This window comes from Kosakonia sp. CCTCC M2018092 (genome assembly GCF_003864115.1).
GTDB classification, from domain to species: domain Bacteria; phylum Pseudomonadota; class Gammaproteobacteria; order Enterobacterales; family Enterobacteriaceae; genus Kosakonia; species Kosakonia cowanii.
On sequence record NZ_CP034225.1, the window covers coordinates 4,703,034 to 4,760,704 of the forward strand.

General features: G+C 53.6%; 52 protein-coding genes, 1 tRNA gene and 3 rRNA genes (2 of these 56 cut by a window edge). 39 read left to right on the plus strand and 17 right to left on the minus strand.

The window, feature by feature from the left end; translation table 11 throughout:
* Positions 1-181: the end of an acyltransferase gene (locus EH164_RS22130; RefSeq protein WP_124971665.1), read on the plus strand. 728 nt of this gene lie to the left of the window's left edge; 181 of the gene's 909 nt are visible here — the last part of the coding sequence; its start codon lies beyond the left edge, outside the window; the stop codon is at positions 179-181.
* A 12-nt stretch (positions 182-193) separates the two neighbouring features.
* Here the strand turns inward: EH164_RS22130 and dsbA are convergent, their stop codons facing one another.
* The 3 genes from dsbA to EH164_RS22145 all read right to left on the minus strand — a co-directional run bounded on the left by dsbA (position 194) and on the right by EH164_RS22145 (position 2,165).
* A complete protein-coding gene (gene dsbA / locus EH164_RS22135) occupies positions 194-817 on the minus strand; it encodes a thiol:disulfide interchange protein DsbA (RefSeq protein WP_023479332.1) in 624 nt (207 codons plus the stop codon).
* A gap of 16 nt (positions 818-833) precedes the next feature.
* Positions 834-1,820 (minus strand): serine/threonine protein kinase, encoded by a 987-nt coding sequence (locus EH164_RS22140; protein ID WP_124971037.1) that lies wholly within the window; start codon positions 1,818-1,820, stop codon positions 834-836.
* 75 nt (positions 1,821-1,895) lie between these two features.
* Positions 1,896-2,165, minus strand: a complete 270-nt coding sequence (locus EH164_RS22145) for a YihD family protein (RefSeq protein WP_023479302.1) — start codon at positions 2,163-2,165, stop codon at positions 1,896-1,898.
* 126 nt (positions 2,166-2,291) lie between these two features.
* On the opposite strand from EH164_RS22145, the gene mobA reads away from it, so the two are divergent.
* Both mobA and mobB read left to right on the plus strand, forming a co-directional pair.
* Entirely contained in the window at positions 2,292-2,816 is a 525-nt protein-coding gene (gene mobA, locus EH164_RS22150) for a molybdenum cofactor guanylyltransferase MobA (RefSeq protein WP_241175057.1), read from the plus strand.
* Positions 2,816-3,331 carry a molybdopterin-guanine dinucleotide biosynthesis protein MobB gene (mobB, locus tag EH164_RS22155; RefSeq protein ID WP_124971671.1) on the plus strand — a complete coding sequence of 172 codons (516 nt, stop codon included), beginning with the start codon at positions 2,816-2,818 and terminating at the stop codon, positions 3,329-3,331. The genes mobA and mobB overlap by 1 nt, the downstream gene beginning before the upstream one ends.
* Before the next feature lie 86 nt (positions 3,332-3,417).
* Here mobB and rrf read toward each other — a convergent pair.
* The 4 genes from rrf to EH164_RS22175 all read right to left on the minus strand — a co-directional run bounded on the left by rrf (position 3,418) and on the right by EH164_RS22175 (position 8,437).
* Positions 3,418-3,533, minus strand: a 5S ribosomal RNA gene (gene rrf / locus EH164_RS22160).
* Positions 3,534-3,626: 93 nt separating this feature from the next.
* Positions 3,627-6,533: ribosomal RNA gene (locus EH164_RS22165) — 23S ribosomal RNA — on the minus strand.
* Positions 6,534-6,735: 202 nt separating this feature from the next.
* Positions 6,736-6,811 (minus strand) — tRNA-Glu (locus EH164_RS22170).
* Positions 6,812-6,895: 84 nt separating this feature from the next.
* Positions 6,896-8,437 (minus strand): 16S ribosomal RNA (locus tag EH164_RS22175).
* The 16S, 23S and 5S rRNA genes sit together here with 1 tRNA gene alongside, the layout of an rRNA operon.
* A 454-nt stretch (positions 8,438-8,891) precedes the next feature.
* Between EH164_RS22175 and EH164_RS22180 the strand changes: the two genes are divergently transcribed.
* Together EH164_RS22180 and mdtD are read left to right on the plus strand one after the other, a co-directional pair.
* Complete coding sequence (locus EH164_RS22180) at positions 8,892-9,581, plus strand: FadR/GntR family transcriptional regulator (RefSeq protein ID WP_124971040.1); 690 nt, start codon at positions 8,892-8,894, stop codon at positions 9,579-9,581.
* A 10-nt stretch (positions 9,582-9,591) separates the two neighbouring features.
* Positions 9,592-10,995 (plus strand): multidrug transporter subunit MdtD, encoded by a 1,404-nt coding sequence (gene mdtD, locus EH164_RS22185; RefSeq protein ID WP_124971043.1) that lies wholly within the window; start codon positions 9,592-9,594, stop codon positions 10,993-10,995.
* Here the strand turns inward: mdtD and rbsR are convergent.
* From rbsR to kup, 7 genes are all read right to left on the minus strand, one after another.
* Positions 10,987-11,979: a ribose operon transcriptional repressor RbsR gene (gene rbsR / locus EH164_RS22190; protein ID WP_094192957.1), complete on the minus strand. Its 993-nt coding sequence runs from the start codon at positions 11,977-11,979 to the stop codon at positions 10,987-10,989. The genes mdtD and rbsR overlap by 9 nt on opposite strands.
* Positions 11,980-11,982: 3 nt before the next feature.
* A complete protein-coding gene (gene rbsK / locus EH164_RS22195) occupies positions 11,983-12,912 on the minus strand; it encodes a ribokinase (protein WP_124971674.1) in 930 nt (309 codons plus the stop codon).
* Positions 12,913-13,023: 111 nt separating this feature from the next.
* Positions 13,024-13,914, minus strand: a complete 891-nt coding sequence (gene rbsB / locus EH164_RS22200) for a ribose ABC transporter substrate-binding protein RbsB (RefSeq protein ID WP_076769274.1) — start codon at positions 13,912-13,914, stop codon at positions 13,024-13,026.
* 26 nt (positions 13,915-13,940) lie between these two features.
* Complete coding sequence (rbsC, locus tag EH164_RS22205) at positions 13,941-14,906, minus strand: ribose ABC transporter permease (RefSeq protein ID WP_094422624.1); 966 nt, start codon at positions 14,904-14,906, stop codon at positions 13,941-13,943.
* A 5-nt stretch (positions 14,907-14,911) separates the two neighbouring features.
* Positions 14,912-16,417: a ribose ABC transporter ATP-binding protein RbsA gene (gene rbsA / locus EH164_RS22210; RefSeq protein ID WP_124971046.1), complete on the minus strand. Its 1,506-nt coding sequence runs from the start codon at positions 16,415-16,417 to the stop codon at positions 14,912-14,914.
* A gap of 7 nt (positions 16,418-16,424) precedes the next feature.
* Positions 16,425-16,844 (minus strand): D-ribose pyranase, encoded by a 420-nt coding sequence (rbsD, locus tag EH164_RS22215; RefSeq protein WP_124971049.1) that lies wholly within the window; start codon positions 16,842-16,844, stop codon positions 16,425-16,427.
* Between the two features lie 203 nt (positions 16,845-17,047).
* Positions 17,048-18,916: a low affinity potassium transporter Kup gene (kup, locus tag EH164_RS22220; protein WP_076769276.1), complete on the minus strand. Its 1,869-nt coding sequence runs from the start codon at positions 18,914-18,916 to the stop codon at positions 17,048-17,050.
* A gap of 223 nt (positions 18,917-19,139) precedes the next feature.
* Between kup and ravA the strand changes: the two genes are divergently transcribed.
* Together ravA and viaA are read left to right on the plus strand one after the other, a co-directional pair.
* Positions 19,140-20,633, plus strand: coding sequence for an ATPase RavA (ravA, locus tag EH164_RS22225; RefSeq protein ID WP_124971052.1), 1,494 nt, complete (start codon positions 19,140-19,142; stop codon positions 20,631-20,633).
* Positions 20,630-22,081 carry an ATPase RavA stimulator ViaA gene (gene viaA, locus EH164_RS22230; RefSeq protein ID WP_124971055.1) on the plus strand — a complete coding sequence of 484 codons (1,452 nt, stop codon included), beginning with the start codon at positions 20,630-20,632 and terminating at the stop codon, positions 22,079-22,081. The genes ravA and viaA overlap by 4 nt, the downstream gene beginning before the upstream one ends.
* On the opposite strand, the gene asnA is transcribed toward viaA, so the two are convergent.
* Entirely contained in the window at positions 22,078-23,070 is a 993-nt protein-coding gene (gene asnA / locus EH164_RS22235) for an aspartate--ammonia ligase (RefSeq protein ID WP_124971058.1), read from the minus strand. The genes viaA and asnA overlap by 4 nt on opposite strands.
* 151 nt (positions 23,071-23,221) lie before the next feature.
* Here asnA and asnC point away from each other — a divergent pair, with 151 nt between their 5' ends.
* The 13 genes from asnC (at position 23,222) to EH164_RS22300 (ending at position 34,735) form a co-directional block, all read left to right on the plus strand.
* Positions 23,222-23,680 carry a transcriptional regulator AsnC gene (gene asnC / locus EH164_RS22240; protein ID WP_039054911.1) on the plus strand — a complete coding sequence of 153 codons (459 nt, stop codon included), beginning with the start codon at positions 23,222-23,224 and terminating at the stop codon, positions 23,678-23,680.
* Positions 23,681-23,797: 117 nt separating this feature from the next.
* On the plus strand, positions 23,798-24,247 hold the full coding sequence (gene mioC / locus EH164_RS22245) for an FMN-binding protein MioC (protein ID WP_124971061.1): 450 nt from the start codon (positions 23,798-23,800) through the stop codon (positions 24,245-24,247).
* A 372-nt stretch (positions 24,248-24,619) separates the two neighbouring features.
* Positions 24,620-26,509, plus strand: a complete 1,890-nt coding sequence (mnmG, locus tag EH164_RS22250; RefSeq protein ID WP_094422635.1) for a tRNA uridine-5-carboxymethylaminomethyl(34) synthesis enzyme MnmG — start codon at positions 24,620-24,622, stop codon at positions 26,507-26,509.
* Positions 26,510-26,604: 95 nt separating this feature from the next.
* A complete protein-coding gene (gene rsmG / locus EH164_RS22255) occupies positions 26,605-27,228 on the plus strand; it encodes a 16S rRNA (guanine(527)-N(7))-methyltransferase RsmG (protein ID WP_042717098.1) in 624 nt (207 codons plus the stop codon).
* A gap of 618 nt (positions 27,229-27,846) precedes the next feature.
* Positions 27,847-28,227 (plus strand): F0F1 ATP synthase subunit I, encoded by a 381-nt coding sequence (gene atpI, locus EH164_RS22260; protein WP_124971064.1) that lies wholly within the window; start codon positions 27,847-27,849, stop codon positions 28,225-28,227.
* 8 nt (positions 28,228-28,235) lie between these two features.
* On the plus strand, positions 28,236-29,054 hold the full coding sequence (atpB, locus tag EH164_RS22265) for a F0F1 ATP synthase subunit A (RefSeq protein WP_076769280.1): 819 nt from the start codon (positions 28,236-28,238) through the stop codon (positions 29,052-29,054).
* A 48-nt stretch (positions 29,055-29,102) separates the two neighbouring features.
* Complete coding sequence (atpE, locus tag EH164_RS22270; protein WP_007369368.1) at positions 29,103-29,342, plus strand: F0F1 ATP synthase subunit C; 240 nt, start codon at positions 29,103-29,105, stop codon at positions 29,340-29,342.
* Between the two features lie 58 nt (positions 29,343-29,400).
* Positions 29,401-29,871, plus strand: coding sequence for a F0F1 ATP synthase subunit B (gene atpF / locus EH164_RS22275; RefSeq protein ID WP_042714832.1), 471 nt, complete (start codon positions 29,401-29,403; stop codon positions 29,869-29,871).
* A 13-nt stretch (positions 29,872-29,884) separates the two neighbouring features.
* Positions 29,885-30,418, plus strand: a complete 534-nt coding sequence (gene atpH, locus EH164_RS22280) for a F0F1 ATP synthase subunit delta (RefSeq protein WP_042714834.1) — start codon at positions 29,885-29,887, stop codon at positions 30,416-30,418.
* A 12-nt stretch (positions 30,419-30,430) separates the two neighbouring features.
* Complete coding sequence (gene atpA / locus EH164_RS22285; protein ID WP_042714836.1) at positions 30,431-31,972, plus strand: F0F1 ATP synthase subunit alpha; 1,542 nt, start codon at positions 30,431-30,433, stop codon at positions 31,970-31,972.
* Positions 31,973-32,022: 50 nt separating this feature from the next.
* Complete coding sequence (gene atpG / locus EH164_RS22290; RefSeq protein ID WP_124971067.1) at positions 32,023-32,886, plus strand: F0F1 ATP synthase subunit gamma; 864 nt, start codon at positions 32,023-32,025, stop codon at positions 32,884-32,886.
* A gap of 26 nt (positions 32,887-32,912) precedes the next feature.
* On the plus strand, positions 32,913-34,295 hold the full coding sequence (gene atpD, locus EH164_RS22295) for a F0F1 ATP synthase subunit beta (protein ID WP_124971070.1): 1,383 nt from the start codon (positions 32,913-32,915) through the stop codon (positions 34,293-34,295).
* A 20-nt stretch (positions 34,296-34,315) separates the two neighbouring features.
* The gene (locus EH164_RS22300; protein WP_042714842.1) at positions 34,316-34,735 is read left to right on the plus strand and encodes a F0F1 ATP synthase subunit epsilon; all 420 of its coding nucleotides are present in this window, start codon (positions 34,316-34,318) and stop codon (positions 34,733-34,735) included.
* A gap of 333 nt (positions 34,736-35,068) precedes the next feature.
* On the opposite strand, the gene EH164_RS22305 is transcribed toward EH164_RS22300, so the two are convergent.
* The gene (locus EH164_RS22305; RefSeq protein WP_124971073.1) at positions 35,069-37,174 is read right to left on the minus strand and encodes a right-handed parallel beta-helix repeat-containing protein; all 2,106 of its coding nucleotides are present in this window, start codon (positions 37,172-37,174) and stop codon (positions 35,069-35,071) included.
* Between the two features lie 343 nt (positions 37,175-37,517).
* Between EH164_RS22305 and glmU the strand changes: the two genes are divergently transcribed.
* The 19 genes from glmU (at position 37,518) to EH164_RS22400 (ending at position 53,063) form a co-directional block, all read left to right on the plus strand.
* On the plus strand, positions 37,518-38,888 hold the full coding sequence (gene glmU / locus EH164_RS22310) for a bifunctional UDP-N-acetylglucosamine diphosphorylase/glucosamine-1-phosphate N-acetyltransferase GlmU (RefSeq protein WP_124971076.1): 1,371 nt from the start codon (positions 37,518-37,520) through the stop codon (positions 38,886-38,888).
* Between the two features lie 243 nt (positions 38,889-39,131).
* A complete protein-coding gene (gene glmS / locus EH164_RS22315) occupies positions 39,132-40,961 on the plus strand; it encodes a glutamine--fructose-6-phosphate transaminase (isomerizing) (protein WP_124971079.1) in 1,830 nt (609 codons plus the stop codon).
* 205 nt (positions 40,962-41,166) lie between these two features.
* The gene (gene sctF / locus EH164_RS22320; RefSeq protein ID WP_124971082.1) at positions 41,167-41,382 is read left to right on the plus strand and encodes a type III secretion system needle filament subunit SctF; all 216 of its coding nucleotides are present in this window, start codon (positions 41,167-41,169) and stop codon (positions 41,380-41,382) included.
* Positions 41,360-41,644 carry an EscG/YscG/SsaH family type III secretion system needle protein co-chaperone gene (locus EH164_RS22325; RefSeq protein WP_124971085.1) on the plus strand — a complete coding sequence of 95 codons (285 nt, stop codon included), beginning with the start codon at positions 41,360-41,362 and terminating at the stop codon, positions 41,642-41,644. The genes sctF and EH164_RS22325 overlap by 23 nt, the downstream gene beginning before the upstream one ends.
* Positions 41,645-41,646: 2 nt before the next feature.
* Positions 41,647-41,895 (plus strand): type III secretion system inner rod subunit SctI, encoded by a 249-nt coding sequence (sctI, locus tag EH164_RS22855; protein ID WP_124971088.1) that lies wholly within the window; start codon positions 41,647-41,649, stop codon positions 41,893-41,895.
* Entirely contained in the window at positions 41,892-42,626 is a 735-nt protein-coding gene (ssaJ, locus tag EH164_RS22335) for an EscJ/YscJ/HrcJ family type III secretion inner membrane ring protein SsaJ (RefSeq protein ID WP_124971091.1), read from the plus strand. The genes sctI and ssaJ overlap by 4 nt, the downstream gene beginning before the upstream one ends.
* Before the next feature lie 38 nt (positions 42,627-42,664).
* A complete protein-coding gene (locus EH164_RS22340; protein WP_124971093.1) occupies positions 42,665-43,192 on the plus strand; it encodes a type III secretion system domain-containing protein in 528 nt (175 codons plus the stop codon).
* Complete coding sequence (gene sctL / locus EH164_RS22345) at positions 43,189-43,878, plus strand: type III secretion system stator protein SctL (RefSeq protein WP_124971095.1); 690 nt, start codon at positions 43,189-43,191, stop codon at positions 43,876-43,878. Before EH164_RS22340 ends, sctL begins: the two co-directional genes overlap by 4 nt.
* Positions 43,859-44,854, plus strand: a complete 996-nt coding sequence (locus EH164_RS22350) for a SepL/TyeA/HrpJ family type III secretion system protein (RefSeq protein ID WP_370277294.1) — start codon at positions 43,859-43,861, stop codon at positions 44,852-44,854. Before sctL ends, EH164_RS22350 begins: the two co-directional genes overlap by 20 nt.
* Positions 44,855-44,917: 63 nt before the next feature.
* A complete protein-coding gene (locus EH164_RS22355; protein WP_124971102.1) occupies positions 44,918-45,274 on the plus strand; it encodes a type III secretion system protein SsaM in 357 nt (118 codons plus the stop codon).
* Positions 45,271-47,322 (plus strand): EscV/YscV/HrcV family type III secretion system export apparatus protein, encoded by a 2,052-nt coding sequence (locus EH164_RS22360; protein WP_124971105.1) that lies wholly within the window; start codon positions 45,271-45,273, stop codon positions 47,320-47,322. Before EH164_RS22355 ends, EH164_RS22360 begins: the two co-directional genes overlap by 4 nt.
* Positions 47,312-48,610, plus strand: a complete 1,299-nt coding sequence (locus EH164_RS22365) for an EscN/YscN/HrcN family type III secretion system ATPase (RefSeq protein WP_124971108.1) — start codon at positions 47,312-47,314, stop codon at positions 48,608-48,610. The genes EH164_RS22360 and EH164_RS22365 overlap by 11 nt, the downstream gene beginning before the upstream one ends.
* Entirely contained in the window at positions 48,559-48,990 is a 432-nt protein-coding gene (locus EH164_RS22370) for a type III secretion system protein SsaO (protein WP_124971111.1), read from the plus strand. The genes EH164_RS22365 and EH164_RS22370 overlap by 52 nt, the downstream gene beginning before the upstream one ends.
* Complete coding sequence (locus EH164_RS22375) at positions 48,971-49,321, plus strand: type III secretion system protein SsaP (protein ID WP_124971114.1); 351 nt, start codon at positions 48,971-48,973, stop codon at positions 49,319-49,321. Before EH164_RS22370 ends, EH164_RS22375 begins: the two co-directional genes overlap by 20 nt.
* Positions 49,322-49,334: 13 nt before the next feature.
* Complete coding sequence (locus tag EH164_RS22380; protein WP_241174990.1) at positions 49,335-50,279, plus strand: YscQ/HrcQ family type III secretion apparatus protein; 945 nt, start codon at positions 49,335-49,337, stop codon at positions 50,277-50,279.
* A gap of 58 nt (positions 50,280-50,337) precedes the next feature.
* On the plus strand, positions 50,338-50,985 hold the full coding sequence (sctR, locus tag EH164_RS22385) for a type III secretion system export apparatus subunit SctR (RefSeq protein ID WP_124971120.1): 648 nt from the start codon (positions 50,338-50,340) through the stop codon (positions 50,983-50,985).
* Positions 50,982-51,248, plus strand: a complete 267-nt coding sequence (locus EH164_RS22390) for an EscS/YscS/HrcS family type III secretion system export apparatus protein (protein ID WP_124971123.1) — start codon at positions 50,982-50,984, stop codon at positions 51,246-51,248. Before sctR ends, EH164_RS22390 begins: the two co-directional genes overlap by 4 nt.
* Positions 51,248-52,027 (plus strand): EscT/YscT/HrcT family type III secretion system export apparatus protein, encoded by a 780-nt coding sequence (locus EH164_RS22395; protein WP_124971677.1) that lies wholly within the window; start codon positions 51,248-51,250, stop codon positions 52,025-52,027. Before EH164_RS22390 ends, EH164_RS22395 begins: the two co-directional genes overlap by 1 nt.
* A complete protein-coding gene (locus EH164_RS22400) occupies positions 52,020-53,063 on the plus strand; it encodes an EscU/YscU/HrcU family type III secretion system export apparatus switch protein (protein ID WP_124971126.1) in 1,044 nt (347 codons plus the stop codon). The genes EH164_RS22395 and EH164_RS22400 overlap by 8 nt, the downstream gene beginning before the upstream one ends.
* A 74-nt stretch (positions 53,064-53,137) precedes the next feature.
* Here EH164_RS22400 and EH164_RS22405 read toward each other — a convergent pair whose 3' ends face one another.
* Positions 53,138-57,671 carry the 3' portion of a hypothetical protein gene (locus EH164_RS22405; protein ID WP_124971129.1) on the minus strand. 5,276 nt of this gene lie beyond the right edge of the window, so 4,534 of the gene's 9,810 nt are visible here — the last part of the coding sequence; its start codon lies beyond the right edge, outside the window; it ends in the stop codon at positions 53,138-53,140.

Consider the following 57,671-nt stretch of genomic DNA (forward strand, 5'->3'; position numbering starts at 1 on the left):
CAAATTGACCCGTATCGTGGTGCGTATTGATTTACTGGCGGTTCATGAAGGGTTGCATGGCGATTATATTAATGACAAGAATTTTAAGCGCAGCTTTCAGCAGTGGCTGAATGGTTTATGGCTCGCTAAAGATGAACGCATAGACGCCATCAAAGCCTCCTGTAAAAACGCCGGTCAGTGACCGGCGTTATATTTACTTCTTCTCAACCAGGAACTTCACCGTATCAGCGTAGCTTTTCACAAACGCATCAAGGGAGTCTTTATCCATACCGTTTTGATCGATCTGGTATTTCCCATTGACGAACATCGCCGGTACACCCTGCAATTGCAGATCGGCCGCGGCTTTCTCTTGCTGAGCAACCAGTGATTTCACCACGAAGCTGTTCCAGGCAGCGTCATACTCTTCGCCCTTCACGCCAGCTTTGATAAATACGTCACGAATGTCAGCAACGGTTTGAACAGTCTGTGTTTTTTGTACCGCTTCGAACATCGGAGAGCTGATTTTATCTTCAACGCCCAGCGCCATGGCTACGGCCCAGGCCTGCGTCATCTCTTTGCCCAGCGGCCCCAGGAACTCGACGTGGTATTTGGTCATTTTTGTCCCCTGCGGCAGTTTCTTTTTCACTGCTTCAGAGACGTGCCAGACCTGCTCAAAGTCGTAGCAGTGCGGGCAGTAGAATGAGAAGAATTCCAGTACCTGCGGTTCACCGGCGACCGGTTTATCCAGCGTGTTGTACTGCTTACCTTCGGTAATGTCTGCTGCCGAAGCGCTAAATGCCAGAATCATTCCTGCCAGCGCCAGCCAAATCTTCTTCATGGTCAACTCTCTCCGTTTAATACATGGGGGTTAATGCTAAAGGGGGTTCTTGCAGAACCTTCACCTGTTCAAGAAAAATATGCGTCTGATTGCGCCAGTGATCTTCGCTGTTCAACCAGGGGAAATTTTTGGGAAACGCCGGATCGTCCCAGCGGCGGATAAGCCACGCCAGATAGTAGACCAGCCGCATGGCGCGCAGCGGTTCGATCAGGGCAAGCTCCGCGGTATCAAACTCGCAAAACTCTTCGTAGGCTTCGACGATCATCTCCAGCTGCATGCGCTGCTCGGCTTTATCACCGTGCAACAACATCCATAAATCCTGTACCGCCGGGCCATTACGCGCATCGTCTAAATCGACAAACATTGGGCCATCGCGCCAGAGAATATTCCCGGTATGACAATCCCCATGCAGACGCAGCACGTTGGCGCGATTATGCCACTGCGCCATAACGGCCTCGATAAGCTTATCAACTGCGCTCAGAAACGCCTCTTTTAAGCTTGCCGGGATCAAAGCTGTGGTCTCAAAAAGCTGGCGTGGCTCGCGCAAATATTCATTAACGCCCATGTCAGGACGATGGGTAAAGCGCTTTTGACGGCCGGTCTGGTGCAAACGACCGAGGTAGCGGCCAACCCACTCCATCTGATCGAGGTTATCCGCTTCAAACTGGCGGCCGCCGACGCTCGGGAAAACGGCGAAGAGAAAATCCTGATGGGTGAGTAAGGTTTCATGATTAAACGCGAGCGGTGCAGCGACCGGCACATCACTCTTTTGCAGGTCTAGCGCAAACTGATGCTCTTCGCGTATCTGTTCCGCGGACCAGCGCTGCGGGCGGTAGAACTTGACGACATAGCGCCGGCGATCTTCGTCCTGAAACTGATAAACACGGTTTTCGTAGCTATTAAGCGGAGTAAGGCCGGAATCGACCCGGATCCCCTGCGCGAAAAGCGCATCCATGATGGTATCCGGGTGAAGCGTCTGGAAAGTAAAAGCGTTACAGGTCATCCTGGGATCCGAAAATACGACGAATGATTCAGGATATCATTTCGGGCCGTTTTCGGTGGCTTCTCTTACAAGGTTTTACTCTTTAATCACGCCGCGGGCGCGCAGTAGCGCGGTTTTGAAATCCTCTTCGTAATCTTTTTGAATGCCCGGGATCGCTGCGTCTTTTGCCGAGTCGCGCATTTTCAGGTGATAGATCAGAATGTCATCACTTAAATCTGCCAGTTCGCCCTCATAACCTGACTCTTGCGCCAGTTTCTGTAAAAATTGCATTAAATTGAGTTCTGGCTCTTTCTGCCAGGCTGGCTGGAGAAGTTCGATAACTTCGTTGAGGCGTTTACATTTCATGTATCTGCTCCTTATTTTGTGTTCAGACACGTTAGCAGGGTCAATCCCACAATAAAAGAGGCGTTACTGGTGAAGGACAGCAGTGCAGTAATCGGCGTCGTGCTGGCTGGCGGCAAAGCATCGCGTATGTCTGGAAAAGACAAAGGCTTGCTGGAGTTGAACGGTAAACCGCTCTGGCAACATGTCGCCGGGCGATTAGCATCCCAGGTTAAGAGCGTGGCGATCAGCGCCAATCGCAATCTTGATACCTATCGCCTCAGCGGCCTGCCGGTCATTGAGGATACGTTAGGTGACTTCCCGGGCCCGCTTGCAGGGATGTTAGCTGCTTTGCAACAGTGCGAAGCCGAATGGTTCCTCTTTTGTCCCTGTGATACGCCCTATATTCCGGCCGATCTCTTATCGCGTTTACAGGCAGGCCGCGGCCAGGCTTCGGCAGTGTGGGTGCATGATGGCGAACGCGATCATCCAGTGATTGCTCTGCTTCATCGGGACCTTTCTCCGCAACTGGAAGCGTGGCTGTCACAAGGTGAACGCAGGGTAATGATGTTTATGCGCGAAGCTGGCGGACATGCGGTCGATTTCAGCGATCGTCGTGCAGCCTTCGCCAATGTGAATACGCCTGACGATCTCGCACGCTGGCAGGAGAGATGATGATCCCATTACTTGCCGTGGCGGCCTGGAGCGGAACGGGTAAGACGACACTGTTGAAAAAACTTATTCCGGCGCTATGCGCGCGAGGCATTCGTCCCGGCTTAATCAAGCATACCCATCATGATATGGATGTTGATACGCCGGGCAAGGATAGTTATGAGTTACGCAAAGCAGGCGCAGCACAGACGCTTGTCGCCAGCAACCAGCGCTGGGCATTAATGACGGAAACACCTGATGAAACGGAGCTGGATCTTAGCTGGCTGGTCAGCAGGATGGATGCGACAAAGCTGGATCTGGTGCTTGTCGAAGGCTTTAAGCATGAACCGGTGCCTAAGATCCTGCTCTGGCGCGCAGATTGTGGGCATGACATTAATGAGTTAACGATAGATGAACATGCGATCGCGGTAGCGAGCGATGTTGAGCTGGCGCTGCCAGTACCGGTGCTGGATCTTAATGATATTGAGGAAGTTGCGGCATTTGTTTCGCAGTGGTTAGCGCAGAAAAAGGCTGTTTAGGCGCCTATCTGCCATTTTATTGGGCGTTTTTTTCGCGCAGAAAGCAAAAAACCCCAGCCGTGAGGCTGGGGTTCTTCTTATTTGATGCCTGGCAGTTCCCTACTCTCGCATGGGGAGACCCCACACTACCATCGGCGCTACGGCGTTTCACTTCTGAGTTCGGCATGGGGTCAGGTGGGACCACCGCGCTGGTGCCGCCAGGCAAATTCTGTTGTCATGCCGCATACCGCCGCACAACATAATCTGGTATCAGCTGAAAATCATCTCTCATCCGCCAAAACATCTTCGGCGTTGTAAGGTTAAGCCTCACGGTTCATTAGTACCGGTTAGCTCAACGCATCGCTGCGCTTACACACCCGGCCTATCAACGTCGTCGTCTTCAACGTTCCTTCAGGACTCTCAAGGAGTCAGGGAGAACTCATCTCGGGGCAAGTTTCGTGCTTAGATGCTTTCAGCACTTATCTCTTCCGCATTTAGCTACCGGGCAGTGCCATTGGCATGACAACCCGAACACCAGTGATGCGTCCACTCCGGTCCTCTCGTACTAGGAGCAGCCCCCCTCAATTCTCCAGCGCCCACGGCAGATAGGGACCGAACTGTCTCACGACGTTCTAAACCCAGCTCGCGTACCACTTTAAATGGCGAACAGCCATACCCTTGGGACCTACTTCAGCCCCAGGATGTGATGAGCCGACATCGAGGTGCCAAACACCGCCGTCGATATGAACTCTTGGGCGGTATCAGCCTGTTATCCCCGGAGTACCTTTTATCCGTTGAGCGATGGCCCTTCCATTCAGAACCACCGGATCACTATGACCTGCTTTCGCACCTGCTCGCGCCGTCACGCTCGCAGTCAAGCCAGCTTATGCCATTGCACTAACCTCCTGATGTCCGACCAGGATTAGCTGACCTTCGTGCTCCTCCGTTACGCTTTAGGAGGAGACCGCCCCAGTCAAACTACCCACCAGACACTGTCCGCAACCCGGATTACGGGTCCACGTTAGAACATCAAACATTAAAGGGTGGTATTTCAAGGTTGGCTCCACGCAGACTGGCGTCCACGCTTCAAAGCCTCCCACCTATCCTACACATCAAGGCTCAATGTTCAGTGTCAAGCTATAGTAAAGGTTCACGGGGTCTTTCCGTCTTGCCGCGGGTACACTGCATCTTCACAGCGAGTTCAATTTCACTGAGTCTCGGGTGGAGACAGCCTGGCCATCATTACGCCATTCGTGCAGGTCGGAACTTACCCGACAAGGAATTTCGCTACCTTAGGACCGTTATAGTTACGGCCGCCGTTTACCGGGGCTTCGATCAAGAGCTTCACCTTGCGGTTGACCCCATCAATTAACCTTCCGGCACCGGGCAGGCGTCACACCGTATACGTCCACTTTCGTGTTTGCACAGTGCTGTGTTTTTAATAAACAGTTGCAGCCAGCTGGTATCTTCGACTGGTTTCAGCTCCGCGAGCAAGTCGCTTCACCTACGCACCAGCGTGCCTTCTCCCGAAGTTACGGCACCATTTTGCCTAGTTCCTTCACCCGAGTTCTCTCAAGCGCCTTGGTATTCTCTACCTGACCACCTGTGTCGGTTTGGGGTACGATTTCGTGTTACCTGATGCTTAGAGGCTTTTCCTGGAAGCAGGGCATTTGTCACTTCAGCACCGTAGTGCCTCGTCATCACGCCTCAGTGTTAAAGTGAACCGGATTTACCTGGAACACACACCTACACGCTTAAACCGGGACAACCGTCGCCCGGCCGACATAGCCTTCTCCGTCCCCCCTTCGCAGTAACACCAAGTACAGGAATATTAACCTGTTTCCCATCGACTACGCCTTTCGGCCTCGCCTTAGGGGTCGACTCACCCTGCCCCGATTAACGTTGGACAGGAACCCTTGGTCTTCCGGCGAGCGGGCTTTTCACCCGCTTTATCGTTACTTATGTCAGCATTCGCACTTCTGATACCTCCAGCATGCCTCACAGCACACCTTCAACGGCTTACAGAACGCTCCCCTACCCAACAACACATAGTGTCGCTGCCGCAGCTTCGGTGCATGGTTTAGCCCCGTTACATCTTCCGCGCAGGCCGACTCGACCAGTGAGCTATTACGCTTTCTTTAAATGATGGCTGCTTCTAAGCCAACATCCTGGCTGTCTGGGCCTTCCCACATCGTTTCCCACTTAACCATGACTTTGGGACCTTAGCTGGCGGTCTGGGTTGTTTCCCTCTTCACGACGGACGTTAGCACCCGCCGTGTGTCTCCCGTGATAACATTCTCCGGTATTCGTAGTTTGCATCGGGTTGGTAAGCCGGGATGGCCCCCTAGCCGAAACAGTGCTCTACCCCCGGAGATGAATTCACGAGGCGCTACCTAAATAGCTTTCGGGGAGAACCAGCTATCTCCCGGTTTGATTGGCCTTTCACCCCCAGCCACAGGTCATCCGCTAATTTTTCAACATTAGTCGGTTCGGTCCTCCAGTTAGTGTTACCCAACCTTCAACCTGCCCATGGCTAGATCACCGGGTTTCGGGTCTATACCCTGCAACTTAACGCCCAGTTAAGACTCGGTTTCCCTGCGGCTCCCCTATACGGTTAACCTTGCTACAGAATATAAGTCGCTGACCCATTATACAAAAGGTACGCAGTCACCCCATAAAAGAGGCTCCCACTGCTTGTACGTACACGGTTTCAGGTTCTGTTTCACTCCCCTCGCCGGGGTTCTTTTCGCCTTTCCCTCACGGTACTGGTTCACTATCGGTCAGTCAGGAGTATTTAGCCTTGGAGGATGGTCCCCCCATATTCAGACAGGATACCACGTGTCCCGCCCTACTCATCGAGCTCACAACCTGTGTGTTTTTGTGTACGGGGCTGTCACCCTGTATCGCGCGACTTTCCAGACGCTTCCACTAACACTCAGGCTGATTCAGGCTCTGGGCTGTTCCCCGTTCGCTCGCCGCTACTGGGGGAATCTCGGTTGATTTCTTTTCCTCGGGGTACTTAGATGTTTCAGTTCCCCCGGTTCGCCTCGTTAACCTATGTATTCAGTTAACGATAGTGCAACGGATTGCACTGGGTTTCCCCATTCGGACATCGCCGGCTATAACGGTTCATATCACCTTACCGGCGCTTTTCGCAGATTAGCACGTCCTTCATCGCCTCTGACTGCCAGGGCATCCACCGTGTACGCTTAGTCGCTTAACCTCACAACCCGAAGATGTTTCGTAAAACATCATCAGTTGCGAAAATTTGAGAGACTCACGGAACAATTCGCATTGTTCTGTGTTTCAATTTTCAGCTTGATCCAGATTTTTAAAGAGCAAATATCTCAGACATGACTCACTGTTCACACAGGAATCAGGTTTGAGATACATCGGCAGGTGACTTTCACTCACAAACCAGCAAGTGGCGTCCCCTAGGGGATTCGAACCCCTGTTACCGCCGTGAAAGGGCGGTGTCCTGGGCCTCTAGACGAAGGGGACACAAAGTCTCACTCGCAAGACGCCTTGCTATTTACTTTTCATCAGACAATCTGTGTGGACACTGCAGGGAATGGTTCTTTAAGGTAAGGAGGTGATCCAACCGCAGGTTCCCCTACGGTTACCTTGTTACGACTTCACCCCAGTCATGAATCACAAAGTGGTAAGCGCCCTCCCGAAGGTTAAGCTACCTACTTCTTTTGCAACCCACTCCCATGGTGTGACGGGCGGTGTGTACAAGGCCCGGGAACGTATTCACCGTGACATTCTGATTCACGATTACTAGCGATTCCGACTTCATGGAGTCGAGTTGCAGACTCCAATCCGGACTACGACGCACTTTATGAGGTCCGCTAGCTCTCGCGAGATTGCTTCTCTTTGTATGCGCCATTGTAGCACGTGTGTAGCCCTGGTCGTAAGGGCCATGATGACTTGACGTCATCCCCACCTTCCTCCAGTTTATCACTGGCAGTCTCCTTTGAGTTCCCGGCCGGACCGCTGGCAACAAAGGATAAGGGTTGCGCTCGTTGCGGGACTTAACCCAACATTTCACAACACGAGCTGACGACAGCCATGCAGCACCTGTCTCACAGTTCCCGAAGGCACCAATCCATCTCTGGAAAGTTCTGTGGATGTCAAGACCAGGTAAGGTTCTTCGCGTTGCATCGAATTAAACCACATGCTCCACCGCTTGTGCGGGCCCCCGTCAATTCATTTGAGTTTTAACCTTGCGGCCGTACTCCCCAGGCGGTCGACTTAACGCGTTAGCTCCGGAAGCCACGCCTCAAGGGCACAACCTCCAAGTCGACATCGTTTACGGCGTGGACTACCAGGGTATCTAATCCTGTTTGCTCCCCACGCTTTCGCACCTGAGCGTCAGTCTTCGTCCAGGGGGCCGCCTTCGCCACCGGTATTCCTCCAGATCTCTACGCATTTCACCGCTACACCTGGAATTCTACCCCCCTCTACGAGACTCAAGCCTGCCAGTTTCGGATGCAGTTCCCAGGTTGAGCCCGGGGATTTCACATCCGACTTGACAGACCGCCTGCGTGCGCTTTACGCCCAGTAATTCCGATTAACGCTTGCACCCTCCGTATTACCGCGGCTGCTGGCACGGAGTTAGCCGGTGCTTCTTCTGCGGGTAACGTCAATCGACGCGGTTATTAACCGCATCGCCTTCCTCCCCGCTGAAAGTACTTTACAACCCGAAGGCCTTCTTCATACACGCGGCATGGCTGCATCAGGCTTGCGCCCATTGTGCAATATTCCCCACTGCTGCCTCCCGTAGGAGTCTGGACCGTGTCTCAGTTCCAGTGTGGCTGGTCATCCTCTCAGACCAGCTAGGGATCGTCGCCTAGGTGAGCCGTTACCCCACCTACTAGCTAATCCCATCTGGGCACATCTGATGGCAAGAGGCCCGAAGGTCCCCCTCTTTGGTCTTGCGACGTTATGCGGTATTAGCTACCGTTTCCAGTAGTTATCCCCCTCCATCAGGCAGTTTCCCAGACATTACTCACCCGTCCGCCACTCGTCAGCGAAGCAGCAAGCTGCTTCCTGTTACCGTTCGACTTGCATGTGTTAGGCCTGCCGCCAGCGTTCAATCTGAGCCATGATCAAACTCTTCAATTTAAAGTTTGATGCTCATCGAATTAAACCGTAATGAATTACGTGTTCACCCGTGAGACTTGGTATTCATTTAGTGTCCGAGGACATCAAGAATCCATGTCACCTGAGTGCCCACACAGATTGTCTGATAAATTGTTAAAGAGCAGTGCCGCTTCGCTTTTCGCAGCGGCGCGGGGTGTGCATATTACGCTTTCCCGCTGTGAAGTCAACTGATTATTTTCAGAATTCTTCACCTGACAGGCCGGTGTGTTTGCCGTTGTGCCGTGTCAGTGGAGGCGCATTATAGGGAGTTAATTTTCCCTGACAACCCCTAATTTCAAAAAACTTTTCAACCGTGTTTTTTTTCAACAAAGTGCGGTTAAAAGCGGCATAAATAGCGGGTATCGCTGTTTTTACCACCACTTATAGATATCGAATGGCATACTACCGAGTGAAATAAAGAAGAAGGAAGTGAGAAATGCCTTTAAACGCACAGCAACTTGCCGCGCAGAAAAATATCTCCTGGGTGATAGCCGAGAAACTGGCGCAGCAGATCCTGCGAGGAGAGTACGCGCCGGGAGCCATTTTGCCCGGCGAGATGGAGCTCGGCGAGACGTTTGGCGTAAGCCGTACCGCAGTGAGAGAGGCAATTAAGACATTAACCGCGAAGGGCATGGTCTTACCCCGCCCGCGTATCGGCACGCGCGTGATGCCGAAGGGGAACTGGAACTTCCTTGATACCGAGCTGCTCTCATGGTGGATGAGCGAAGACAATTTCCAGGAAGTGATCCAACACTTTCTTGTTATGCGCGCCAGCCTTGAGCCGCAGGCCTGTCTTCTCGCTGCTGTACTGGCAAGCGCCGAGCAAAAGGCCTGGCTGAATACATTAATGGAAGAGATGGTGTGCCTGAAAAAGTCGTTCAACCGTGAACGCTGGATAGAGGTGGACATGGCGTGGCATGAACATATCTACACCATGAGCGGTAATCCTTTCCTTATGTCATTCGCCACACTTTTCCACTCGGTTTACCATACTTACTTCACCTCTATTACTGAAAACGAAGTGATTAAGCTGGATCTTCACCAGGCTATCGTCGACGCAATTCAGGAAAGCGACGGTGATAGTGCGTTTCAGGCGTGCCAGAGATTGTTGAATTCGCCTAATTAAAGGAATAAGTATGACAAAGAAGAAAGGGCGCAGTATGGCCGGGCTGCCGTGGATAGCCGCGATGGCCTTTTTTATGCAGGCGCTCGACGCCACCATCCTTAATACCGCCCTACCCGCTATTGCGCAAAGTCTTAACCGTTCGCCGCTGGCGATGCAGTCCGCCATTATCAGTTACACCCTAACCGTCGCGATGCTTATTCCGGTCAGCGGCTGGCTGGCCGACCGCTTCGGCACGCGACGCATCTTTATGTTAGCCGTCAGCCTCTTCACTCTCGGCTCGCTGGCCTGCGCCCTCTCCAACTCTCTGGCCATGCTGGTTGTCTTTCGCGTAATTCAGGGGATTGGCGGCGCGATGATGATGCCGGTCGCGCGCCTTGCTCTGCTGCGCGCCTATCCGCGCAGTGAATTACTGCCGGTGCTCAACTTTGTCACCATGCCGGGGCTGGTCGGGCCGATTCTCGGCCCGGTAATGGGTGGCGTACTGGTTACCTGGGCAAGCTGGCACTGGATCTTCCTGATTAATATTCCCATTGGTGTCGCCGGGTTGCTCTACGCGCGTAAATATATGCCGAACTTCACCACGCCGCGCCGCAGCTTCGATATGTGGGGCTTCCTGTTATTCGGCTTAAGCCTGGTGCTCTTCTCCAGCGGGATGGAGTTGTTCGGCGAGAAAGTGGTCGAAACCTGGCTTGCCCTGAGCATTATCTTCAGCGGCATCGCCCTGCTGCTGCTCTATATTCGCCACGCCCGCCGCCACCCGACGCCGCTTATCTCGCTCAACCTGTTTAAGACCCGCACCTTCTCCGTCGGCATCGCCGGGAATATCGCTTCGCGCCTCGGTACCGGCTGCGTTCCTTTCTTAATGCCGCTGATGTTGCAGGTTGGCTTTGGCTATCCGGCGCTGATTGCCGGTTGCATGATGGCACCGACCGCGCTGGGCTCCATTCTGGCGAAATCGACCGTCACGCAGATCCTGCGCTGGTTTGGCTATCGCAAAACGCTGGTTGGCGTCACGCTCTTTATTGGCGTAATGATTGCGCAGTTCGCCCTGCAAACTCAGGCGATGGCGATCTGGATGCTGGTGCTGCCGCTGTTCATATTAGGCATGGCGATGTCGACGCAGTTTACCGCCATGAACACCATCTCCCTTGCAGACTTAACGGATGAAAACGCCAGTAGTGGCAATAGCGTGCTGGCGGTAACGCAGCAGCTGTCGATAAGCCTCGGTGTCGCCGTGAGCGCAGCGGTGCTGCGTTTTTATGAAGGGGTTGATGGCACCAACACCGTTGAGCAGTTCCACTACACCTTTATGACGATGGGTGCAGTAACGGTGGTCTCCGCTTTAACCTTTATGCTGCTGAAAGCAAAAGATGGCCGCAACCTGATCAAGGAGCGCCACAAAAAATCAGGCTGAGCCGCGCTCCATTAGGACCGGTGTCAGTTGCAGACGCTGTTGTTGCAGGCTCGGGTCGGCAATACGGTGGATCAGCACATCAATCGCCAGCTCACCCAGTTCATCCTTTGGCTGATGGATGGTGGTGAGCGGCGGCGTCATATAGCGCGCCAGCTCGATATCGTCGTAACCGACAATCGCCATATCCTGCGGGATCGACAGCCCCGCCTGGTAGAGCGCCTGATAAGCGCCGACCGCCATCGCATCATTGCCGATAAACACCGCCTGCGGGCGCTCATCCATTGCCAGCAGACGCTGCATCGCCGTCAGGCCGCCGCCAAACTCAAAATCACTCTCGATCTCGTCGCCGTCGCGAATCGTTAGCCCGGCGCGCGCCATCGCCTCGCGGTACCCCTCCAGCCGCAGCCGGGAGGGCGTTTTATCCAGCGGGCCGGTAATGCAGGCAATACGCGTCATCCCTTTATGAATGAGATACTCCGTCGCCATCATGCCGCCCAGCAGCGAGTTATCCTGAATCAGATCGCTGTCGCCATCGAACGGCGCCCAATCCATCATCACGGTGGGAATTGAGGGGTAACGGCTCATGATGACTTGCGAAGGCTGATGCGTTTCGGTGCAGAGCAGAAGCAGCCCGTCGACGCGCTTTTGCATCAGCGTTTCCAGATTTCGGTTCATCCGCTGCTCGTCGCCTTCGGTATTGCATAACACCAGGCTATAGCCACGCTCGAAGCAGCTGCGCTCTACCCCGCGCACCAACTCAGAGTAAAAAGGGTTGGTACTGGCGGTGATCAGCATCCCAATCGTGCGCGTCTGTTTAAGCTTCAGGCTGCGCGCGACCGCGGAAGGCGCATAGTTCAGCGACGTAATCGCGGCATCCACCTTTTCGCGAATCGCCTCACTGACAAAGCGATCGTTATTAATAACGTGGGAGACGGTAGAGGTGGAAACGCCCGCCAGGCGGGCAACATCCTTCATGGTGGCCACGCGTCACCCCTGCTGAGCAAGAAAATCATCAATCTCATTACGCCACGGAACAGAAGGCTGCGCTCCTTTGCGCGTCACGGCGATAGCCGCCGCAGCATGGGCGAAGCGGATCGCTTCATCCAGCGGCTTCTCTTCCAGCAGCGCAGTCATCAGCGCGCCGTTAAAGGTGTCGCCCGCGGCGATGGTATCAATGGCTTTCACCTTAAAACCCGGTATGCGCTTGCCTTCACCGTTTACGCTGGCCCACACGCCGCGGCTGCCGAGAGTAATGATGACCGTACGGATGCCTTTATCATGCAGCACCCGCGCGGCACGCGCCGCATCTTCATCACTGGAAACCGCGATGCCGGTGAGTTTTTCCGCTTCGGTCTCGTTGGGGGTAATGATGTCCACCAGCGCCAGCAGCTCATCAGAGAGTTGCCGGGCCGGGGCAGGGTTTAGCGCGACCGTAGTCTGGTTTTGCTGTGCGATACGGGCCGCCGCCAGCACGCTCTCAACCGGTGATTCCAGCTGCATTAACAGTGCCGACGCCTCTGCAATTAACGTCTGCTGCTCAGCCACACGTTCGGTGGAGAGCGCGGCATTAGCGCCAGCATGAATACCGATGACATTCTCCCCTTCGCCGTTAACGAAAATCAGCGCCACACCGGTCGACTCACCCGCAACCACGCTGACGGGTGCCACATCGATGTTGTCGCTGGCGAGCTGCTTACGCACCCGCGCGCCGGTATCGTCATCGCCGGTGCAGGCGATAAACGCGATATCCGCGCCGCTGCGTCCGGCCGCGACCGCCTGATTGGCCCCTTTGCCGCCGAAAGCAACCTGATAGTTATTGCCGGTTACGGTTTCGCCGGGTGTCGGGAAAGATTCAAGGTTAAGAATGTGATCGGCATTGATACTGCCAAGAACGACGAGTTTGCCTGCGGTTTTCATGATGAGCGTGTCCATAAAGTGCGCCACCGCGAACGGTGGCGCGTGCCATGCTTTTCTTTTATTACCTTGTCCCTCAGGCTGACAGAACGTACATCGAGCCTGAACGTTCTGTTACTGCTTGATGACCAGTTTCAGGTCAACCGGATTTTTAGCGTAAACTTTTTCGCCTTTCAACACTTTGTCTGCGGTATCAACGCCTTTCGCGCCGATCTGCTCCGGCAGCTGGGCAACGGTAGCAGCCAGTTTGCCGTCGTTTACCGCTTTTTCGCCATCCGGCGTACCGTCAAAGCCGACCACCATCACGTCGCTTTTGCCCGCGGTCTGCAGCGCGCGCAGCGCACCGAGCGCCATCTCATCGTTCTGGGCGAAGACTGCCTGCACGTCCGGATGCGCGGTCAGCAGGTTCTGCATTACGTTCAGACCCTTAGTGCGGTCGAAGTCAGCTGGCTGGCTGGCGAGGACTTTGAATTTGTGCGCAGCAACCGCCTGCTGGAAACCTTCACCACGCTCACGCGCGGCGGACGTCCCGGCAATCCCCTGCAACTCGATCACTTTCGCGCCTTCACCCGCTTTCTTGGCGATGTAATCACCGGCGATCTTACCGCCGAGCACGTTATCAGAGGCGATATGGCTTACTACTTCACCGCTGCTGGCGACGCGGTCGAGCGTGATGACAGGGATTTTGGCCTGGTTAGCCATTTTGATGGCGTTACCAACCGCATCGGAATCGGTCGGGTTGATCAGCAGCAGCTTGGTGCCGCGAACGGTTAAATCCTGGACGTTGGCCAGCTCTTTCGCCGGGTTGTTCTGCGAGTCCAGCACCACCAGGTCATAACCCAGTTTGTCGGCCTCTTTCTGCGCGCCATCCTTCAGCGAGACGAAGAAGGGGTTATTCAGGGTCGAGATCACCAGAGCAATAGAGTCTTTCGCCATCGCGTTCGCACTTACCGTGGCGCTCAGGGCAACAGCAGAAACCAGAGTGGCCAGTTTTTTCATGTTCATGTTCATGAGTCCTGTTGTGTAGGGAATTACTGCTTTTTGTTGTCTACCAGCACCGCCAGCAGAATCACCACTGCTTTAACGATCATCTGGTAATAGGAAGAAACGCTCAACAAATTCAGGCCATTATTGAGGAAGCCAAGAATCAATGCGCCGATCAATGTCCCAACAATACGACCTTTCCCGCCGGCAAGGCTGGTACCGCCCAGCACCACCGCGGCAATTGCATCCAGTTCATAACCCGCGCCCGCAGTCGGCTGCGCTGAGGAGAGACGCGCAACTTCGATAATGCCCGCCAGCGAGGCCAGCAGGCCGCTCAGGGAGTAGACGATGATTTTGACTTTATCGACGCTAATACCGGAGAGACGCGTCGCCGCTTCGTTACCGCCCAGCGCATAGATGTAGCGCCCCAGACGGGTGTGATGTAACAGATACCAGGCGGCAATAAAGACAATCGCCATGATCCATACCGGAGCAGGCACGCCGAGCGGGCGACCGATACCGAACCAGCCAAAAATATCGGCGTTAGCGGTAAAGCCGGTATTGGCGGGGCTGCCGTTGGTGTAAACCAGCGTCACGCCGCGCAGCAGCAGCATCATCACCAGCGTGGCAATAAATGCCTGCACGCGGCCTTTGGCGACGATAGTGCCGGTCACAGCACCCACCGCCGCACCCAGCGCCAGCGCACCGGCGACCGCCACCAGCGCATTCACCTCCATACCCACCAGCGAAGCGGCTACCGCACCGGTGAGCGCCAGCAGAGAACCGACGGACAGATCGATTCCCGAGGTCAGGATCACCAGCGTCATGCCCACCGCCATAATGGCGTTGACGGAGGTCTGCTGGAGAATATTCAACAGGTTATTGACGGTAAAAAAGTTGGGACTCATGGTCGAAACGATGGCGATCAGCACCAGCAGGGCAATCAGCGATTTTTGTTCCATCAGCCACGCTTTGCTGAAATAGCGGCGACCAGAAACGGCCTGGGTAGTCATCTCTCTTACTCCTGATTCACACGATTAAGCTTGCCCACAGCGGCAGCCATCAACACTTCCTGAGTGGCCTGCTCGCGCGTGAATTCCCCGCCGAGATGCCCTTCATGCATCACCATGATGCGATCGCTCATGCCCAACACCTCCGGCATTTCCGACGAAACAAGAATGATGCTCAGGCCATCGGCCTTGAACTGGTTAATAAGTTGGTAAATCTCTTTCTTCGCCCCGACGTCCACGCCGCGCGTCGGCTCATCGAGGATCAGCACTTTCGGGCGGGTCATCAGACCGCGCGCAATCGCCACTTTTTGTTGATTACCGCCGGAGAGCAGACCGATCGGCTGCTCCATCGACGGCGTTTTAACATTGAACAGACGAATAAAATCGCTTACCGCCTGCTGCTCTTCTTTATGCTTAAGGTTGCCGCCCGTGCGGCTGAAGTAGCGCAGCGCGGTCAACGACATGTTCTCTTTTACCGACATGCCGAGCACCAGCCCGTCGCGCTTGCGATCTTCGGAGATGTAAACGATGCCGTTCGCCAGCCCATCCTGCGGCGTTTTGGTGATCACTTCGTGACCGTCGAGGGTGACATAGCCGCTGGTGCGCGGCTGTGCGCCATACAGCACTTTCATCAGCTCCGTACGCCCGGCACCCATCAGCCCGGCGACGCCGAGGATCTCGCCTTTGCGCAGCGTAAAGCTGACGTTATTAACCCCCGGCCCGCAGAGATTATCGACCTGAAGCCGTACTTCGCCCGGCGCTTTGTCCAGACGCGGATATTGATCTTCCAGTTTGCGGCCGACCATCATCTCAATCAGCGTATCTTCCGTTAGCGTCGCGACCTCTCGCTCGGCAATAAACTGCCCGTCGCGAAACACGGTGACGTCATCGCAAATCTCGAAGATCTCTTTCATACGGTGGGAGATATAGACGATGCCGCGCCCCTGCGCTTTTAGTTCGCGGATCACGCGAAACAGCGACTCGGTTTCGGTATCGGTCAGCGCATCGGTCGGCTCATCCATAATGATGACCTGCGACTCATAGCTCATCACTTTGGCGATTTCGACCATCTGCTGATCGCCAATGGAGAGCTCGCCTACCGTGCGATCGCTTTTAAAGCGCAGATTGAGTTTAGCCAGCAGCGTATTGGCTTCGGCAAACATCTTTTTCCAGTCGATTTTGCCGAAGCGGTTAACAAATTCGCGGCCAAGAAAGATGTTCTCAGCAATGGTGAGCTGCGGAATCAGGTTCAGCTCCTGGTGAATAATGCCGATGCCCGCTTCCTGAGAGGATTTTGGCCCGCTGAAGGTGGTCTCTTTGCCGAGCCAGAGCAGCGAACCGGCGTCGCGGCTGTAGATGCCGGTCAGCACTTTCATCATTGTCGACTTTCCGGCGCCATTTTCACCGACCAGCGCCATCACGCGACCGGAATAGACGTTCAGCGCCGCGCCGGAGAGGGCTTTGACGCCGGGAAAGGATTTATCAATGCCTTTAAGTTGCAGTAATGCGTCCATGATCGCCTCAGAAGGTGACGCCGGCACAGAGAATGATATTCGCAAACGGGGAACACTCCCCGCTGCGAATAACCGCCTGACTACCTGCGGTCTCTTTTTTGAATTGTTCGTGCGTAACATACCGCACTTCGATGGTATTCCCCTGGTGTTGCTGCAGCTGCTCAAGGTGAGTGAGCAACGTTTCGTGGAGCTGCGGATTCAACTGCTTGATCTCCGACGCGATGATTGCGGCCTCAACCTGCATTTCCGCGGTCACCACTTCCAGCACCTGCATAAAGGAAGGCACGCCCTGGGTTAACGCCATATCAATGCGTTGCGTACTGCGCGGCACCGGCAACCCGGCATCACACACCACCAGCGTATCGGTATGACCAAGACGAGAGATGACAGAAGAAATATCAGCGTTCAGAACACAACCTTTTTTCATATTTTTGCTCCATGAGCGAAACGTTTCGCTGACGGCAGTGTAGTACGAAGATTGTTCTGAAAACTATCGTCTGATTGAAGAAGTGTGATCGAAATCGAAACGTTTCGCTCATCGTGATCGCGAAAAAAACGGCGCAGCTTTCTTAAGGGAAATTTCTGGCAATTGATAACAAAAACCCCTCTTAGGGAGGGGTTTGAAAAGTGTCAGATTTCGACCTGCGTACCGAGTTCTATTACCCGGTTAGGTGGGATCTCAAACTGGTCCGGTGCGCGCAGGGCGTTGCGTTGCAATACCAGGTAGAGCTTACCGCGCAGGCGCAGATACCACGGGCGTTTACCGAGGATCAGCGACTCGTGGGACATAAAGAAGGAGGTTTCCATCATCCGGCAACTCAGCCCTTCCAGCCCGCAGCGGTGGAACACCTCTTCGACATTCGGCGTTTCGCGCCAGCCGTAGCTTGCCACTACGCGCCAGAAAGTGGGCGAAAGCTGCTCAATCTGTACGCGGCGAACGTTATGCACATAAGGCGCGTCTTCAGTGCGCAGCGTCAGCAGGATCACACGCTCATGCAGCACCTTGTTGTGCTTCAGGTTGTGCATCATCGCAAAGGGAATGACATTCAGCGCGCGGGACATATAAACCGCGGTGCCCGGCACGCGAACCGGCGGCGATTTCTCCAGCGAGGCGATCATCGCTTCCAGCGAGTTACCGTGCTCATGCATCCGGCGCAGCAGGCGGAAACGCTCGCTCTTCCAGGTGGTCATCACCAGGAACATCACCAGACCGAGGCTCAATGGCAGCCAGCCGCCGGAGACAATCTTATCGAGGTTCGCCGAGAAGAGCGGCACATCAATGCAGAGGAAGAAGAGCAGCAGCATGCCGACCAGAATCTTATTCCAGTGCCAGTTTTTGCGCGCCACGGTGGTGAAGAGCATGGTGGTCAGCACCATGGTACCGGTCACTGCAATACCATATGCCGCCGCCAGGTTGCTGGAGTGCTCGAAGCTGACAATCACCAGCACCACCGCGAAGTAGAGCAGCCAGTTGATAAACGGGATATAGATCTGCCCGGACTCCATCTCCGAGGTGTGAATAATCCGCATCGGCGCCAGATAACCGAGGCGTACCGCCTGGCGCGTCAGGGAGAAGACACCGGAAATGACCGCCTGCGAGGCAATCACCGTCGCCAGCGTGGCGATAATCAGCATCGGGATCAGCGCCCACTCAGGGGCTAACAGGAAGAAGGGGTTTTTAATCGCTTCGGGGGTTTTCAGCAGCAGCGCGCCCTGACCAAAGTAGTTCAGCACCAGCGATGGCAGCACCACGCTAAACCACGCCACGCGGATCGGCAGCTTACCGAAGTGGCCCATATCCGCGTAGAGCGCTTCCACGCCGGTAATTGAGAGCACGACGGCCCCGAGGGCAACAAACGAAATGGCTTTGTACTGCAAGAAGAAGTTAACTGCCCACATCGGGTTAAGCGCCTGCAGCACTTCCGGGTTGGCAATAATGCTGCGCACGCCGAGCACGGCCAGAATCAAAAACCACGCCAGCATAATCGGCGCAAAGAGTTTGCCCACCAGCCCGGTGCCATGTTTTTGAATCGCAAACAGCAGCGTCAACACCACGATGGAGAGCGGCACAATCCACGTGTCGAGGGAGGGCGCAACAATCTCAAGGCCTTCGATGGCCGACATCACCGAGATGGCGGGCGTAATCACCACTTCGCCATAGAAGAAGCTGCCGCCGATCAGGCCCATAATCACCAGCACCGAGGTCATTCTGGCAGAGGTATTACGCCCGGCCAGCGACATCAGCGTCAGGATCCCACCTTCACCGGCGTTATCCGCCCGCATCACGAAGGTGAGGTACTTAATCGAGACGACAAAAACCAGTAGCCAGAAAATCAGCGACAGGAAGCCAAAGACGGCATCGCGCTCAACGCCGAAGCCGAACTGGCCGGACAAACATTCACGCAGTGTATAGAGTGGGCTGGTACCAATATCACCGTAGACAACCCCAATTGCCGCGAGAGTGACCGCGGGTAACGATTGTTTCTTATCAGTGCTCATAGACTAATCTTTTGATTGAATGCAATTATGTGTGCTTAGTCCCTTGGCCCACAAAAAGCGCACAGTATGCACGATTATCGACAGAATCGTACCCCTAAATGCAACCACATTAATCTGGCTCAATGAAAACAAAGCCGTTCTTCAGTCTATTACAGGCACTTTCAGGAACGTTTATAATCGCTCTGACAAGCCGGAAACCACGGCGAAAGGACGCAGATTCATTATGGCTCACTTACATCTATTAGCAGAAAGAATTTCCCGCCTCAGCAGCGCGCTGGAGAAAGGCCTTTTTGAGCGCAGCCATGCGATCAGGCTCTGTTTGCTCGCCGCCCTGAGCGGCGAAAGCGTATTCCTGCTGGGTCCACCGGGCATCGCCAAAAGCCTGATTGCCCGCCGCCTGAAATTCGCCTTCAAAAATGCCCGCGCCTTTGAATATTTAATGACCCGTTTCTCTACACCGGAAGAGGTCTTCGGCCCACTTTCCATTCAGGCGCTGAAAGATGAAGGGCGCTATGAGCGTCTCACAAGCGGCTATTTACCGGAAGCGGAAATCGTCTTTCTGGATGAAATCTGGAAAGCAGGCCCGGCGATCCTCAACACTCTGCTGACCGCCATTAACGAACGCCGTTTCCGTAACGGTGCCAGTGAAGATCATATTCCGATGCGCTTGCTGGTGGCGGCCTCTAACGAACTACCGGAAGCGGACAGCAGCCTGGAAGCGCTCTATGACCGCATGCTGATTCGTCTCTGGCTCGACAAAGTGCAGGAGAAGAGCAACTTCCGCTCGATGCTAATCAGCCAGCAGAGTGAGAGTGAAAACCCGGTACCGGCGGAGCTGCAAATCACCGACGAAGAGTACGTTCGCTGGCAGCATGACATTTCGCAGGTGGCGCTTCCGGAACCGGTGTTTGAGCTGATTTACACCCTGCGCCAGCAGCTGGATACCCTGCCGAACGCGCCTTATGTTTCCGACCGGCGCTGGAAAAAAGCGATTCGCCTGTTGCAGGCCAGCGCCCTGTTCAGCGGCCGCGACGCGGTGGCCCCCATCGACCTGATCCTGCTGAAAGATTGCCTGTGGCACGACGCGGAAAGCCTGCGCCTGCTGCAACAGCAGCTTGACGTTTTGATGACCGGGCACGCCTGGCAGCAGCAAGCGATGGTGACGCAGTTGAGTGCGATAGCCCAGCGACACCTGCAACTTCAGCAGCAGCAAAGCGATAAAACCGCCCTCAGAGTGGAACGTCAGGGCGGCATGTTCAGCCGTCGTCCCCATTACGAACTTCCTGCGGATCTGACCGAGCCGGTACTGACGCTTCTGCTACAGCAACCGCTGAAACTGCACGATCTTAACGTTATCCACATTACCCTTGAGCGCAGTGCGCTGGAGCAGTGGCTGACGAAAGGGGGTGAGATCCGCGGCAAACTTAACGGCATTGGCTTTGCCCAGCCGCTCAATATGGAAGTGGATGCCAGCCAGCACCTGCTGGTGCGCGATGTCAGTTTGCAGAGCTCGCGCCTGGCGCTGCCGGGTACAGCGTCAGAGAACGTGCCGGATGAGATCAGGCAACAACTGGAGGCGCTGGACACCACCTGGCACCAGCAGCACACCCGTTTTAGCGAACAGCAGAAGTGTCTGTTTATCTCCAGCGACTGGTTGGGTCGCATTGAAGCCAGCCTGCAGGATGTCAGAGCGCAGATCCAACAGGCGCGTCAATGATCCCACTCGATACGCTCAATGTGATGCTGACCATCAGCGAAGAGGCGTTGATAGAGGATCTTATTATCCTCTTACTGGCCTCGCCGCAGCTGGCGATCTTTTTTGAAAAGTTTCCCAAGCTCAAGCATGCCATTACGGAAGATTTGCCGCGCTGGCGCGAAACGCTAAAAAAGCACCTTAAAGAGGCGGAAGTACCCAAAACGCTGGCGGAAGAGGTGCTGGCCTTTCAGCAAAGCCAGCTGCTCTCCACCTCGCAGTTTACCGTTCAGCTGCCGCAAACCCTGGCGCTGCTTGATAAGGTGCAATCCCCTTTCGCGGCACAGGCTCGCCAGATGGTCAGCGATAACCCGGCCTTCACTCCGGCACTGCATACGCTCTTTCTTCAGCGCTGGCGTCTGAGCCTGGTGGTGCAGACCACCGCCTTTAACCAGCAACTGCTGGAGGAGGAGCGCGAACAGTTGCTGAGTGAGGTGCAGGCGCGCATGACCCTCAGCGGCCAGCTTGAACCGGTGTTGATTGAAAATGAGAACGCGGCCGGCAGGTTGTGGGATATGAGCGCCGGGCAGCTAAAACGGGGTGATTACCAGTTGATCGTCAAATATGGTGATTTCCTCAAAGAGCAGCCCGAACTCCAGCAGTTGGCAGAACAGCTGGGCCGTTCGCGGGAGGCGCGTTCGGTACCGCGTAAAGACGCTCCGATGGAGACCTTCCGCAGCCTGGTGCGCGAGCCGTCGACGGTGCCGGAGCAGGTCGATGGCCTGCATCAAAGCGACGATATTCTGCGCCTGCTGCCGCCTGAGCTGGCGACTCTCGGCATTACCGAGCTGGAGTATGAGTTTTACCGGCGGCTGGTGGAGAAGCAGTTGCTGACCTACCGGCTTCACGGCGATGCCTGGCACGAAAAGATCACTGAGCGTCCGGTTATTCATCAGGATTTTGATGAGCAGCCGCGCGGGCCGTTTATTGTCTGCGTCGACACCTCCGGTTCCATGGGCGGCTTCAACGAACAGTGCGCGAAAGCCTTCTGCCTGGCGTTGATGCGCGTGGCGCTGGCGGACAAACGGCGCTGCTTTATTATGCTCTTCTCCAGCGAAGTGGTGCGTTATGAACTGACCTGCGATAGCGGGCTGGAGCAGGCGATCCGCTTTCTGAGCCAGCGCTTTCGCGGCGGTACCGATCTGGCGAGCTGCTTTCGGGCGGTGATTGAGCGGATGCAGGGCGGCGAGTGGTATGACGCCGATGCGGTGGTGATCTCTGACTTTATCGCCCAGCGGCTGCCGGACGAGGTGATCGGTAAGGTAAAGGAGCTACAACGGCTGCATCAACACCGCTTTCACGCGGTGGCGATGTCAGCCCACGGTAAACCCGGCATCATGCGCATCTTTGACCATATCTGGCGCTTTGATACCGGGATGCGCAGCCGCTTGCTGCGCCGCTGGCGGCGTTAAAGCAGGCCGGCAATCTCGTCGCGCACGGCGGCGGGCCATACGCCGCACTGCACCTGGCCGATGTGCGAGAGTTGTAACAGCAGCATGGTGAGGCGCGACTGACCAATGCCGCCGCCGATGGTTTGCGGCATCTCACCGCGCAGCAGCGCCTGGTGCCAGTCGAGTTGCAGCCTCTCTTCATCGCCGGTCAGTTTCAGCTGGCGCTTCAGTGCTTCAGCGTCAACGCGGATCCCCATAGATGAAAGCTCCAGCGCATCCTCCAGCACCGGGTTCCACACCAGGATATCGCCGTTGAGGCCGCTGAAACCGGCTTCGACTGACGTGCTCCAGTCATCATAATCCGGCGCGCGAACATCGTGACGCTTGCCGTCGCTAAGCTTGCCGCCAATACCCATCAGAAAGACAGCGCCCAACTCTTTGGCGATCGCTTTTTCGCGCCCTTTCGCATCTAAGTGCGGGAAGCGGCTGAGCAGCGTTTCGCTGTGCACGAAGTGGATCTGTTCTGGCAGGAACGGTGCCAGACCAAACTCTTCGCTAACCGCGGCTTCGGTCGCTTTGATCCCGGACCAGATCGCCTCAACGGTCGATTTCAGGGTCGCCAGCTGGCGCTGACCATCCCCCAGTACGCGCTCCCAGTCCCACTGATCCACATACACGGAGTGAATGGGCGAGAGGCGATCTTCATCGGGGCGCAGGGCTTTCATATGGGTGTAAAGCCCCTCACCCGCGCTGAAATCGTGTTGCCCCAGCGTCTGACGTTTCCACTTTGCCAGCGAGTGCACCACTTCAAAGCGGGCATCCGGCAGCGTCTTCACATTGACCTGTACCGCTTTCTCGCAACCCGACAGGTTATCCTGCGTGCCATCCCCTACCCGGCTGAGGATCGGTGCCTGCACTTCAATCAGGCCCAGTTTCTCTTCCAGCTGGCGAGAGAAGAAGGATTTCACGAAGGCAATCTGGCGTTGCTTTGCGATGTAGGCGGTTTTCATTTTTTTAACTCCTGTCTGCGTAGGCTTGCAATTAAGCAACAGAAACAGGCGTCAGTTCAATAATCCACAATTAAAAAGGCCAACAGGCTTTTGAATCGATAAAATAGCCGGTTAAAATAGAATGAATCATTAATCTACATAAGAAAAACGTATGGAAAATTATCAGATCGACAATCTGGATCGCGGCATCCTCGAAGCGTTAATGGCCAATGCCCGTACGGCGTATGCTGAACTGGCGAAGCAGTTCGGCGTAAGCCCAGGCACCATTCATGTGCGGGTAGAGAAGATGAAGCAGGCGGGCATTATCACCGGCGCGCGCATCGACGTCAGCCCGAAGCAACTCGGTTACGACGTCTGCTGCTTTATCGGCATCATTTTGAAGAGCGCTAAAGATTACCCCTCAGCACTGGCAAAACTGGAGAGCCTCGAAGAGGTGACCGAAGCCTACTACACCACCGGACACTACAGCATCTTTATTAAAGTGATGTGCCGCTCGATCGACGCGCTGCAACAGGTACTTATCAACAAGATCCAGACTATTGATGAGATCCAGTCCACCGAGACATTGATCTCGTTGCAAAACCCCATCATGCGCACGATCCGCCCGTAACCGGGCGTTTTCATCCACGATCAATACCCGCATTGTCCACAGGTAGATCCCAGCTCATTCACAGCGTACAATACGCCCCACTTTGTCGTCGCAGGGCGATTAAAACGGAGCGGGTTCATGGCAGACATTACTCTTATTAGCGGCAGCACCCTTGGCGGTGCGGAATACGTAGCAGAACATCTGGCTGAAAAGCTGGAGGAAGCAGGGTTCAATACCTTTACGTTCCATGGGCCGTTATTAGAGGATTTGCCGCAACAGGGGCTCTGGCTGGTGGTCACTTCCACCCACGGCGCGGGCGATATCCCGGACAACCTGCTGCCAATGTATGAAGAGCTTAATGAGCTGAACCCGGATCTGTCGCAGATTCGTTTTGGTGCGATCGGTATCGGCAGCCGTGAATATGACACTTTCTGTCAGGCGATCGAAAAAATGGAAGCCGGGCTGAAGAAAAATGGTGCCAAACAGATCGGTGAAACGCTGAAGATCAACATCCTCGATCACGATATTCCGGAGGATCCGGCCGAAGAGTGGCTGGGATCCTGGATTAAATTGCTCAATATTGTGTAAAGATCGTGCGATCAGCAGTGGATAACTAGGCTTAAAAGCGCTTATTAACCGGTAGTTATCCAATGAATAACTCTGCTCCCCGATCCGCCCTGTGTATAACTAGCCCTTTTGATCCCAGCTTATACGTTGCAGGATCACCGATCATTCACAGTTAATGATCCTTCCTAATGAACTGATCTTAAAGCGATGATCCGGCTTATCCACAAGACATCGCGATCCTAATAAGAGATCACAATAGAACAGATCTCTCTATATAAAGATCTTCTTTTTAATAGCCGGGATCCGGAGTCTTTCTCACTGGACTAAAGTTGAGTAGAATCCACGGCCCGGCCACAAATTCACTTTCTAACCGCTCAGGCGAGGCATACCACCATGTTTTATCCGGATCCTTTTGACGTCATCATCATTGGCGGGGGTCATGCAGGCACTGAGGCCGCAATGGCCGCAGCGCGTATGGGTCAGCAGACTCTGCTTTTGACACACAATATCGACACACTGGGGCAGATGAGCTGCAACCCGGCGATCGGCGGTATTGGGAAAGGACACCTGGTTAAAGAAGTGGATGCACTGGGCGGGCTGATGGCGAAAGCGATCGATCATGCCGGGATCCAGTTTAGGATACTAAACGCAAGCAAAGGCCCTGCCGTTCGGGCGACCCGTGCTCAGGCGGATCGCGTACTCTATCGCCAGGCGGTACGCACTGCGCTGGAGAACCAGCCGAACCTGATGATCTTCCAGCAGGCAGTTGAGGATCTGATCGTCGAAAACGATCAAGTGGTGGGTGCCGTGACCCAGATGGGGCTGAAGTTCCGCGCGAAAGCGGTGGTACTGACCGTCGGCACCTTCCTGGATGGCAAGATCCATATCGGTCTGGATAACTACAGCGGTGGCCGCGCAGGCGATCCGCCGTCGATCCCGCTCTCCCGCCGTCTGCGTGAACTGCCGCTGCGCGTCAGCCGTCTGAAAACCGGTACGCCGCCGCGAATTGATGCGCGCACCATCGATTTCAGCGTGCTGGCACAGCAGCACGGCGACGATCCGATGCCGGTCTTCTCGTTTATGGGCAATGCCGCTCAGCATCCGCGTCAGGTGCCGTGCTATATCACGCACACCAACGAAAAGACCCATGAGGTGATCCGCAATAACCTCGATCGCAGCCCGATGTATGCCGGCGTGATCGAAGGGATCGGCCCGCGCTACTGCCCGTCGATCGAAGATAAAGTGATGCGCTTTGCCGATCGCAACCAGCATCAGATCTTCCTTGAGCCGGAAGGACTTACCTCTAACGAAATTTACCCGAACGGCATCTCTACCAGCCTGCCGTTCGATGTGCAGATGCAAATCGTCCGCTCGATGCAGGGGATGGAAAACGCGAAGATTGTTCGTCCGGGCTACGCCATTGAGTATGACTTCTTCGACCCGCGCGATCTGAAACCGACGCTCGAGAGCAAATATATCAACGGTCTCTTCTTCGCTGGCCAGATCAACGGCACCACCGGTTACGAAGAAGCTGCCGCGCAGGGTCTGCTGGCAGGTCTGAACGCCGGGCGCTACTCGGCGGATAAAGAGGGCTGGGCACCGCGTCGCGATCAGGCTTACCTGGGCGTACTGGTGGACGATCTCTGCACGCTGGGCACCAAAGAGCCCTACCGCATGTTTACCTCCCGCGCGGAGTATCGCCTGATGCTGCGCGAAGATAACGCCGATCTGCGTCTGACCGAAGCCGGTCGCGAGCTGGGTCTGGTGGATGATGAGCGCTGGGCGCGCTTCAACGAGAAACTGGAAAGCATTGAGCGCGAACGCCAGCGCCTAAAATCCCAGTGGGTGTCACCGGCTTCTGAACATGCGCCGATCGTTAACGCACAGCTGACCGCGCCGTTGTCGCGCGAAGCCAGCGGTGAAGATCTGCTGCGTCGCCCTGAGATGACCTACGAGCAGCTGGTGCAGCTGACGCCGTTCGCACCGGGCTTAGAAGATAAGCAGGCTGCGGAACAGGTTGAAATCCAGGTGAAGTATGAAGGCTACATTGCCCGTCAGCAGGATGAGATCGAGAAGCAGCAGCGCAATGAGAATACGATCCTGCCGGCGACCCTCGATTACCGCCAGGTAAATGGCCTGTCGAACGAGGTGATCGCGAAGCTTAACGATCACAAGCCCTCTTCCATCGGCCAGGCCTCGCGGATCTCGGGTATTACGCCAGCGGCGATCTCGATTCTGCTGGTGTGGCTGAAGAAGCAAGGGATGCTGCGCCGCAGCGCATAACCGTATCACTCAGGCCCGCACGCCGGGCCTGATAACGCTAAAAGGCGGATAAGCATCACGCTATCCGCCATTTCGTCTCTCAACAGGTATTCGTTGTGCTCAATAAACTCTCTCGTCTGCTGGCCGAAGCCGGCATTTCGCTGTCCGATCAGCAACAACAGCAGCTGGTGGCGTACGTTGAAATGCTGCACAAGTGGAACAAAGCCTACAACCTCACCTCGGTTCGCGACCCGAACGAGATGCTGGTGCGCCATATCCTCGACAGCATCGTCGTCGCGCCGCATCTGCAGGGAACGCGTTTTATCGATGTCGGCACCGGCCCCGGCCTGCCGGGAATTCCGCTCTCCATTGTGCGTCCGGAATCCCACTTCACGCTGCTCGACAGCCTTGGCAAGCGCGTTCGCTTCCTGCGCCAGGTGCAGCATGAACTGAAGCTGACCAATATCGAGCCGGTGCAGAGCCGCGTCGAGGACTTCCCCGCCGAGCCGCCTTTTGACGGTGTAATCAGCCGCGCTTTTGCCTCTCTGAACGATATGGTGAGCTGGTGCCACCACCTTCCGGGCGACGCGGGTCGCTTTTATGCCCTGAAAGGACAATTGCCGGAAGATGAGATTGCGCTGTTACCTGCGGGCTTAGCCGTGGAGTCGATTGTTGAATTAAAGGTTCCGCACCTGGAAGGCGAGCGCCATCTGGTTATCGTTAAAGCAAACAAAGTTTAATTTTTATCAAAAAATGTTGCATTGATGCTGTTGCATGAATGTTAAAAAAGGCGACGAAAAAGAGTGATACTTCCGGTTACATTTAACTTAAATTTAACCAGGATTTATCTGACATTTAACGTCGCTTTTTTTCATTCAGTATCAGAATAATCAACAATGAAAATATCAGGCCGCTAAAAATCGGCAGCCAAAACCAAGTCGACTTGTAAAATAATTATTAAAAATGTCAAACAAAGGTTTTTGTTGTGGAGGTGAGTGTTTTAAAAAGAGTTGTGATAAATCGGCTTTGTTTTCATAAAGATGAAAAGCATTAAAATCTGCGGGCTTTTAAAACGATGGGTGCATATATGTTTAAATTGTGACCTGGTGCACGCTTTATCGCCGGGTTTTTCGCGTTATTTGCACTTTTGCTCGAAGGTTCATCGTTTGTACAAAAGTTTAAAAATAGACCTCGGGAAAAATATTTAAACATTTATTCACCTTTTCGCTACTTATTGTTTGAAATCACGAGGCCGCACCGTATAATTTGACCGCTTTTTGATGCTTGACTCCGGGCCGTAAAGAACGTTTTATACGACACGCGACATACCTCAAAGGGAGCAGGAGTTAAGAAAGAATATGTCTGTGTCGCTCTTTAGCCGAAACGTTGCTCGCAGGCTTCTGCTTATTCAGTTTCTGGCAGTAATGGCAAGTGGATTGCTGTTTAGCCTCAAAGACCCCTTCTGGGGCATTTCCGCCGTGAGCGGAGGTATGGCAGTCTTATTGCCGAATATGTTGTTTATGATTTTTGCCTGGCGTCATCAGGCGAATACACCTTCTAAAGGCCGTGTGGCCTGGACCTTCGCCTTCGGTGAGGCGCTCAAGGTGTTACTGACATTCGTGTTACTGGTGGTGGCGCTGGCAGTTTTGAAGGCGGTGTTTTTGCCGCTGATAGTCACGTGGGTTTCGGTGCTAGTGGTTCAGATACTGGCACCTGCTGTAATTAACAACAAAGGGTAAGAGGCATCATGTCTGCAGGAGAAATTTCAACACCGCAGGAGTACATCGGTCACCATCTGAATAACCTTCAGATTGACTTGCGTACCTTCTCGCTGGTGGATCCGCATAACCCCCCGGCCACGTTCTGGACGCTCAATATCGACTCCATGTTTTTCTCGGTGGTCCTGGGTCTGTTGTTCCTGGTGATGTTCCGTAGCGTAGCGAAGAAAGCGACCAGCGGCGTACCAGGGAAATTCCAGACGGCGATCGAGCTGGTGATTGGTTTTGTTAATGGTAGCGTCAAAGACATGTACCACGGCAAAAGCAAGCTTATCGCGCCACTGGCCCTGACGATTTTCGTCTGGGTATTCCTGATGAACCTGATGGATTTGCTGCCTATCGACCTGCTGCCGTATATCGGTGAGCATGTGTTCGGTCTGCCTGCGCTGCGTGTGGTGCCGTCTGCTGACGTTAACATCACGCTCTCGATGGCACTGGGCGTGTTTATCCTGATTCTGTTCTACAGCATCAAAATGAAGGGTATTGGCGGTTTCGCTAAAGAGCTGACTCTCCAGCCGTTCAACCATCCGGTATTTATTCCGGTAAACCTTATCCTTGAGGGCGTGAGCCTGCTGTCCAAACCGGTTTCTCTCGGTCTGCGACTGTTCGGCAACATGTACGCGGGTGAGTTGATTTTCATTCTGATCGCGGGTCTTCTGCCGTGGTGGTCACAGTGGATTCTGAATGTGCCATGGGCCATTTTCCACATCCTGATCATTACGCTGCAAGCCTTTATCTTCATGGTTCTGACGATCGTCTATCTGTCGATGGCGTCTGAAGAGCACTGATTTTTAACAACACTACTACGTTTTAACTGAAACAAACTGGAGACTGTCATGGAAAACCTGAATATGGATCTGCTGTACTTGGCTGCCGCTGTGATGATGGGTCTGGCGGCGATCGGTGCTGCGATCGGTATCGGCATCCTCGGGGGTAAATTCCTGGAAGGCGCTGCGCGTCAGCCGGATCTGATTCCTCTGCTGCGTACTCAGTTCTTTATCGTTATGGGTCTGGTGGATGCAATCCCGATGATCGCTGTGGGTCTGGGTCTGTACGTGATGTTTGCTGTCGCGTAGTAAGGGTTGCTTTTCAAGCAATTGTTTAGAACGTTAACCAGATAAGAGGCATTGTGCTGTGAATCTAAACGCAACAATCCTCGGCCAGGCCATCGCGTTTGTCCTGTTCGTTCTGTTCTGCATGAAGTATGTATGGCCGCCGTTGATTGCTGCCATCGAAAAACGTCAGAAAGAGATTGCTGACGGTCTCGCTTCCGCAGAACGGGCCAAAAAGGACCTGGATCTTGCACAGGCCAATGCGACCGACCAGCTGAAAAAAGCGAAAGCTGAAGCTCAGGTTATCATTGAACAGGCGAACAAACGCCGTGCTCAGATCCTGGACGAAGCGAAAGCTGAAGCCGAGCAGGAACGTAACAAAATCGTGGCGCAGGCGCAGGCGGAAATTGACGCCGAACGTAAACGCGCTCGCGAAGAGCTGCGTAAACAAGTGGCTCTGCTGGCTGTTGCTGGCGCCGAGAAGATCATCGAGCGTTCCGTGGATGAAGCTGCTAACAGCGACATCGTGAATAAACTGGTCGCTGAACTGTAAGGAGGAGGGGCTGATGTCTGAATTTGTAACGGTAGCTCGCCCCTACGCCAAAGCAGCTTTTGACTTTGCCGTCGAAACCCAAAGCGTTGACCGCTGGCAGGATATGCTGGCGTTCGCCGCTGAGGTGACGAAAAACGAACAAATGGCCGAGCTGCTCTCCGGTGCGATTGCACCGGAAACGCTCGCCGACTCGTTTATCGCCGTATGTGGTGAGCAACTGGACGAAAAAGGCCAAAACCTGATTCGTGTGATGGCCGAAAACGGTCGTCTTAAGGTGCTCCCTGATGTTCTTGAGCAGTTCATTCAATTGCGCGCGGCCAGCGAGGCTATCGCCGAAGTCGAAGTGACTTCCGCCTCCGCACTGAGTGAAGAACAGCTTGCGAAAATCAGCACAGCGATGGAAAAACGTCTGTCACGTAAAGTGAAGCTGAATTGCAATATCGATAAGTCTGTAATGGCAGGCGTAATCATCCGAGCGGGTGATATGGTCATTGATGGCAGCGTACGCGGCCGTCTTGAGCGCCTTGCAGACGTCTTGCAGTCTTAAGGGGACTGGAGCATGCAACTGAATTCCACCGAAATCAGCGAACTGATCAAGCAGCGCATTGCTCAGTTCAGTGTTGTGAGTGAAGCTCACAACGAAGGTACTATTGTTTCTGTAAGCGACGGTGTTATCCGCATCCACGGCCTGGCCGACTGTATGCAGGGCGAGATGATTTCTCTGCCGGGTAACCGTTACGCTATCGCACTGAACCTGGAGCGCGACTCCGTAGGTGCAGTTGTGATGGGTCCGTACGCTGACCTCGCCGAAGGCATGAAGGTCAAATGTACTGGCCGTATTCTTGAAGTTCCGGTTGGCCGTGGCCTGCTGGGTCGTGTGGTGAACACCCTGGGTGCGCCAATCGACGGTAAAGGTCCGGTTGATAACGATGGCTTCTCGCCAATCGAAGTTATCGCACCGGGCGTTATCGATCGTCAGTCCGTCGACCAGCCGGTTCAGACCGGTTACAAATCCGTCGACGCAATGATCCCAATCGGTCGTGGTCAGCGTGAGCTGATCATCGGCGACCGTCAGACCGGTAAAACGGCGATGGCTATCGACGCCATCATCAACCAGCGCGACTCCGGCATCAAATGTGTGTACGTGGCCATCGGCCAGAAAGCGTCCACCATTGCTAACGTGGTTCGTAAACTGGAAGAGCACGGCGCACTGTCCAACACCATCGTTGTTGTGGCAACTGCCTCTGAATCCGCTGCACTGCAATACCTGGCGCCGTATGCCGGTTGCGCAATGGGCGAATACTTCCGTGACCGCGGTGAAGATGCGCTGATCGTATACGATGACCTGTCTAAACAGGCCGTTGCTTACCGTCAGGTTTCCCTGCTGCTCCGTCGTCCGCCAGGACGTGAAGCGTTCCCGGGCGACGTATTTTACCTCCACTCCCGTCTGCTGGAGCGCGCATCCCGCGTAAACGCGGAATACGTAGAGAACTTCACCAAAGGTGAAGTGAAAGGTAAAACCGGCTCCCTGACTGCCCTGCCGATTATCGAAACGCAGGCGGGTGACGTTTCCGCGTTCGTTCCGACCAACGTAATCTCCATTACTGATGGTCAGATCTTCCTGGAAACCAACCTGTTTAACTCCGGTATTCGTCCGGCGGTTAACCCGGGTATCTCCGTATCCCGTGTGGGTGGTGCAGCGCAGACCAAGATCATTAAGAAACTGTCCGGTGGTATCCGTACCGCACTGGCACAGTATCGTGAGCTGGCGGCGTTCTCTCAGTTCGCATCCGATCTGGACGAAGCAACCCGTAAACAGCTGAGCCACGGTCAGAAAGTGACCGAGCTGCTGAAACAGAAACAGTATGCCCCTATGTCTGTTGCACAGCAGGGCCTGGTGCTGTTCGCGGCTGAACGCGGTTACCTCGAAGATGTGGAACTGGCGAAAATCGGTAGCTTCGAAGCCGCTCTGCTGGCGTACGTTGACCGTGAACACGCTCCGCTGATGCAAGAGATCAACCAGTCCGGTGGCTATAACGACGAAATCGAAGGCAAGCTGAAAGGCATCCTCGATTCCTTCAAAGCAACCCAGTCCTGGTAACGTCTGGCGGCCTGTCTTAGGGCAGGCCGTAAGGCATTGAGGAGAAGCTCATGGCCGGCGCAAAAGAGATACGTAGTAAGATCGCAAGCGTCCAGAACACGCAAAAGATCACTAAAGCGATGGAGATGGTCGCCGCTTCCAAAATGCGTAAATCGCAGGATCGCATGGCGTCCAGCCGTCCTTATGCAGATACCATGCGCAAAGTGATTGGTCACCTTGCGAACGGTAATCTGGAATATAAGCACCCCTACCTGGAAGAGCGCGATGTAAAACGCGTGGGCTACCTGGTAGTGTCGACCGACCGTGGTCTGTGCGGTGGCTTGAACATTAACCTGTTCAAAAAACTGCTGGCGGATATGAAAGCATGGTCCGATAAAGGCGTTCAGAGCGAACTCGCGATGATCGGCTCTAAAGGCGTCTCTTTCTTCAATTCTGTTGGTGGCAACGTGGTAGCTCAGGTGACCGGTATGGGTGATAACCCGTCCCTGTCAGAACTGATCGGCCCGGTGAAAGTCATGCTGCAGGCTTACGACGAAGGTCGTCTGGATAAGCTTTATATTGTTAGCAATAAATTTATCAACACCATGTCTCAGGTTCCGACCATCACTCAGCTGCTGCCGTTACCGGCTGCAGAAGATGAAGAGTTGAAGCATAAATCCTGGGATTACCTGTATGAACCCGATCCAAAAGCGCTGCTGGATACGCTCCTGCGCCGTTATGTTGAATCTCAGGTTTATCAGGGTGTTGTTGAAAACCTGGCCAGCGAGCAGGCCGCACGTATGGTGGCGATGAAAGCCGCGACCGACAATGGCGGCAGCCTGATTAAAGAGCTGCAGTTGGTATACAACAAAGCTCGTCAGGCCAGCATTACTCAGGAACTCACCGAGATCGTCGGTGGTGCATCCGCGGTATAACCAGGTTAATTCGTAGAGGATTCATGATGGCTACTGGAAAAATTGTCCAGGTAATCGGCGCCGTGGTTGACGTCGAATTCCCTCAGGATGCCGTACCGCGCGTGTACGATGCTCTTGAGGTTCAGAATGGTAACGAGACGCTGGTGCTGGAAGTTCAGCAGCAGCTCGGCGGCGGTATCGTACGTACCATCGCCATGGGTTCTTCCGACGGTCTGCGTCGTGGTCTGCAAGTAACAGACCTCCAGCACCCGATCGAAGTCCCGGTAGGTAAAGCAACACTGGGTCGTATCATGAACGTGCTCGGTCAGCCGATCGACATGAAAGGCGACATCGGTGAAGAAGAGCGTTGGGCTATCCACCGTTCTGCGCCGTCCTATGAAGAGCTCTCCAGCTCTCAGGAACTGCTGGAAACCGGCATCAAAGTAATCGACCTGATGTGTCCGTTCGCCAAGGGCGGTAAAGTCGGTCTGTTCGGTGGTGCTGGTGTAGGTAAAACCGTAAACATGATGGAGCTGATCCGTAACATCGCGATTGAGCACTCCGGTTACTCTGTGTTTGCGGGCGTGGGTGAACGTACTCGTGAGGGTAACGACTTCTACCACGAAATGACCGACTCCAACGTACTGGATAAAGTATCCCTGGTGTACGGCCAGATGAACGAGCCGCCGGGAAACCGTCTGCGCGTTGCACTGACCGGCCTGACCATGGCTGAGAAGTTCCGTGACGAAGGTCGTGACGTTCTGCTGTTCGTCGACAACATCTACCGTTATACCCTCGCCGGTACTGAAGTATCCGCTCTGCTGGGCCGTATGCCTTCAGCGGTAGGTTACCAGCCGACGCTGGCGGAAGAGATGGGTGTTCTGCAGGAACGTATCACCTCTACCAAAACCGGTTCTATCACCTCCGTTCAGGCGGTATACGTACCGGCGGATGACTTGACTGACCCGTCTCCGGCAACCACCTTTGCGCACCTTGACGCAACCGTGGTACTGAGCCGTCAGATCGCTTCTCTGGGTATCTACCCGGCCGTTGACCCGCTGGATTCCACCAGCCGTCAGCTGGATCCGCTGGTAGTTGGCCAGGAGCACTACGACACCGCGCGTGGCGTACAGTCTCTGCTGCAGCGTTATCAGGAACTGAAAGACATCATCGCCATCCTCGGTATGGATGAGCTGTCTGAAGAAGACAAACTGGTGGTTGCTCGCGCTCGTAAGATCCAGCGCTTCCTCTCCCAGCCGTTCTTCGTTGCGGAAGTATTCACCGGTTCTCCGGGTAAATACGTCTCCCTGAAAGACACCATCCGTGGCTTTAAAGGCATCATGGAAGGCGAATACGATCACCTGCCGGAGCAGGCGTTCTACATGGTCGGTTCCATCGACGAAGCCGTGGAAAAAGCCAAAAAACTTTAACGCCTTAATCGGAGGGTGATATGGCAATGACTTACCACCTGGATGTCGTCAGCGCAGAGCAACAGATGTTCTCTGGTCTGGTCGAGAAAATCCAGGTAACGGGCAGTGAAGGTGAACTGGGTGTTTTCCCGGGTCACGCACCGCTGCTCACCGCCATTAAGCCTGGTATGATCCGCATCGTTAAACAGTTCGGTCATGAAGAGTTTATCTACCTGTCCGGCGGCATTCTCGAAGTGCAGCCTGGCAGCGTGACCGTTCTGGCTGATACAGCAATTCGTGGCCAGGATCTCGACGAAGCGCGAGCTCTGGAAGCGAAGCGTAAAGCAGAAGAGCACATCAAAGGCTCTCACGGTGACGTGGATTACGCTCAGGCGTCTGCAGAGCTGGCGAAAGCTATCGCGAAACTGCGTGTTATCGAGTTGACGAAGAAAGCGATGTAACACCGGCTTGAACGTTAAAAAGCCAGCCTGGTCTCCAGGCTGGCTTTTTTTATGGCTGCGTTTCAGGAAAAATGAAACTAAAAAGGTGTTTTAATATTTTGTGATAAATGTCACAAAAATGTTGAGCGATTTAACAGCGAGGCGTAGACTCCTTTTCTGTGATGTTCATCACATAACCAAATCCAAAAAGGAAGCCATCATGAAACTGATCAACAAAATCATCGCTATGTTCAGCAACATGAACGTCTCTTTCGGCACGTTCAATCACTGATTGCTGTGATGCCGTGTGGCGCTGCGCTGACTCCGCCTGGAGAAGCGAGCGCCATCGGGCTATCACTTCAGCGCCGCCTCCACTGCCGCGCTCTCCAGCTCCTTCCCTTCGCTGTTCACGCTTTTTCCCTGCCTGATAAAGTAGTTAGTGTTATCAATATTCCCGATCACCGCATCGTCATAGCGACCCGGCGTGCTGCGCACCGATTTGTTGCCGCGAAACACCCCCTGCGTTGAAGCGTCGCCATACGGGCTGGGTCGGAAGATAAAATTGAAGCGCTGGTTATCAGCCGCAATATTGTTCTCTACCACCAGCCTGCCTGGGTTGAAGTTATCGGTAAACCCATCCAGATGGTTACCCACCGCTTTACTGTTACGGATCTGATGCGCCACCGGCTGCCCTTCCCCGCCAAGCTTAAAGCCGTTACTGGTATTGTTGCGGGCAATTGAATTCTCGATCACCACTACCCCATTGGCACCATCTTCAATCTTGTTAAACAGGTCAAAACCGTCATCAATATTGTCATGGGCGTAGCAGCGGATCAGCCGGTTCCCCTCCCCTACGCGCATTTTTACCGCAAAGCCGTCGGCGTTAATCTTGCCCGCATCTTCATTGCCCCAGGACTCTGAATCGACCACCCGGTTATCGCTGGCCCACAGCGCGCGGCCAATTTTCTCCGGGGAGGAGATCTGAATGCCGGTATCGTCGTTACGCCAGGCGACTACCTTTTCAATCAGGTTATGGCTGCCCTGGATGCGCAGGCTCTTCTCCGTCACCTCAATCCCTTTGATCCGCCAGTAGCTGGCATCAAGCAGCAGGCCATGGATCACCACTTTACCCTCCGCTTCCAGCGTTTTGCGCTGTTTGAGCAGGCCGCTCGCCGTCAGCGGAATTTCGGTATAGGGGTAATCGCCAGCTTGTAGCACGATTTTACCGCCCGGCGGCAACAAGCGGATTGCCGTGGCGATATCCAGCGGTGCGGCGGCAGTGCCGGCGCCCTCAGCCGTACCCTGCGGCGAAACATGCAGCGTCAGCGCTACCGGATCGATTTTCTCAACCTGGATCTGTTGAACCACGGGTTTACCTTCCGCTTTTGGGGTGAAGGTGAGCGCAAAAGTGGTGTTTTGCTTCAGTCGCGTCGGCAGGGTGTACATCTCGCCCGCTTTTATCGGTTTCTCATTACCGATCACCACTTCATTCTCCCGCACGCTGAAGCTGCCATCGTAGTTGGCCCGCGCCTGGAGCAGGTATTTCTCACTGCCGCTTTGCGCGGGTGAGGCGGTTTGCACCACCACCGGCAACGCGGGCGGCTGCCAGGGCGCAGAAGCAACCGTGTGGGCTTCTGAGGTGGTTAACGAAGCATCGGTAACGGTGATTTTCGCGTTACGCGAGGCGAAGAAACCAACGTAATAGAATGCTTTGTCCTGTACCGCAATGAGATCGGCGCGTGGCATCGGCTGGCTGACCCATTGCTCGCTCCCGGCGGGCGCCCAGCTGCTGACAAAGCCGTTATCAGTACGCTCAAGCTTAAGTCGGAAAGCCGGTGTTTTGCGCAGATCCACCTCTTCCCGATAGCTGGTTTTGACAATCGCCGCGCCGGCGTTGCCCCACGGCTGCGTGACGCCTTCCCGGCTGATAGCCTGCATTTTGACGCGGAAATTATCCTTTTTGTCCTGCGTCATAATGGCGTTCATCACCATATTGGAAGCGGCAGGAAACTCTTCATACCCCTCTTGCAGCGGCTGCTGGCGCGCGGGACCGATCACATCGCGCACCAGCAAGCCCGCGCCCTCTTGTGCCGCAGGCTTTGCGCCATTTTCCGGGCCAAACTGATCGACGGTGACGGTCGCTTGCAGCGTAAAATTTTTGCTGACCGGCAGCTTTGTATAGAAGAAGGTGAGGCCATCATGGGTGTTGGCAATTTTGCCGCCGCGGCTCTCAAGGGTGATGGGTTTCGACAGATCGGCGATTGCTTCGGTTGTCAGCTTTTTACCCGCAATCGTCACATCATTGACGCCAATCTTTCCGGCAAGCACGTTTGAGGAGAAATTGAGGTCGGTCGACTGGCCGAAAGCTACAGCTTTCCACTCTGCCGTGGGTTCAGCAAAGGCTGGGGCGCAGACAAGAGAACTGCATATCGCGAGGGCCAGAGGTATTTTATAATTCATTTTATTCTCCTGATGGATAATTGCCGTTGATTATCATCAATATGAAACGTTGTTTCTTTTTTATAGCTCACACTCTTTGCTTAATAAAACGTCGTTTTGTTTTGTGCGATCTTTATTCAGGATGAAAAATAACGGCTAACTCATTGTATAAATGAGCAGCAGTGAAAAATGGAGCGACTTTCCGCCGGTAAAGTGCTTTACTTTGCCCGCAAAAGGCGCGCTACAGCGCTCTTTAAATGGAATATTGCGCGTTTCACCAGCACTCCATTTCATGCTACAAAATATGTAGTATTTTCAATATGAAAGAGGTTAACTTCTTTCCCAAATAATAGTCAGGACGAATATGTTGAACTCAAAAATGAGCGTGGTGATCCTTGCAGCTGGCAAAGGCACACGCATGTATTCCGATCTTCCCAAAGTGCTGCATACTCTTGCAGGTAAAGCGATGGTGCAGCATGTCATTGATGCTGCTACGAAATTGGGTGCGGATCATGTTCATCTCGTATACGGCCACGGTGGCGAACTGCTTAAACAGCGCCTCGTAGACGACAAACTTAACTGGGTGCTGCAAGCGGAACAGCTCGGCACCGGTCACGCCATGCAGCAGGCGGCGCCCTTCTTTGCTGACGATGAAGATATTTTAATGCTCTACGGCGATGTGCCGCTGATCTCCGTCGAGACGCTCGAGCGCCTGCGTGAAGCCAAACCGCAGGGCGGCATTGGGCTGCTTACCGTCAAACTCGACGATCCGACCGGTTATGGCCGCATTACCCGTGAAAACGGCGTGGTCACCGGCATCGTTGAGCAGAAAGATGCCACTGAAGCCCAGCGGCAGATTAATGAAATCAACACCGGCATTCTGATCGCCAACGGCGCGGATCTGAAGCGCTGGCTCGCTAAGCTGACCAATAATAATGCGCAGGGTGAATACTACATCACGGACATTATCAGCCTGGCTTATCACGAAGGGCGTGAAATTGCCGCCGTTCATCCGCAGCGCTTAAGCGAAGTGGAAGGGGTGAATAACCGCCTGCAACTTTCGCGTCTCGAGCGTGCGTACCAGGCTGAACAGGCAGAAAAACTGCTGCTGGCAGGCGTGATGCTGCGCGATCCGGCGCGTTTCGATCTGCGCGGCACACTCTCTCATGGCCGCGATGTTGAGATCGACACCAACGTCATCATTGAAGGCAACGTTACGCTGGGTAATCGCGTGAAGATTGGCGCAGGCGTGATCCTGAAGAACTGCGTGATTGGCGATGATTGCGAGATCAGCCCCTACAGCGTGGTGGAAGATGCCCGCCTCGAAGCGGATTGCACCATCGGGCCGTTTGCCCGTTTACGTCCGGGCGCAGAGCTGCTGGCCGGCGCGCACGTCGGCAACTTCGTCGAGATGAAAAAAGCGCGTCTCGGCAAAGGTTCAAAAGCGGGTCACCTGACTTACCTCGGCGACGCGGAGATTGGCGACAACGTCAATGTCGGCGCAGGGGTGATTACCTGCAACTACGACGGTGCCAATAAATTCAAAACCATCATTGGTGATGATGTGTTTGTCGGCTCCGATACGCAGCTGGTGGCACCAGTCACGGTCGCCAAAGGCGCGACCATCGCCGCTGGTACCACCGTTACCCGCGATATCGCCGAAAACGAGCTGGTATTAAGCCGTGTGCCGCAGGTGCACAAGCAGGGCTGGCAACGCCCGGTGAAAAAGAAGTAAAGCAATAAGACCGGATATGCCCAGCGCTATCCGGCATAGATTCAGGGATGAGAGGAAGATAATCCTCCGCCCGCAAGGCAGTACCTATAACAATAACCCCACTCTCTACAAGGCTCGGGGCGTCCGCAAAGCGGACACGTACACGGAATGATTCGCGGCACCGCACAACGGTGGCCCGATCGCGACGTGTAAACAGGTTGACCGACAACAAAAGGCATAATGCCAAAATCGGAATCAAAAACTATGTGTGGAATTGTAGGCGCAGTCGCGCAGCGTGATGTTGCAGAAATTCTTCTCGAAGGCTTACGTCGCCTCGAATACCGTGGCTATGACTCTGCCGGTCTGGCAGTCGTCGACGAAAAGGGTCATATGACCCGTCTGCGTCGCCTCGGTAAAGTGCAGATGCTGTCGCAGGCGGCGGAAGATCATCCGCTGCACGGCGGAACCGGTATCGCGCACACCCGCTGGGCGACCCATGGCGAACCGTCGGAAGGAAACGCGCATCCGCACGTTTCTGAACATATCGTTGTCGTGCATAACGGCATTATCGAAAACCATGAACCGCTGCGCGAAGAGCTGAAAGCGCGCGGGTATGTGTTTGTCTCCGAAACCGACACCGAAGTGATTGCTCACCTGGTGCACTGGGAGCTGGAACAGGGCGGTACGCTGCGTGAAGCGGTACTGCGCACCATCCCGCAGTTACGCGGTGCCTACGGCACGGTGATTATGGATACCCGTCATCCTGAGACCCTGCTGGCCGCGCGCTCCGGCAGCCCGCTGGTTATCGGTCTCGGCATGGGCGAAAACTTTATCGCTTCTGACCAGCTGGCTCTGCTGCCGGTTACCCGTCGTTTTATCTTCCTCGAAGAGGGTGATATTGCGGAAGTGACCCGCCGTAGCGTGACGATATTTGATAAATCTGGCGTGGAAACCAAACGCCCGGATATCGAATCCAGTCTGCAGTACGATGCGGGCGATAAAGGTATCTATCGCCACTACATGCAGAAAGAGATCTACGAACAGCCGAACGCCATCAAAAATACCCTGACTGGCCGCATCAGCCATGGCGAAGTCGACCTCAGCGAGCTGGGACCGAACGCGAACGAAATGCTGTCGAAAGTCGAACATATCCAGATCGTCGCCTGCGGTACCTCTTACAACTCCGGTATGGTCTCGCGTTACTGGTTTGAATCGCTGGCCGGTGTGCCGTGCGATGTTGAGATTGCCTCAGAGTTCCGCTACCGCAAATCCGCCGTGCGTCGCAACAGCCTGATGATTACCCTTTCGCAGTCCGGTGAGACGGCCGATACGCTGGCAGCGCTGCGTCTGTCGAAAGATCTGGGTTACCTGGGTTCGCTGGCAATCTGTAACGTGCCGGGCTCTTCGCTGGTGCGTGAATCGGATCTGGCGATGATGACTAAAGCCGGTACCGAAATCGGTGTTGCTTCAACTAAAGCTTTCACCACCCAGTTAACGGTGCTGCTGATGCTGGTGGCGAAACTGAGCCGCCTGAAAGGTCAGGATGCGTCGATTGAGCATGACATCGTGCACGGCTTGCAGGCGCTGCCGAACCGCATTGAGCAGATGCTGTCGCAGGATAAACGCATTGAAGCGCTGGCAGAGGATTTCTCTGACAAGCATCACGCGCTGTTCCTCGGCCGCGGCGATCAGTACCCGATCGCGCTGGAAGGCGCGCTGAAACTGAAAGAGATCTCCTATATTCACGCCGAAGCCTACGCCGCAGGCGAGCTGAAACATGGCCCGCTGGCGCTGATTGACGCGGATATGCCGGTTATCGTGGTGGCACCGAACAACGAACTGCTGGAAAAACTGAAATCCAACATCGAAGAAGTGCGCGCCCGCGGCGGCGTGCTGTATGTCTTCGCCGATCAGGATGCCGGTTTCACCAGCAGCGACAACATGCACATCATTGATATGCCGCATGTGGAAGAGACGATTGCACCGATCTTCTACACCGTGCCGCTGCAGCTGCTGGCCTACCACGTTGCGCTGATTAAAGGCACCGACGTTGACCAGCCGCGCAACCTGGCAAAATCGGTAACGGTGGAATAACGCCTCTCTGCCACCCTGAAATTAGCAGGCGATAAAAAATCCGGTATCACCCTTCAACGGGTGTGCCGGATTTTTTTATCTTCATCTCACGCTCCCCCTCCCCCTCTTCTTCTGGCACGTATCAGTTTAATACCTGATGGTTGCTCCTTTTTATCTTCCTGATAATGCAACAAACACGGCAACTGTCATCGCAAGGAGAAGCATCATGGATGTTGGGCTACTGGTAAACAGACTCGCAAGCCTGGCGCACCAGGCGGGGGACGCCATTAACGACAAGATGAGCGGCAGCGATCTGACCAATCCCGAAGCAATGCTTCAGGCGCAGTTTGCCGTGCAGCAGTACTCCACGTTTATCAACTATGAGAGTGCGATGATCAAAACCATTAAGGACATGCTCAGTGGAATCATTGCCAAAATCTGAATGGCTCAGTGACGATGAGCGTCGTCTGTTACTGGAGATTATGTTCGCCGGAGCTAACCACAATCTGGTTTTGCAGGTGCATACCATGTTACCGGCGCTACCGATGATTGTTCCGGACAAACAGCTTCAGGCGGTATGTCTGGCGATCCTGCTGGCAGGGCTAAATGAGCCACTAAAAGCAGGGCAGATCCTTGACCGGGTTGATCTCCCTGAAGCGGTAGCGCTCCGGCCTTATTTCTTATCTCCGTGGCGAGGTGTTTAGCGATGAATATGGTTAACCGGCAAGTATTTCCCATAGAGCAGACGCTGATAGCGGCCGATGAAATAGCGACGCAGCCGCAGGCGGATCGCTTTCACCGACTCTTGCTGGGCGATTTGTCCGCACCTCCCTCGCCGCAAGAGATGTTAACCCGGCAAATGGATACGGCGGGCTTAACGGTGGGGGTCGATCTGTGCGCCAAACTCTCTGGCTCCGTGTCGCAATCCATCAATAAACTGGTGAATATGACATGAAATGGATACGCAGAGTGAGCCTGACCTGCCTGGTCCTCTTCCTTACAGCTTGCCGTATGGATCTCTACCATTCGCTACAGGAAGAGGAGGCAAACCAGATGCTGGCCATCCTGTTGCAGCATCACATTGATGCGGACAAAAAAAAGGAGGAAGGCGGCATTACGCTAAGCGTTGATCACTCCCAATTTATCAATGCTGTTGAATTGCTGAGACTGAATGGTTTTCCCCGGCGCAATTTCGTTACTGCCGATGCGATGTTCCCCCCCAGCCAACTGGTCGTCTCGCCTATGGAGGAGCAGCAGAAGATCACCTTTTTAAAGGAGCAACGTGTTGCAGGCATGCTCAGCCAGATGGACGGTATCGTCAGCGCCTCCGTCACCATTGCTACGCTGCCGACTGAGGGGGAAAGCAGCATTCACCCCAGTTCCGTGGCGGTATTTATCAAATACTCACCGCAAATAAATATCGACTCTTTTCGTACGAGCATTAAGGACCTGATTCAAAAGTCGATTCCAGGGCTTCAATACAACCAGATCAGTGTTTTGATGCAACCGGCTGAATTGCGCATGGTTGCCGGGAGTGAAGAGAGCCAGACAGGGGCAATCAACACGTCTGATGGGGAGATAATGCTGTGGTTGAAACGATACTCTCGTCAGTTAGCAATCATGATGTTGGGGCTGTTGCTGAGTCTGCTCAGCCTGCTGGGGTACCACCACTGGCGCAAGCCCTGACCCAACCGGACCCGCTTGTACTGCAACTTTATCGCTATATGTGGCAGCCAGCGCGTTATGCCTCTCCGGCGTGGTTGTTAACACTGGGTTTTCGCCCGCCTGATGGCTGGCATTATGGACATTCGCCGCTACGGGATCGAGCCCTCGATCGCGCTTTGCGCAGCCGGTTGCGGCCGGTAATTATCCCTGGCGTGTTGAATGAGCGTGAGCAGCGGCTGGCGCGGCTGGCTCCGCGGATCGTCACTTACGCCCTCGGTCTGGGTTTAGCGATCCTTGGCCGTACTGATTACTTTATGTTGCCCCATTACCGACAGGCATTTTTACCGTGGCTTACTGAAGCTGAACTCTGGCGTCTGTATGGCTGGCTGGGGCCAAAAAACGGCACGTTGCTGGCACCGTCGGTCGTGGTCGATACAGCGCTACAAATCGGCACCCTGAGTTTGTACCGCCAGGCACGACATGATCCGGTCTTACATGCGCTGCTGATCCTGTTGCCGCCTCCCCAGCGCGCGCTGTGGCCGAAGCTCCCCTCTGGTGCGCGCGCGTTTCTGGAGCACTTACTATGAATTTTTCGGCGCTGCCCCTCCTTGAGCTTGAGATAAATCAGCGGCCCGGGCCGCAAAAGATCCTCGACCCGCAATGGTTGCGCGCGCAAATCAACCTTTGCAGTGAAAAGCAGCAGGATGAAAAAACATCCAATAGCCTTCTGAAGTCTGCCAGACGAAAGGCGGAAAAGATTGTGCGCGACAGCGTGTACGCACAACTTAAGCAGCAGAAAAAGTGGGAAGCGGAGAACGCGATCCTGCGGCGAAACCTGCTGGAGCAACTGGAGGGTGAATGGCTGGCAAAGCATGTTAAGTGTTTATGCGATGAGGAAGCCAGGCACCGGCTCTGTATCGACCAGGCTGCCGATTTTATCCTGCGCAGCCTCGAGCAGGTGTTGAGCGCATGGTTCGACCAACAGCCGATCGACAACACGCTCTGCCATCGGCTGGCGAAGCAGGCGCAGTCGATGGCGAAAGAGGGCGCGCTGACTTTACGTATTCATCCTGAAAAACGGGCGTTGATGCAAGAACACTTTGGCCAACGGTTCACGCTGGTTGAGGAGCCAACTTTCACACCGGACCGGGCTGAACTCTCCTCGCCGCACTATTGTGTTGAGTTTTCATTGCGTAACCACTTCCACCAGTTGCTGGAGTGGCTACGCAGGGGCAATGACCCTGGAGGCGACGATGAATGCCAACCTCAATGAAGCAAACGCGGCTTCTTTTCCGCAATCCGCCACCAGCCCGCCTGCAGCAGAAGAGGAGGCTATCTCTCCTGCCTCGCTGGCAATAGAGGAGCTGCAGGAAACGATGGGCTCAGCCATCTATGAAACGCTTGAAGAGTTGGGGATGGCGCTGAGCGGCAAGCTTTGGGAAGAGAAAAAAATGCCGGGGACGGGAGCATCAGAGCGCAGGCAGCAAGCCTTGCTGCGTCTGGTGAAACAGGCGCAGGAGACGCCGGGTTTGATGTTTCGCCCTCCTGGCGCCAGTGCGGGCGATTGCCCGGAGCTGGAGAGGGCGCGGCAGATCATCATTATTGCCTCGGCGCTGGTGGCCGGGAGCATGCCGCCGGAGAAAAAACGCGCCTTCCAGTCGCGGTTAGATGCGCTAACGGCAGAGGAGGGATGGGAACTGGCCGTATGCAGTGCGATCGAACTGAACAGGGTTGACTCCTCTATGCTCTCCTCTCTGAGAAGGCTTATGCAGCAATCCATCGATGAAGATGAGATCCCTCTGTCCCAGTGGTTTCAACGGTTGGCCGGCTGGCCCGATCGCCGTGAACGGGTACGCATTCTGCTGCGAGCCATGGCGTTTGAACTTAATGCTTGTGTTGATGCTTCGCAGCAACGGCGATTAGCCGCCGTGCTGGTACGGCTGCGTCAGTTGCTGCTCTTCCTTGGCCTGGAAAAAGAGTGTCGGCGCGAGGAGCGCGTTTGCCAGCTTGCTGCTGGCTCACTCCTGCCTGTGCTGCTCGATATCATTGACGAACGCTGGCTTTTTAGCGAGTGGTTGCTGAATAGCCTGACGCCGATCGTCACTTCTTCCCGCATGCTTAATCGTCTGCTCCATCAACTGGACGCCCTTTTTACTCTGCTACCCGATCGCTGCTTTAACGATGACGATCAGCGGGAGCAAATCCTCGACACCCTGCGTCAATTGAAAGGAGTTCAGGCTTTACCCTGATGCCGCCTTTCCTGCCGATCTGTAAATCTGTGAGCTAATTAAGCCTGACAGTGGAGCGGCACAATGGAGTGGGATCTGGTTACCAGGCGCAATATGCAGCTTTTTATCCGCCTGGCGGGATTAACGGCCTGCCCGTTAGAGACGCAGATGCAGTGGCGACAAACGCACTACCAGACTCATCTCGGCTATCGCCACGGGCGGGTTAGCCTTTGTCAGCTATTCCCCCACTCTCCTTTTGATAAAGAGAGGCTGCTTACGCTATTAAGCCGCTGGGAACCCGCGTTTTTCTACGGCATCCCGCAGCGGCTGTTCCAGGTGCGGCAGGGGCTGGTTATCAGCTGCTCAATGCCCTGCGGGACACTGGCCGAACTCTGGCTGCAACTTCATCGCCGACAAATCGCCTTTATGGAGCCGCAATGAATATTCGCCTGGTAAAGCGAGCCACATTACAGCAGTGGCTCAGCGCCTGCGCCGAACGTCAGGATATCGTACTGGCGACGGTGCTGATGATTGCCATTGTGATGATGCTTCTGCCCCTGCCGACGTGGATGGTGGATATGCTCATCACCGTTAACCTGATGTTTTCAGTAATTCTGCTGTTAGTTGCCACCTATCTTAACGATCCGCTGGATTTGTCCGTCTTCCCTTCGTTGCTCCTGATCACCGCCTTATACCGCTTGTCGTTAACCATCAGCACTGCCCGGCTGGTGCTGCTTCAGCACAACGCCGGACAAATTGTCGATGCATTTGGTCGCTTTGTGGTCGGGGGCAATCTGACGGTCGGCGTGGTGGTGTTTGCCATCATCACCATTGTGCAGTTCATTGTGATCACCAAAGGTACCGAGAGGGTGGCGGAAGTCTCTGCCCGCTTCTCTCTTGACGGTATGCCCGGTAAACAGATGAGTATTGATGGCGATTTACGCGCGGGGGTGATTGATGCGGATCAGGCCCGCCACCTAAGGCAGCATGTGCAGCGTGAAAGCCGATTCCTTGGAGCCATGGACGGTGCCATGAAGTTTGTGAAAGGCGATACCATCGCGGGCATTATTGTGGTTCTGGTGAATATCATTGGCGGCATTATTATTGCGGTTGTGCAGTATGGCATGCCCCTTGATGAAGCCGTTCATACTTACAGTGTGCTCTCTATTGGCGATGGGTTATGCGGGCAGATCCCCTCGTTGCTGATCTCCCTCAGCGCGGGAATTATTGTGACTCGCGTGCCCGGCGAAAAACGCCAGAATCTGGCATCCGAGCTCTCTTCCCAAATCGCGCGTCAGCCGCAGGCGCTGCTGTTAACCGCCCTTGTGCTGCTCCTGCTTGCCTGTATACCCGGTTTCCCGTTTGTGACCCTGGCGTTTTATGCGGCGCTGCTGGCATTGCCGCTGCTTGTTCTCAAGCGCAAGAAGATAAATGGATCGGTGGAGGACGCAGGAAATAGGCCGGAGAGAGGGAGCATGACGCCAGGTGCCTGTCCTTTGCGGTTACGTCTGACTCCTGCATTACACACTGCCGACCTCGTTCGCGACATCGACGCCATGAGATGGCGGCTGTTCGAATCTTATGGTGTGCCACTCCCGGAGGCGAATATTGAGGTGAGCGCGGCTGAATCCACACATCGGCTGAGCATTCTGCTCTATCAGGAGCCGGTTTTCTCACTCTCCATCCCGCCTGATGCGCATTTCCTGTTACAGGGCGAGGCGCCAGGTATTGAAGGTGAAAGTCAGACGTTACCCGACGGGATGGGGAAGATCAGCTGGCTTTCGCAAACGATGGGGGAAAAGGCGCAGGGGCTTGGCTTTGCTGTAGTTTGCGGCGCTCAGCGTATTACTACAATGCTGGAATGCGTGCTTGTGCGGCACATGGCGGAGTTTATTGGCGTTCAGGAGACGCGTTATCTCATGGATGCGATGGAAAAACGCTACTCCGAACTGGTAAAGGAGCTGCAACGGCAACTTCCCATCAGCAAAGTGACCGAAACCTTGCAACGACTGGTTTCGGAACAGGTTTCAATCCGCGATCTTCGCCTTATCTTCGGCACGCTCATTGACTGGGCGGCGCGTGAAAAAGATGCGCTGATGCTAACGGAGTATGTCCGTATCGCGCTGCGACGCCATATTCTGCATCGGCTTAATCCTGATGCAAAAGCGCTGCCCGTCTTACGCATCGGCGAAGGCATTGAGAATATGATCCGCGAGTCTATCCGCCAGACGGCGATGGGCACCTATGCCGAAATATCGCCCCGGCACCGCTCCCTCATTCTCCAGCTTGTTGAACAGGCTGTGGAGAAAACCCCGCGCTTATTGATAGTCACATCGGTGGATACACGGCGCTTTCTACGAAAAATGACCGAAACGACACTCTTCAGTGTGCCGGTTTTATCCTGGCAAGAGCTGGGTGAGAGCAGCCTTATCCAGGTGATTGACAGCATTGATCTCAGCGAAGAGGCGCTAGCGGAACATGATGAGTGAATGGTTACGCAGCCGGGCGGAGACCGCTCCACCCGATGGTTATCACCGACAGGGCCGTATTCTGCGTGTCAGTTCGACACTGCTCAATGCGTGGCTGCCTGAGGTTTTTATGGGGGAGTTGTGCCGCATTCAGCCCGGCGGCGCACTCGCAGAGGTGGTGAGTATCAATGGCGGAGAAGCGCTGTTGTCCCCTTTTGCCAGCACCACTGGTTTGCACTGTGGTCAATCCGTTATTCCGCTGGGACGCCGCCACCAGATCCCTGTCGGCGAGAGTTTACTGGGGCGGGTTATAGATGGTTTCGGTCAGCCTTTAGAGGGCGATCCGCTCCTGGCGGTGAGTTGGCGGGATGTTGACTCAATGCCTCCACCTGCCCTGTCACGCCGCCCTGTAGACCAGCCGTTGATGACCGGCATTCGCGCCATCGATAGCACCCTGACCTGCGGTGCCGGACAGCGAATGGGCATTTTTTCCGCGCCCGGCGTCGGGAAAAGCACCCTGCTGGCGATGTTATGCAATGCCCCTGATACGGACATCAACGTGCTGGTACTGATTGGCGAGCGTGGGCGGGAAGTGGGTGATTTCCTTAACGTGAGTTTAGCGGCGCAGGCGCGCCAGCGAAGCGTCATTGTTGTTGCGACAGCCGATCGTCCCGCGCTGGAGAGAATGAGAGCACTCTCGGTGGCGACCACCATCGCGGAGGCTTTTCGCGATAGCGGTAAGCATGTACTGCTGCTGGTTGATTCATTAACACGCTATGCCAGAGCGGCGCGAGAAATCAGCCTGGCGGCAGGTGAACCTCCCGTTGCCGGCACGTTTCCCGCTCGTGTCTTCAGCACATTACCCAACATTCTGGAGCGGGCGGGCAGGACGGAAAAAGGGAGTATTACGGCGTTTTACAGCGTGCTGGTGGAGCGGGATGACATGAATGAACCCCTGGCAGATGAGGTTCGCTCCCTGCTTGACGGTCATATTGTTTTATCCCGACAGCTTGCCGAAAGGGGACATTTCCCCGCCATTGATGTGCTGGCAAGCCTCAGCAGAGTCATGCCTGACGTAGTGAGTGATGAGCACTGCATGCTTGCCAGCACGCTACGGCAATACCTGGCGACGTATCAAGAGGTGGAACTGTTGGTGCGGATTGGCGAATACCAGCGTGGACAGGATGTGGCGGCCGATCGTGCTATCGACGCGCATCCGGCTATCTGTACGTTTTTCCAACAAAAAAAGGAGGATTTATGTCATACAGAAATGCTTCTGGAAAAAATGAGAAAGTTCATAGCGACCTGATTTTCAGTCGGTTACTGAAGATTAATCAGTTACGCGAAGCGCGATTACACAGGCAAAAACTCCTTTTTGACAAGCAGCAGCACGCCCTGCTGTCTGAGATGCAGCGTTGCCGATCAAGCCTTGCAGAGGTGACCCTGCGCTTGAAAGTGTTACTGAACTGGCAGGGAATCTCAGCCGGCCATGCGCTGATGGAGAAAAAACGGAAGATGGCGGCGCTATTCAGCCAGGGACAAAAGCTGCTGGCGCAGCAATGGCAGCTACAAGATCACCAGCAGCAACTTGAAAACCAGCGCAGTGAAATTCAAAAGGGGCTCATTTTGCTGATGAAAAAAAATGAAAAAATAGCCCAGGTACTGGCAGATGAACGTCATCAAAGTTGAAGGCAGTATCGACCCGTTACCGGAGATGCCCTTTCAGGAGCACAAGCCTGAAATTGGCGATGCGCGCTTTACGCAGTTGATGTTTCGCATGCCACCGCCAGCGGCTAACCGGTTATCACGGCAGGCGCGCTATCGCGTTTCAGGCGGGCAACTCGATGGCGTAGAACTGGTTGTCAGCGAACATGGGCAGACAATTTGGCTTTGCGTCAACGTTGATCGCCCGGTGCTTTACCGAACGTTAAAAGCGTTAAAAGGATGGCTGGAGCATCAGCTGCAGTGTCCCGATTATGCTCTCTCACTGGAGATTCATTATGTTGCGAGTGGCGCATGAAGAACGGCCGTGGATGGATATCTTCACCGCGCAGGCTGTGACCGTGGATGCGCTGGACATTACGGTGCGGGAATGCCCGGCGCAGGAGGGGGTGCTGTTTTCGCTGATCTGCAAAGAGAGATTATGCGGAGTTTGGCTTGCCGCGGATGGCTGGCAACGCTGGTGTGAAGCGGTAGTGGGTACGGATGATATGGCCGCGCTCGATCCCCTGTTGCTATACGGCATTGCAGAATGGGCACTTTCGCCGTTATTGCACACTGGCAACGCGGTGCTGTGTCGGGATCACCCTCCACTGCTTTGCAGCGCCCTACCCCAACAGTTGGCCCTTTGTGTCGGCTGGCAGGTTGATAAGCATGATTTTCATGCCCTGCTGTTTGACTGGCCGCCCTTTTTTTGGCAATCGCTGGCCGCGAAAGCGCCCCCGCCAGTGCGGCAAATCCACCCCTGTCCGCCGCTATTTTTTCCTCTGTACATTGGCTGGAGCGAACTTACCCTGGCGGAAATGAGCACTATTGAAACGGATGCTGGCGTGCGGCTGAGCTGTTTTGGCAATGCCCGTGCGGGCATGTTTGCGGTTGTATTGCCCGGCGGCATTAGCGCCCGGGTCTGGCTGACGACGGAGAAGACAATGAAATTTGAAGAGTTGGTTGAGGATATTGAGACGCTACTCGCGACAGAGAGCGGGATCGTTATGGAAGAGACGACACAATCTGTCGACGTTGACCAGATTGCGCAAAAAATAGTCTTCGAGGTTGGGCAAGCCGCTGTTGAACTCGGGCGCTTACGTCAGCTACAGGCGGGGGATATTTTGCCTGCCAGCGGTCATTTTACCCCTGAGGTCACGCTGCGGCTTATCAGCGGTCAGGCAGTCGGGCGTGGGGAGCTGGTCGCCTGCGGCAGTGAGTTTCTGGTTCGCATCACGCACTGGTTCCTGAAGAAGGATACGGTGAATACCTGATCGCGCCAGGCTTAACGGAAGCGGTATTTTTGCTGCCTGTCATGCAGGAGGAAATACCATGACGTTATCCGACTCTCCGTTGCAGCTTATCGCCATTCTGTTTCTGCTTTCGCTTCTCCCGCTGGCTATTGTCATGGGAACCTCGTTTCTTAAACTTGCGGTGGTGTTTTCTATCCTGCGTAACGCGCTGGGGATTCAGCAGGTGCCGCCGAATATGGCGCTTTATGGCCTGGCGCTGGCGCTTTCTCTTTTTATCATGGGGCCAACGGGATTCGCGGTATACGCGCGCTGGCACCCGGTAGAGAGCGCTGGCGCGCCCTCGTTGAGGGCTAACTGGGATAGTGAAGCGTTAGCGCCTTATCGCCGTTTTCTGCAGCGGAACGCAGAAGAGAGCGAAACTCGTTACTTTCAAAACATCATCAGTAAAACCTGGCCCGAGGAGATTAAGCGGAAAATTAAACCCGACTCATTATTGATCTTACTGCCGGCATTTACTGTCAGCCAACTGACGCAGGCTTTTCGAATTGGCTTGCTCATCTACCTTCCTTTTATCGCCATCGATCTGCTGGTCTCAAACATCCTGCTGGCGATGGGGATGATGATGGTGTCGCCCATGACCATCTCGCTACCATTCAAGTTATTGATATTTCTACTGGCGGGTGGATGGGATTTGGTCTTATCGCAACTGATGCAGAGCTTCTCATGAACGAGGCCGAATTGACGCATGTCACGACACAGCTCTTGTGGATTGTCCTTATCACCTCGCTGCCTGTCGTATTGGTCGCCTCCGTTGTTGGGGTGATAGTCAGCCTGGGCCAGGCGTTGACCCAAATACAGGATCAGACGCTGCAATTTATGTTAAAGCTGCTGGCCGTCGCCGTAACGCTGATGCTCAGTTATCCCTGGTTTGGCGGAATATTGCTCAGTTACACCCGCCAGGTGATGCTGCAAATTGGTCTTCATCACTAATTATGGAACAGCTGAATAGTTGGATAGTCGCACTGGCTCTGGCGCTTGCGAGGCCGCTTGGCATGTCGCTGATGTTGCCGGTGCTGAGAAGCGGAAGCCTGGGCAGCGCACTCCTGCGTAATGGCATCCTTATTTCGCTCACCCTCCCCATTTTGCCTCTGCTGCACACGCACCTCGGCGGATATGACGTCAACGACTGGCGTTGGCTTAAATGGATCCCCGGCGAAGTGGTTGTTGGTCTGTTGCTGGGTTTTGCTTCCGCGATACCCTTCTGGGCGGTCGATATGTCGGGCTTTCTGCTGGATACGTTACGTGGCTCGACCATGGCAACGGTATTCAATCCCGGGGTTGGCGTGCAATCCTCACTTTACGGCCTGCTCTTCAGCCAGTTCTTGTGCGCGCTTTTCTTTATTAGCGGCGGCATGAATCTGACATTAGGCGGGCTGTATGACTCTTATCACTCTCTTCCGCCGGGAGAGACGCTTTTTTTTAATCACACCTTTTTGACCTTCATCCAGGCGGAGTGGCAGAGGCTCTATCGTGTCTGCCTTAGCTTTTCGCTACCTGCCGTAATATGCATGGTGCTCTCTGACCTCGCATTGGGATTGCTGAATCGCTCGGCGCAGCAACTGAACGTATTTTCTCTCGCCATGCCGGTAAAGAGCGCGCTTACCCTAATCATCCTGCTGTTAACGCTGCCATACGCTTTTCATTACGCCCTGGCCGAGGGCGACAAACTCTCTGCGTCTTTAATGGCCTGGTTTGCTAATCATGAGTGAAAAAACCGAACATCCGACGGAGAAGAAACTGCGCGATGGCCGTAAAGCAGGACGAGTGATTAAGAGTGTTGAAATCACCTCCGCGTCGCAGTTAACTTTCTTTTTTTTATATTTCCATTTTTTTATCGATACGCTTATTCAACGTACCTCGGCACTGATATTGCTGGTGGTGAAATCTGTCAACAAACCGTTTGTGTATGCTTTAGGGCAAACCGGCTCTGCGGTGGTCGTTTTTTTATCCGCGACGATACTGCTTTTTGCGGCTGGTCTTATTTTCGCTACCGTAACAGGGGTAATGGCGCAAATCGGTTTTGTGTTTGCCACAAAAGCGGTGGGGTTTAAAAGCGACAGGGTGAATATCGTTAATAACTTTAAGCGCCTGTTTTCACTTAATAGCGTGATCGAATTATTTAAATCCACTCTTAAAGTGATTTTCCTGTGCCTCACTTTTGTCTTTATATTTTATTCGTCGACCAGGATTTTTCGTGCCCTGCCCTATTGTGGGATAGCCTGCGCGCTGCCGGCGTTTTACAGCCTGATAAAGTGGATGTGGGCCGGTTTGCTGGCGTTTTATGTTGTGCTTGGCGGGGTTGATTACGCGTTTCAAAAGCATAAGACGTTGAAAGAGCAGCGGATGAGTAAAGAGGATATTAAGCAGGAACACAAAGATACCGAAGGCGATCCGCAAACCAAAAGCCGCCGTCGGGCGCTACAGCATGAGATTCAAAGCGGTAGCCTGGCGCAATCCGTCAAACAATCCGTGGCCGTCGTGCGTAATCCAACACATTTTGCCGTTTGCCTTGGTTATCACCCTACTGAAATGCCCGTGCCAAGAGTGCTGGAAAAAGGCAGCGGTGAACGCGCAAGCCATATCATCCAGCTGGCGGAGCAAAGTGTGGTGCCTGTTGTGGAAAATATCACCTTAGCCCGCGCGCTCTTTTTTGAGGTTGAGCGCGGCGATAAAATCCCCGAATCACTGTTTGAACCGGTAGCGGCATTGCTGCGTATTGTCTTGCAGATAGATTATGAGCATTGAGTAAACGGTGGCTGGCAGGATGACATCAATGAAATAGCAGGTAAGGAAAGAGATGCTCCTTACCTGCTGATGCGTTAAGAGAAGTTAGTCAGGGATGTGGCAACAAAGATTTTCAACAGTGGCTCTGAGAAAAAGAGTGTTTCATTACCCGCTGCTCTTTTAGCTCGGGGGGCATTACCCGTCCGATCGAGTTTGGCGATATCGAAAAGATACCAGGAGAGAGTATCGGCATTCTCCAGAACGATATTCGTCATCAACGCCGGGTTATCTTTAATCAGCTGATTTGCCGCCGGCCCGTCAAGAGGGTCGATTTTAAGATGCCTGTAGAGGCGTCCCATGAACTTATTCGCAATATCATTCCCTTCAATACCTTTGGTCTCAACGATATTTTTAATCTTCTTAAAAATATTTTGCGGATCCTTAGCGATTGTTGAGTCATCAAGGGTGTAGGCGGCATCAATACTTGAGACGGCCAGATGCGAATGTTCATGAATTAACGTGTCAACTTGCAACCTGGCAACCTCAGCACGCTCATGTTCCGGGGCGCTCTTAATATTAAAAAATTGGTCGTTGACGATGTAGATGGTATTACCCCGGTCACCCTGTATAGCAAGAGCAACTTCCTTATCATCACCAAAGTTGACATTACTTTTGTATACGTCGGGTTTAACCGGATCTTTGGTTAGCTTGCTGGAAACAATAACGAAGTTTTCATAGTTCTTCGCCTGACTCTCCTTAATAAGACCATGTACGCGTGTGCTAACCTCCTGTAGTCGGATCCTTACCTGGTCGACAATATTTTTATCGGTATTATCGACGGCATGAGTGAGATATTGATCAATAGCATTTTCATAGTCAGGATCATGGAGCTTCATAAAACCCTGTTCAAGCGTTGAGATAGTATCCGTTAACGCGCTTGTCAGCTGTTGCCGGGTTTCTACGATATAGGGCGGCGCTTTCTTACCTTGCTCACTGGTGGTATCCAGGCCGCGGAAAATATCATAAGGGGATTTCTCATATTTGCCATCAAAGATCTGCTTTTCAATAATATCGAGGCTGGCGCGTGACAAATAATTTATATTTGTCGGCAAGGGAACAAATTGCGTGATACTACCCGGAGGAATAGTTTTTCCTGTAATACGCTGTTGGCTGGTTGAAGGTATTGACTCGGCCGCATCGGATTCAAGCCATACTGCGGGACGATGGACTTCGCCGGAAGCGCGCCCCATGAAAAGGTGAAGTTCAACCCTTTTATCGGGATAGATATTGGAGACTCCTTGTAGCAGGCGTTCTGAGGTTGTTGAATCGGAGGTGATTTGAATAACGTTTTTATTGTATTTACTTGCCAGGTGATAATAGCTTTGCGACATGCTATTAAATGACCAGATATTGTAGTCATCGATAGATTCTCTACCATAAGTCACTTCTCTCTTGGGTAGCCGGCCTTCGAGTAAGTGCTCCATACTGTTGCGGTACAGATTTAAATTTCGTCCTTTAGCCGCATAAAAAGATACCTTCATATTCGCCGGGACAGTGTAGAAAGAATTCAGCATCTGACCATAGCCCTGTAAATAGAGCTCAGGAGCAGCCGTTGGCAGGTGATAAATATTAAAATCAGGGAATTCAATGCGTGTTACCTGGCCAGGCATCGGTATAATCCGCTGAGCCCCTGTGGGAACCAGTTTGTTAGTAACAGTATCATATTTGTAGACTTCGCTGACTTCGGTACCAGGGGTATTCAACTGGTAGAGGTCTAAATCGCGGTTATATTCAATAGTATTGTAATAGCCGACGCCATCAAGTACGTGTGTAATCTCCCCCGAGTCTGGATCATAGTGATAAACCTGACGGAGATCTTGCTCGGATCCCAGTATCGCCACGCGGCCGCTTCTCCCGATAAAATTGAATTCATAATATTCATGATCATAGTAAAAAAGAACTTTGTCATCCTCAGTTAAATATAAGTTATTCTTTCCTTCAACCGTGTAAATAACATCACTCTTTGCGGGTGTGAATTTATCTAAAGCATGGACTTCCATTATAGATGAAACAGTGGCGTCGGTGCGGGTGTCAATTTGGGGTTTGGTAACCATCATCCCACGCTGAATACCATATTTCTTTAACCAGGAGTGAAGCCGCATACTGTCCTGAGTGTTAGCCTCTCCCCAATAATAGAGATCTTCGATAAGTAAAGGCATAAAGTCATCGGAATTAGCAATGCACTGGAACCTGAATGCTGGATCATTCTCAAACATATATCTAAACTTCTTACCATTTTTTGCAATGTCAGCAAAAAGATCGGTGTGGGCGGCATAGGTCGGGGACTTTCTTATATACCGTGATACCACCTTATCTATATTTTTGGCATATTCATCCGGTAGCTTTCCTGACTCAATGGTATCTTGTAGATGGTGATAAGCATCCCTGATGTTGATATAAATTCCATTTTCCTTCGGAATATCAATTATCGGAGAAGACATTATTGTGGATTTTGCCAATTCTTTAATAATGGCAGCATTTAAATCATGGGGTGTGGTGTATTTTGCATTATCGCCAATATCAAGCATGTCTATATTTACAAATAAAGAATCCGCATTGTTAGGGTGAGCGTAAGTAACACGATCGGTTGTTCGCGTGTATTGGATATGCTTGTTCTGAGACTTGCTGGTAACTGAAACAAGCTTTATTTTTCGCTTACGCAATCCTTTAAGGATGCTGTCGACGCGTTGATATAATGACGCGTCAACGTCGGAAATAAATACAGGTGAATGATTATCCAGTACCTCTTTAAGATAATCCTCGACCAGCGGGTTATTAAAGTCATCTGGTCTGAGTGAATCCAGAACGGAAGGAAGCATACGCTGTTCTAAATGGTTAATGATATTATTCACCGTTATTAAGCCTTCACTGACGTAGGGATCGCTTGTTTTGGGTGGCGGAGTCAAATCATAGAAGGTGATGGTGTAATCGGCGTTTTTCAAAACATCTTCAGAAAAGAGCGCTTTTTTAGCCGTGCCTTGCAAATCTGCCTCGGATAGCGGCTGGATCGGCTCGCGTGGGATTCCCGCTTCTTCGGGCATCTCGACATATAATTTCCCACTCAGTCGTGTATCAGTGGTTAATTCTTGCAGGGTATCGATATCCTGCATTCCGATATAAGGCACATTTCTAATATGCTCCACGGCTTCATCGATACTGCCCCCTAATCTATTAGAGATAAAGGTAGGCATATCGACGAGTTTTATGGGGTTTTCATCGTGAACGCTGACAATGGTTGTAATAGTGGGTTTACTACTATAAAAATCACTTCCTGATTTTACCTTCACACAAGGATAACCGGTTGGGTTGTTAATATGATCTTCGTCCATTATCTCCGCATAGAAATATTTTTTGTTATATCTGAAATAATACTCTTGCGTGCTTTTACTCTGGTACAGGTAGGGAATAGTAAACTTCCTCGTTACTTCCAGATCAGCGGGAGCAGGGACATCGCCGCTTACTCTTTTCAGCAGTCGATGTAGATTTTTTTCAGGGCGAACATCAGTTCGCAGACAGAAAGTGCCGAGACCCGGCGAGCGTGACGGGCGGCACTGCACGTATTCAATTGGTGTCTCCTCTGCTTTCTCTCTGCTTAGATACCAGACTTTATTCGACGACCAAAGCTTGATGTCATTAGTTTTTTCAAGCTCTGCTTTATATTGTATATGCAACTCATTGTTTGAGAATTTAGTTACCACGAATGGGATATTATCAATTAACAAACCAGTATGAAGGTGGCTATTATCTTCATAAACTCCCTTGCCAAGTGAATGGGGAAGATCCATTCCCGCTTTAGAAGCAACTTGATTAAGATGATCCAGTGCTGCCGATTCAATAAGGAATGTGCCATCATTTACCCTGGTGTTTTTAAAGGTAAAAATAACATCATCTGCCTGTTCAAGCTTGAAATAACCCTTCTGGTATCTTACAGCCGAGTTGTCATATCCGGTTAATCGGTATCGGTTGTTGTCTATTCTTTCAGTTTTATAATATTTGTTATTATGTTTGATATAGGTGCGACCGTCGCTATCAAAACTGATGCCATTACTATCTTTCATCGGTCCAATAGCATCGTTAGCGAGATCGGTGGGTGTAATGTTATTTTTATCGAGAAGAATGGCAAGATTCCTGTCCATATTGGCTGACTTAGCCTCAAACTCCCAGCCGTATTGGTTTCTGATGAGTATGCGCTGCTCCTGATATGGCACAGACTCAGCTGTGGTGTAGGCAAAAATATCATCGCCCATAAATTGCAGCCGCGCCGGAATAAACTCGATGTCGATGAAGACCCCTGTAATATCAGGCTTGCGAGGTATCTTTATGGTGAAAATATCGTGTTCACCGAGTTGTATCGTTGCATCATTGCTTAATTCAGTAAGTAATATTCTGTATTTTTCCTGATTTATTGTGGAGTAGGTATCGTCAATCGTTCGTTCCGTCATTTCCCACTTTTCATTCCACTGGTTGAACCGGACAAAACGGTAACGTCCCTTGGCATCGCTGATCATCAGATTTTGCTCATCTTCAGTAATCAGCAACGGGTATTCCACTCCATCTACCTCGATGATT

Excerpts from the sequence above, each read along its gene's own strand:
- ssaJ (WP_124971091.1), top strand. The coding sequence starts at position 41,892 with ATGAAATGGATACGCAGAGTGAGCCTGACCTGCCTGGTCCTCTTCCTT.
- rbsD (WP_124971049.1), bottom strand. The coding sequence starts at position 16,844 with ATGAAAAAAGGTTGTGTTCTGAACGCTGATATTTCTTCTGTCATCTCT.
- mdtD (WP_124971043.1), top strand. The coding sequence starts at position 9,592 with ATGACAAAGAAGAAAGGGCGCAGTATGGCCGGGCTGCCGTGGATAGCC.
- mobA (WP_241175057.1), top strand. The coding sequence starts at position 2,292 with ATGTCTGGAAAAGACAAAGGCTTGCTGGAGTTGAACGGTAAACCGCTC.
- glmS (WP_124971079.1), top strand. The coding sequence starts at position 39,132 with ATGTGTGGAATTGTAGGCGCAGTCGCGCAGCGTGATGTTGCAGAAATT.
- sctL (WP_124971095.1), top strand. The coding sequence starts at position 43,189 with ATGAATTTTTCGGCGCTGCCCCTCCTTGAGCTTGAGATAAATCAGCGG.
- EH164_RS22360 (WP_124971105.1), top strand. The coding sequence starts at position 45,271 with ATGAATATTCGCCTGGTAAAGCGAGCCACATTACAGCAGTGGCTCAGC.
- EH164_RS22375 (WP_124971114.1), top strand. The coding sequence starts at position 48,971 with ATGAACGTCATCAAAGTTGAAGGCAGTATCGACCCGTTACCGGAGATG.
- rbsA (WP_124971046.1), bottom strand. The coding sequence starts at position 16,417 with ATGGACGCATTACTGCAACTTAAAGGCATTGATAAATCCTTTCCCGGC.
- atpG (WP_124971067.1), top strand. The coding sequence starts at position 32,023 with ATGGCCGGCGCAAAAGAGATACGTAGTAAGATCGCAAGCGTCCAGAAC.
- dsbA (WP_023479332.1), bottom strand. The coding sequence starts at position 817 with ATGAAGAAGATTTGGCTGGCGCTGGCAGGAATGATTCTGGCATTTAGC.
- sctI (WP_124971088.1), top strand. The coding sequence starts at position 41,647 with ATGAATATGGTTAACCGGCAAGTATTTCCCATAGAGCAGACGCTGATA.
- EH164_RS22355 (WP_124971102.1), top strand. The coding sequence starts at position 44,918 with ATGGAGTGGGATCTGGTTACCAGGCGCAATATGCAGCTTTTTATCCGC.
- EH164_RS22145 (WP_023479302.1), bottom strand. The coding sequence starts at position 2,165 with ATGAAATGTAAACGCCTCAACGAAGTTATCGAACTTCTCCAGCCAGCC.
- EH164_RS22180 (WP_124971040.1), top strand. The coding sequence starts at position 8,892 with ATGCCTTTAAACGCACAGCAACTTGCCGCGCAGAAAAATATCTCCTGG.
- atpB (WP_076769280.1), top strand. The coding sequence starts at position 28,236 with ATGTCTGCAGGAGAAATTTCAACACCGCAGGAGTACATCGGTCACCAT.
- sctF (WP_124971082.1), top strand. The coding sequence starts at position 41,167 with ATGGATGTTGGGCTACTGGTAAACAGACTCGCAAGCCTGGCGCACCAG.
- kup (WP_076769276.1), bottom strand. The coding sequence starts at position 18,916 with ATGAGCACTGATAAGAAACAATCGTTACCCGCGGTCACTCTCGCGGCA.
- glmU (WP_124971076.1), top strand. The coding sequence starts at position 37,518 with ATGTTGAACTCAAAAATGAGCGTGGTGATCCTTGCAGCTGGCAAAGGC.
- asnC (WP_039054911.1), top strand. The coding sequence starts at position 23,222 with ATGGAAAATTATCAGATCGACAATCTGGATCGCGGCATCCTCGAAGCG.
- EH164_RS22350 (WP_370277294.1), top strand. The coding sequence starts at position 43,859 with ATGAATGCCAACCTCAATGAAGCAAACGCGGCTTCTTTTCCGCAATCC.
- viaA (WP_124971055.1), top strand. The coding sequence starts at position 20,630 with ATGATCCCACTCGATACGCTCAATGTGATGCTGACCATCAGCGAAGAG.
- atpH (WP_042714834.1), top strand. The coding sequence starts at position 29,885 with ATGTCTGAATTTGTAACGGTAGCTCGCCCCTACGCCAAAGCAGCTTTT.
- rbsB (WP_076769274.1), bottom strand. The coding sequence starts at position 13,914 with ATGAACATGAAAAAACTGGCCACTCTGGTTTCTGCTGTTGCCCTGAGC.
- rbsK (WP_124971674.1), bottom strand. The coding sequence starts at position 12,912 with ATGAAAACCGCAGGCAAACTCGTCGTTCTTGGCAGTATCAATGCCGAT.
- EH164_RS22140 (WP_124971037.1), bottom strand. The coding sequence starts at position 1,820 with ATGACCTGTAACGCTTTTACTTTCCAGACGCTTCACCCGGATACCATC.
- EH164_RS22305 (WP_124971073.1), bottom strand. The coding sequence starts at position 37,174 with ATGAATTATAAAATACCTCTGGCCCTCGCGATATGCAGTTCTCTTGTC.
- EH164_RS22370 (WP_124971111.1), top strand. The coding sequence starts at position 48,559 with ATGTCATACAGAAATGCTTCTGGAAAAAATGAGAAAGTTCATAGCGAC.
- atpA (WP_042714836.1), top strand. The coding sequence starts at position 30,431 with ATGCAACTGAATTCCACCGAAATCAGCGAACTGATCAAGCAGCGCATT.
- EH164_RS22390 (WP_124971123.1), top strand. The coding sequence starts at position 50,982 with ATGAACGAGGCCGAATTGACGCATGTCACGACACAGCTCTTGTGGATT.
- mnmG (WP_094422635.1), top strand. The coding sequence starts at position 24,620 with ATGTTTTATCCGGATCCTTTTGACGTCATCATCATTGGCGGGGGTCAT.
- ravA (WP_124971052.1), top strand. The coding sequence starts at position 19,140 with ATGGCTCACTTACATCTATTAGCAGAAAGAATTTCCCGCCTCAGCAGC.
- EH164_RS22340 (WP_124971093.1), top strand. The coding sequence starts at position 42,665 with ATGTGGCAGCCAGCGCGTTATGCCTCTCCGGCGTGGTTGTTAACACTG.
- EH164_RS22300 (WP_042714842.1), top strand. The coding sequence starts at position 34,316 with ATGGCAATGACTTACCACCTGGATGTCGTCAGCGCAGAGCAACAGATG.
- rbsC (WP_094422624.1), bottom strand. The coding sequence starts at position 14,906 with ATGACTACCCAGGCCGTTTCTGGTCGCCGCTATTTCAGCAAAGCGTGG.
- atpD (WP_124971070.1), top strand. The coding sequence starts at position 32,913 with ATGGCTACTGGAAAAATTGTCCAGGTAATCGGCGCCGTGGTTGACGTC.
- mobB (WP_124971671.1), top strand. The coding sequence starts at position 2,816 with ATGATCCCATTACTTGCCGTGGCGGCCTGGAGCGGAACGGGTAAGACG.
- sctR (WP_124971120.1), top strand. The coding sequence starts at position 50,338 with ATGACGTTATCCGACTCTCCGTTGCAGCTTATCGCCATTCTGTTTCTG.
- EH164_RS22380 (WP_241174990.1), top strand. The coding sequence starts at position 49,335 with ATGGATATCTTCACCGCGCAGGCTGTGACCGTGGATGCGCTGGACATT.
- EH164_RS22400 (WP_124971126.1), top strand. The coding sequence starts at position 52,020 with ATGAGTGAAAAAACCGAACATCCGACGGAGAAGAAACTGCGCGATGGC.
- atpE (WP_007369368.1), top strand. The coding sequence starts at position 29,103 with ATGGAAAACCTGAATATGGATCTGCTGTACTTGGCTGCCGCTGTGATG.
- asnA (WP_124971058.1), bottom strand. The coding sequence starts at position 23,070 with ATGAAAACCGCCTACATCGCAAAGCAACGCCAGATTGCCTTCGTGAAA.
- atpI (WP_124971064.1), top strand. The coding sequence starts at position 27,847 with ATGTCTGTGTCGCTCTTTAGCCGAAACGTTGCTCGCAGGCTTCTGCTT.
- mioC (WP_124971061.1), top strand. The coding sequence starts at position 23,798 with ATGGCAGACATTACTCTTATTAGCGGCAGCACCCTTGGCGGTGCGGAA.
- EH164_RS22365 (WP_124971108.1), top strand. The coding sequence starts at position 47,312 with ATGATGAGTGAATGGTTACGCAGCCGGGCGGAGACCGCTCCACCCGAT.